The organism is Streptomyces sp. NPDC026673 (assembly GCF_040638135.1).
Lineage (GTDB): Bacteria > Actinomycetota > Actinomycetes > Streptomycetales > Streptomycetaceae > Actinacidiphila.
In genome coordinates, this window is the sequence record NZ_JBEZXR010000008.1 from 110,258 (window position 1) to 165,727 (window position 55,470).

Annotated in this window: 50 protein-coding genes, 2 tRNA genes, 1 pseudogene and 1 riboswitch (2 of these 54 only partly in view); of the genes and pseudogenes, 28 read left to right on the forward strand and 25 right to left on the reverse strand. The window is 74.0% G+C overall.

The genetic code is table 11. The features are described from left to right. On the forward strand, nt 1–717 hold the 3' portion of the coding sequence (cobM, locus tag AB0F62_RS09355; RefSeq protein ID WP_361794342.1) for a precorrin-4 C(11)-methyltransferase. 54 nt of this gene lie to the left of the window's left edge; 717 of the gene's 771 nt are visible here — the last part of the coding sequence; the start codon falls outside the window, past its left edge; the stop codon is at nt 715–717. Between the two features lie 718 nt (nt 718–1,435). Here cobM and AB0F62_RS09360 read toward each other — a convergent pair. Continuing rightward, nucleotides 1,436–2,536, reverse strand: a complete 1,101-nt coding sequence (locus AB0F62_RS09360; protein WP_361794345.1) for a cobalt-precorrin-5B (C(1))-methyltransferase — start codon at nt 2,534–2,536, stop codon at nt 1,436–1,438. Nucleotides 2,537–2,557: 21 nt separating this feature from the next. On the opposite strand from AB0F62_RS09360, the gene AB0F62_RS09365 reads away from it, so the two are divergent. Continuing rightward, the gene (locus tag AB0F62_RS09365) at nt 2,558–3,352 is read left to right on the forward strand and encodes a cobalt-precorrin-6A reductase (RefSeq protein ID WP_361794348.1); all 795 of its coding nucleotides are present in this window, start codon (nt 2,558–2,560) and stop codon (nt 3,350–3,352) included. On the opposite strand, the gene AB0F62_RS09370 is transcribed toward AB0F62_RS09365, so the two are convergent. From AB0F62_RS09370 to cobG, 3 genes are read right to left on the reverse strand one after another with little or no spacing between them, the layout of a single operon-like run. Next, nucleotides 3,340–4,836 (reverse strand): precorrin-2 C(20)-methyltransferase, encoded by a 1,497-nt coding sequence (locus AB0F62_RS09370; protein WP_361794351.1) that lies wholly within the window; start codon nt 4,834–4,836, stop codon nt 3,340–3,342. The two genes, AB0F62_RS09365 and AB0F62_RS09370, sit on opposite strands and share 13 nt — an antisense overlap. After that, nucleotides 4,833–5,465 (reverse strand): precorrin-8X methylmutase, encoded by a 633-nt coding sequence (locus tag AB0F62_RS09375; RefSeq protein WP_361794354.1) that lies wholly within the window; start codon nt 5,463–5,465, stop codon nt 4,833–4,835. The genes AB0F62_RS09370 and AB0F62_RS09375 overlap by 4 nt, the downstream gene beginning before the upstream one ends. Then, entirely contained in the window at nt 5,462–6,799 is a 1,338-nt protein-coding gene (gene cobG, locus AB0F62_RS09380; protein ID WP_361794357.1) for a precorrin-3B synthase, read from the reverse strand. Before cobG ends, AB0F62_RS09375 begins: the two co-directional genes overlap by 4 nt. A 322-nt stretch (nt 6,800–7,121) precedes the next feature. After that, nucleotides 7,122–7,206, forward strand: a riboswitch (cobalamin riboswitch). A 52-nt stretch (nt 7,207–7,258) separates the two neighbouring features. Here cobG and cobN point away from each other — a divergent pair. The 4 genes and pseudogenes from cobN to ppk2 all read left to right on the forward strand — a co-directional run bounded on the left by cobN (nt 7,259) and on the right by ppk2 (nt 14,235). Beyond that, complete coding sequence (cobN, locus tag AB0F62_RS09385; protein ID WP_361794360.1) at nt 7,259–10,870, forward strand: cobaltochelatase subunit CobN; 3,612 nt, start codon at nt 7,259–7,261, stop codon at nt 10,868–10,870. A 201-nt stretch (nt 10,871–11,071) separates the two neighbouring features. Then, entirely contained in the window at nt 11,072–11,536 is a 465-nt protein-coding gene (locus AB0F62_RS09390; protein WP_361794363.1) for a DUF4442 domain-containing protein, read from the forward strand. Between the two features lie 115 nt (nt 11,537–11,651). Continuing rightward, nucleotides 11,652–13,185 (forward strand): annotated as a pseudogene (locus AB0F62_RS09395) (substrate-binding domain-containing protein). A 153-nt stretch (nt 13,186–13,338) separates the two neighbouring features. Continuing rightward, nucleotides 13,339–14,235, forward strand: a complete 897-nt coding sequence (gene ppk2, locus AB0F62_RS09400) for a polyphosphate kinase 2 (RefSeq protein ID WP_361794366.1) — start codon at nt 13,339–13,341, stop codon at nt 14,233–14,235. Nucleotides 14,236–14,409: 174 nt separating this feature from the next. Here ppk2 and AB0F62_RS09405 read toward each other — a convergent pair whose 3' ends face one another. Beyond that, a complete protein-coding gene (locus AB0F62_RS09405) occupies nt 14,410–14,886 on the reverse strand; it encodes a hypothetical protein (RefSeq protein ID WP_361794369.1) in 477 nt (158 codons plus the stop codon). A 163-nt stretch (nt 14,887–15,049) separates the two neighbouring features. On the opposite strand from AB0F62_RS09405, the gene AB0F62_RS09410 reads away from it, so the two are divergent. The 5 genes from AB0F62_RS09410 (at nt 15,050) to AB0F62_RS09430 (ending at nt 19,462) form a co-directional block, all read left to right on the forward strand. After that, the gene (locus tag AB0F62_RS09410; protein WP_361794371.1) at nt 15,050–15,856 is read left to right on the forward strand and encodes a MerR family transcriptional regulator; all 807 of its coding nucleotides are present in this window, start codon (nt 15,050–15,052) and stop codon (nt 15,854–15,856) included. After that, nucleotides 15,853–16,695, forward strand: a complete 843-nt coding sequence (locus AB0F62_RS09415) for a hypothetical protein (RefSeq protein ID WP_361794374.1) — start codon at nt 15,853–15,855, stop codon at nt 16,693–16,695. The genes AB0F62_RS09410 and AB0F62_RS09415 overlap by 4 nt, the downstream gene beginning before the upstream one ends. Before the next feature lie 139 nt (nt 16,696–16,834). Next, a complete protein-coding gene (locus AB0F62_RS09420) occupies nt 16,835–17,677 on the forward strand; it encodes a putative protein N(5)-glutamine methyltransferase (RefSeq protein ID WP_361794377.1) in 843 nt (280 codons plus the stop codon). Nucleotides 17,678–18,026: 349 nt separating this feature from the next. Continuing rightward, complete coding sequence (locus AB0F62_RS09425) at nt 18,027–18,488, forward strand: transglycosylase SLT domain-containing protein (RefSeq protein ID WP_361794380.1); 462 nt, start codon at nt 18,027–18,029, stop codon at nt 18,486–18,488. Nucleotides 18,489–18,661: 173 nt separating this feature from the next. Further along, complete coding sequence (locus tag AB0F62_RS09430) at nt 18,662–19,462, forward strand: maleylpyruvate isomerase family mycothiol-dependent enzyme (protein WP_361794383.1); 801 nt, start codon at nt 18,662–18,664, stop codon at nt 19,460–19,462. Here AB0F62_RS09430 and AB0F62_RS09435 read toward each other — a convergent pair. Both AB0F62_RS09435 and AB0F62_RS09440 read right to left on the reverse strand, forming a co-directional pair. Next, complete coding sequence (locus tag AB0F62_RS09435) at nt 19,459–20,037, reverse strand: histidine phosphatase family protein (protein WP_361794386.1); 579 nt, start codon at nt 20,035–20,037, stop codon at nt 19,459–19,461. The genes AB0F62_RS09430 and AB0F62_RS09435 overlap by 4 nt on opposite strands. Nucleotides 20,038–20,062: 25 nt before the next feature. Next, nucleotides 20,063–21,007, reverse strand: coding sequence for a helix-turn-helix domain-containing protein (locus AB0F62_RS09440; protein WP_361794389.1), 945 nt, complete (start codon nt 21,005–21,007; stop codon nt 20,063–20,065). Between the two features lie 70 nt (nt 21,008–21,077). Here AB0F62_RS09440 and AB0F62_RS09445 point away from each other — a divergent pair, with 70 nt between their 5' ends. Further along, nucleotides 21,078–22,034: an NADP-dependent oxidoreductase gene (locus AB0F62_RS09445; protein WP_361794392.1), complete on the forward strand. Its 957-nt coding sequence runs from the start codon at nt 21,078–21,080 to the stop codon at nt 22,032–22,034. Nucleotides 22,035–22,060: 26 nt separating this feature from the next. Here the strand turns inward: AB0F62_RS09445 and AB0F62_RS09450 are convergent. From AB0F62_RS09450 to AB0F62_RS09460, 3 genes are all read right to left on the reverse strand, one after another. Continuing rightward, nucleotides 22,061–22,134: transfer RNA gene (locus AB0F62_RS09450), tRNA-Pro, on the reverse strand. A 12-nt stretch (nt 22,135–22,146) separates the two neighbouring features. Next, nucleotides 22,147–22,218: transfer RNA gene (locus AB0F62_RS09455), tRNA-Lys, on the reverse strand. Nucleotides 22,219–22,253: 35 nt separating this feature from the next. After that, a complete protein-coding gene (locus AB0F62_RS09460; RefSeq protein ID WP_361794395.1) occupies nt 22,254–23,633 on the reverse strand; it encodes a hypothetical protein in 1,380 nt (459 codons plus the stop codon). 242 nt (nt 23,634–23,875) lie between these two features. Between AB0F62_RS09460 and AB0F62_RS09465 the strand changes: the two genes are divergently transcribed. Together AB0F62_RS09465 and AB0F62_RS09470 are read left to right on the forward strand one after the other, a co-directional pair. Then, on the forward strand, nt 23,876–25,132 hold the full coding sequence (locus tag AB0F62_RS09465) for an SLC13 family permease (RefSeq protein ID WP_361794520.1): 1,257 nt from the start codon (nt 23,876–23,878) through the stop codon (nt 25,130–25,132). Continuing rightward, nucleotides 25,132–25,626, forward strand: coding sequence for a universal stress protein (locus AB0F62_RS09470; RefSeq protein ID WP_361794398.1), 495 nt, complete (start codon nt 25,132–25,134; stop codon nt 25,624–25,626). Before AB0F62_RS09465 ends, AB0F62_RS09470 begins: the two co-directional genes overlap by 1 nt. 7 nt (nt 25,627–25,633) lie before the next feature. On the opposite strand, the gene AB0F62_RS09475 is transcribed toward AB0F62_RS09470, so the two are convergent. The 7 genes from AB0F62_RS09475 to AB0F62_RS09505 all read right to left on the reverse strand — a co-directional run bounded on the left by AB0F62_RS09475 (nt 25,634) and on the right by AB0F62_RS09505 (nt 34,655). Beyond that, complete coding sequence (locus AB0F62_RS09475; protein WP_361794523.1) at nt 25,634–26,482, reverse strand: class II glutamine amidotransferase; 849 nt, start codon at nt 26,480–26,482, stop codon at nt 25,634–25,636. Nucleotides 26,483–26,525: 43 nt separating this feature from the next. Continuing rightward, a complete protein-coding gene (locus tag AB0F62_RS09480; RefSeq protein WP_361794401.1) occupies nt 26,526–28,973 on the reverse strand; it encodes a SpoIIE family protein phosphatase in 2,448 nt (815 codons plus the stop codon). A 133-nt stretch (nt 28,974–29,106) separates the two neighbouring features. After that, nucleotides 29,107–29,640 (reverse strand): hypothetical protein, encoded by a 534-nt coding sequence (locus AB0F62_RS09485; protein ID WP_361794404.1) that lies wholly within the window; start codon nt 29,638–29,640, stop codon nt 29,107–29,109. After that, a complete protein-coding gene (locus tag AB0F62_RS09490; RefSeq protein WP_361794526.1) occupies nt 29,637–31,058 on the reverse strand; it encodes a HAMP domain-containing sensor histidine kinase in 1,422 nt (473 codons plus the stop codon). The genes AB0F62_RS09485 and AB0F62_RS09490 overlap by 4 nt, the downstream gene beginning before the upstream one ends. A gap of 41 nt (nt 31,059–31,099) precedes the next feature. After that, nucleotides 31,100–31,780, reverse strand: a complete 681-nt coding sequence (locus tag AB0F62_RS09495; protein ID WP_361794406.1) for a response regulator transcription factor — start codon at nt 31,778–31,780, stop codon at nt 31,100–31,102. 17 nt (nt 31,781–31,797) lie between these two features. Next, on the reverse strand, nt 31,798–33,405 hold the full coding sequence (murJ, locus tag AB0F62_RS09500; protein WP_361794529.1) for a murein biosynthesis integral membrane protein MurJ: 1,608 nt from the start codon (nt 33,403–33,405) through the stop codon (nt 31,798–31,800). Between the two features lie 62 nt (nt 33,406–33,467). Beyond that, on the reverse strand, nt 33,468–34,655 hold the full coding sequence (locus tag AB0F62_RS09505) for a peptidoglycan bridge formation glycyltransferase FemA/FemB family protein (protein WP_361794409.1): 1,188 nt from the start codon (nt 34,653–34,655) through the stop codon (nt 33,468–33,470). 226 nt (nt 34,656–34,881) lie between these two features. On the opposite strand from AB0F62_RS09505, the gene AB0F62_RS09510 reads away from it, so the two are divergent. Further along, nucleotides 34,882–36,093 carry an Ig-like domain-containing protein gene (locus AB0F62_RS09510; RefSeq protein ID WP_361794412.1) on the forward strand — a complete coding sequence of 404 codons (1,212 nt, stop codon included), beginning with the start codon at nt 34,882–34,884 and terminating at the stop codon, nt 36,091–36,093. Between the two features lie 85 nt (nt 36,094–36,178). Continuing rightward, nucleotides 36,179–37,114: an SDR family NAD(P)-dependent oxidoreductase gene (locus AB0F62_RS09515; protein ID WP_361794415.1), complete on the forward strand. Its 936-nt coding sequence runs from the start codon at nt 36,179–36,181 to the stop codon at nt 37,112–37,114. 26 nt (nt 37,115–37,140) lie between these two features. Here the strand turns inward: AB0F62_RS09515 and AB0F62_RS09520 are convergent, their stop codons facing one another. Beyond that, nucleotides 37,141–38,106 (reverse strand): DUF1152 domain-containing protein, encoded by a 966-nt coding sequence (locus tag AB0F62_RS09520; RefSeq protein ID WP_361794418.1) that lies wholly within the window; start codon nt 38,104–38,106, stop codon nt 37,141–37,143. Between the two features lie 115 nt (nt 38,107–38,221). On the opposite strand from AB0F62_RS09520, the gene AB0F62_RS09525 reads away from it, so the two are divergent. From AB0F62_RS09525 to AB0F62_RS09535, 3 genes are all read left to right on the forward strand, one after another. Further along, a complete protein-coding gene (locus AB0F62_RS09525) occupies nt 38,222–39,079 on the forward strand; it encodes an alpha/beta hydrolase (protein ID WP_361794421.1) in 858 nt (285 codons plus the stop codon). Between the two features lie 276 nt (nt 39,080–39,355). Further along, nucleotides 39,356–41,035, forward strand: coding sequence for an LCP family protein (locus tag AB0F62_RS09530; protein ID WP_361794424.1), 1,680 nt, complete (start codon nt 39,356–39,358; stop codon nt 41,033–41,035). Between the two features lie 92 nt (nt 41,036–41,127). Then, entirely contained in the window at nt 41,128–41,538 is a 411-nt protein-coding gene (locus tag AB0F62_RS09535) for an ester cyclase (protein WP_361794427.1), read from the forward strand. Here AB0F62_RS09535 and AB0F62_RS09540 read toward each other — a convergent pair. Both AB0F62_RS09540 and AB0F62_RS09545 read right to left on the reverse strand, forming a co-directional pair. Then, entirely contained in the window at nt 41,531–42,547 is a 1,017-nt protein-coding gene (locus tag AB0F62_RS09540; protein ID WP_361794429.1) for a CPBP family glutamic-type intramembrane protease, read from the reverse strand. The genes AB0F62_RS09535 and AB0F62_RS09540 overlap by 8 nt on opposite strands. Before the next feature lie 153 nt (nt 42,548–42,700). After that, nucleotides 42,701–43,753 (reverse strand): alpha/beta hydrolase, encoded by a 1,053-nt coding sequence (locus tag AB0F62_RS09545; RefSeq protein ID WP_361794432.1) that lies wholly within the window; start codon nt 43,751–43,753, stop codon nt 42,701–42,703. Between the two features lie 235 nt (nt 43,754–43,988). Between AB0F62_RS09545 and AB0F62_RS09550 the strand changes: the two genes are divergently transcribed. From AB0F62_RS09550 to AB0F62_RS09570, 5 genes are all read left to right on the forward strand, one after another. Next, nucleotides 43,989–44,216, forward strand: a complete 228-nt coding sequence (locus AB0F62_RS09550; RefSeq protein ID WP_361794435.1) for a hypothetical protein — start codon at nt 43,989–43,991, stop codon at nt 44,214–44,216. A 471-nt stretch (nt 44,217–44,687) separates the two neighbouring features. Continuing rightward, nucleotides 44,688–45,275, forward strand: coding sequence for a helix-turn-helix transcriptional regulator (locus tag AB0F62_RS09555; RefSeq protein ID WP_361794438.1), 588 nt, complete (start codon nt 44,688–44,690; stop codon nt 45,273–45,275). 278 nt (nt 45,276–45,553) lie between these two features. Next, nucleotides 45,554–45,988 carry a GntR family transcriptional regulator gene (locus AB0F62_RS09560; protein ID WP_361794441.1) on the forward strand — a complete coding sequence of 145 codons (435 nt, stop codon included), beginning with the start codon at nt 45,554–45,556 and terminating at the stop codon, nt 45,986–45,988. 13 nt (nt 45,989–46,001) lie between these two features. Next, on the forward strand, nt 46,002–46,961 hold the full coding sequence (locus tag AB0F62_RS09565; RefSeq protein ID WP_361794532.1) for an ABC transporter ATP-binding protein: 960 nt from the start codon (nt 46,002–46,004) through the stop codon (nt 46,959–46,961). Continuing rightward, nucleotides 46,958–47,983 (forward strand): ABC transporter, encoded by a 1,026-nt coding sequence (locus AB0F62_RS09570; RefSeq protein ID WP_361794444.1) that lies wholly within the window; start codon nt 46,958–46,960, stop codon nt 47,981–47,983. Before AB0F62_RS09565 ends, AB0F62_RS09570 begins: the two co-directional genes overlap by 4 nt. A gap of 120 nt (nt 47,984–48,103) precedes the next feature. Here the strand turns inward: AB0F62_RS09570 and AB0F62_RS09575 are convergent, their stop codons facing one another. Both AB0F62_RS09575 and AB0F62_RS09580 read right to left on the reverse strand, forming a co-directional pair. Continuing rightward, on the reverse strand, nt 48,104–49,252 hold the full coding sequence (locus AB0F62_RS09575) for a glycosyltransferase (RefSeq protein ID WP_361794447.1): 1,149 nt from the start codon (nt 49,250–49,252) through the stop codon (nt 48,104–48,106). Nucleotides 49,253–49,559: 307 nt separating this feature from the next. Next, a complete protein-coding gene (locus tag AB0F62_RS09580; RefSeq protein WP_361794450.1) occupies nt 49,560–49,859 on the reverse strand; it encodes a GYD domain-containing protein in 300 nt (99 codons plus the stop codon). Nucleotides 49,860–50,001: 142 nt separating this feature from the next. Here AB0F62_RS09580 and AB0F62_RS09585 point away from each other — a divergent pair, with 142 nt between their 5' ends. Continuing rightward, a complete protein-coding gene (locus tag AB0F62_RS09585; protein WP_361794453.1) occupies nt 50,002–50,814 on the forward strand; it encodes a DUF1963 domain-containing protein in 813 nt (270 codons plus the stop codon). A gap of 243 nt (nt 50,815–51,057) precedes the next feature. Continuing rightward, nucleotides 51,058–51,408 carry a hypothetical protein gene (locus tag AB0F62_RS09590; protein ID WP_361794456.1) on the forward strand — a complete coding sequence of 117 codons (351 nt, stop codon included), beginning with the start codon at nt 51,058–51,060 and terminating at the stop codon, nt 51,406–51,408. Between the two features lie 194 nt (nt 51,409–51,602). Here the strand turns inward: AB0F62_RS09590 and AB0F62_RS09595 are convergent, their stop codons facing one another. The 3 genes from AB0F62_RS09595 to AB0F62_RS09605 form a co-directional block, all read right to left on the reverse strand. Beyond that, complete coding sequence (locus AB0F62_RS09595; RefSeq protein WP_361794459.1) at nt 51,603–51,896, reverse strand: helix-turn-helix transcriptional regulator; 294 nt, start codon at nt 51,894–51,896, stop codon at nt 51,603–51,605. A gap of 111 nt (nt 51,897–52,007) precedes the next feature. Beyond that, nucleotides 52,008–52,964 (reverse strand): hypothetical protein, encoded by a 957-nt coding sequence (locus tag AB0F62_RS09600; RefSeq protein ID WP_361794462.1) that lies wholly within the window; start codon nt 52,962–52,964, stop codon nt 52,008–52,010. 85 nt (nt 52,965–53,049) lie between these two features. Further along, nucleotides 53,050–53,460, reverse strand: a complete 411-nt coding sequence (locus tag AB0F62_RS09605; RefSeq protein WP_361794465.1) for a peptidase inhibitor family I36 protein — start codon at nt 53,458–53,460, stop codon at nt 53,050–53,052. A gap of 225 nt (nt 53,461–53,685) precedes the next feature. Between AB0F62_RS09605 and AB0F62_RS09610 the strand changes: the two genes are divergently transcribed. Both AB0F62_RS09610 and AB0F62_RS09615 read left to right on the forward strand, forming a co-directional pair. Further along, a complete protein-coding gene (locus AB0F62_RS09610) occupies nt 53,686–54,168 on the forward strand; it encodes a hypothetical protein (protein WP_361794468.1) in 483 nt (160 codons plus the stop codon). A gap of 65 nt (nt 54,169–54,233) precedes the next feature. Further along, nucleotides 54,234–55,470, forward strand: the 5' portion of a protein-coding gene (locus tag AB0F62_RS09615; protein WP_361794471.1) for a peptidoglycan-binding protein. 251 nt of this gene lie beyond the right edge of the window; 1,237 of the gene's 1,488 nt are visible here — the first part of the coding sequence; its start codon is at nt 54,234–54,236; its stop codon lies off the right edge, out of view.

Sequence of the window (55,470 nt, forward strand, 5' to 3'; positions counted from 1 at the left end):
CGCGGGCAGCGGGTGCTGGCCCGCAGCAAGGTCTGCCTGTACGCGGGCAGCCTCGTCCCGCGCGAACTCCTCGCGGAGTGCCCGCCGGACGCCCGGCTGGTCGACACCGCGCAGCTGACGCTCGATCAGATCACCGAGGAGCTGGTCCGCGCCCACGAGGAGGGCCACGACGTGGCCCGGCTGCACTCGGGCGACCCCTCCGTGTTCAGCGCCGTCGCCGAGCAGATGCGCCGGCTCGACGCGGCGGGCGTCCCGTACGAGGTCGTACCCGGTGTTCCCGCCTTCGCGGCCGCGGCCGCGGCGCTGAAGCGGGAACTGACCGTGCCGACCGTCGGCCAGACCGTCATCCTCACCCGGATCGCGCAGCAGGCCACGCCCATGCCGGAGGGCGAGGACCTGGCGACCCTGGGCCGCAGCGGCGCCCTGATCGTGCTGCACCTGGCATCCCGCTACGTGGACCGGGTGGTGGCCGAACTCATGCCGCACTACGGGGCCGACTGCCCGGCAGCCGTCGTCGCGATGGCCTCGCGCCCCGACGAGTTGGTGCTGCGCGGAACGCTCGGCGACATCGCGGAGCAGGTCAAGGCGGCCGGGGTGGTCCGCACTGCGGTGATCATGGTGGGCCGGACGCTGGGCGCGGAGCAGTTCCGCGACAGCCACCTCTACTCGGCCGAGCGCGTCCACCGGCACGCGGCCGACTGCGGCGCCTCCTCGTAACGGCGCCTCCTCGTAACGGGGCCTGGTCATCGGGCCGGAGGCGGTGCGGGGTCCGTTTCCGGCTTTCCCGCCGTCTCGCGCCCGTCGGGCGCAAAGCGGCGGGCTGCGGATGGGAGGGTGGGGGCGGGGCCCACGTGGCGGTGTGCGGGTGGGTGCGTGGCCGGGGTTCAGGCGCCGGAGCGGGGTCCGTTGTTCATGGGCACGGGTCTCGTTTCCGTCCGCGGGTAGAGATGGCTGGTTGCCACGCCCACCCTTCGTGGGTGCCGCGCCTGCCGTAACCGGCGTCTGCGGGTAATTCCCCGACAGGGATTGGGCTCGGTGGGTGGCCTTCTCGAGATCGGGCTCTGTTTCGCCGACATAGTCGGTGAAAGCGGGCCCGATGTCCCCTAGCGCCAAGAACGGGCTCTGTTCCGCCGAACATATCGGCGAAAGTGAGCCCGATGTCCCGCCCGCCCCCACCAGCACCTCGAAGCAGCCGCAGACGCGGGCTACGGCGGGCGCGCCCACCACCGGCGGTAGGCGTGGAAGCGGCCGTCTATACGCGCGGACGGCAACGACACCCCAACCGCCGGAAAGGCACCCCGCTCCGGCGCCTGAACCCCGGCCACCCACCCGCTCGCACACGCCCGACGAGGGCCCGCCCCACCCTCCCATCCGCAGCCCGCCGCTGTGCGACCGAAGGGAGCGAGACGCCGGGACAGCCGACCCACCCGCACCGTCAGCCGGCCCGGCCGACGATCGTGCCGGCGCGGTCGACGCAGATGACGTCGACCGCGACGGGGGCCTCGCGCAGGACGCCCGTGGCGGTGTGGCGGGCGGCCTCGGCGACGAGGTCACCGAGCGGGACGCCCTGCGCCAGGCACAACTGGACCGCCTGCAGGCCGGTGTTGGCCGTGGCGACGGCCTCGGTCAGGGCCTCGTCGGCACCGCCGCGGCGGGCGAGGTCAGCGAGGAAGCCCTTGTCGACCTGGGAGCGCGAGGAGTGCAGGTCCAGGTGGCCCGCGGCCAGCTTGGACAGCTTGGCGAAGCCGCCGGCGATCGTGAGCCGCGGCACCGGATGGCGGCGCAGGTACTTCAGCACGGCGCCCGCGAAGTCCCCCATGTCGAGCAGCGCGTCCTCGGGCAGGCCGTGCACGGCGACCGCGACCTTCTCCGAGGTCGACCCCGTGCAGCCCGCGACATGCGTGCGCCCCGCGGCCCGCGCCACGTCCACCCCGCGCCGGATGCTGTCGATCCACGCCGAGCAGGAGTACGGCACCACGATGCCGGTGGTGCCCAGCACCGAAAGGCCGCCGAGTATGCCGAGGCGCGGGTTCCACGTCCTGCGGGCCAGCTCCTCGCCGCCGTCGATGGCGACGGTGATCTCCACGTCACCCAGGGTGCCGTACCGGGCGGCGACCTCCGCGACATGGTCGCGCATCATCGTGCGCGGGACGGGGTTGACGGCGGGCTCGCCGACGACCAGGGGAAGTCCGGGCCGGGTGACCGTGCCGACGCCCGGGCCCGCGCGGAAGACGACCCCGGTGCCGGGGGCGCCGTGCCGCACGGTGGCCCGGACGAGCGCGCCGTGGGTGACGTCGGGGTCGTCGCCCGCGTCCTTCACGACGCCGGCCATGGCCCAGCCCTCGCCGCGCTCCTCCACCGCGAGGGCGAAGGCGGGCCGCTGCCCCTTGGGCAGGGTGATCGTCACCGGGTCGGGGAACTCCCCGCCCAGCAGGGCGGTGTACGCGGCGGTGGCGGCCGCCGTCGCGCAGGCGCCGGTGGTCCAGCCGTGCCGCAGCCCGGTCCGTTCCAGCTGGGCGCTCCGGCCGCCGCTCACCGCGCACCGTAGGGTGCGGGGATGACCGGCAGACAGCGGCACGTCCTCGTCCTGGGCGGCACCACCGAGGGGCGCCGCCTCGCGGAGGCGCTGGCCGCCGACCCGGCGGCGTGGCGGGTGACCAGCTCGCTCGCGGGGCGGGTGGAACGGCCGCGGCTGCCGCCCGGGGAGGTGCGCACCGGCGGATTCGGCGGCCCCGCGGGGCTCGCGGCGTGGCTGCGCGCGCACGCGGTCGACGTGGTCATCGACGCCACCCATCCTTTCGCCGGGACGATGTCCTTCAACGCCGCCGAGGCGGCCTCGGCCACCCATGTTCCCCTGCTCGCCCTGCGCCGCCCCGGCTGGGTCGGCGGCCCCGGGGACCGCCGGCACCCGGTGGCCTCGCTGGCCGAGGCGGCCGCTGTGCTGCCGGGGCTCGGGCGGCGGGTCTTCCTCACCACGGGCCGTACGGGACTGGGGGCCTTCGCCGGGGTCACCGACCTGTGGTTCCTGGTGCGTTCGGTGGACGCCCCGGAGCCGCCGCACCCGCCGCTGATGGAGGTGCTGCTGGACCGGGGCCCGTTCACCCTGGACGGGGAGCTGGAGCTGATGCGCCGGCACCGCGTCGACGTACTGGTCACCAAGGACAGCGGCGGCACCGCCACCGCGCCCAAGCTGACGGCCGCCCGCGAACTGGGCCTGCCCGTGGTCGTCGTGGAGCGCCCGCCGGTCCCGGAGGGCGTCCCCGTCGTCCCGGACGTGCCGGGCGCGCTGGGGTGGCTCCGCGCGCACGGCCTGAGCGGGCGTCCCGGGCGCCCCGGGCGTCAGGCCGGGTAGCGCCGCGGCGTCCACACCACCGTGGTGCCGTCGCCGCGCCGTACCGCCCGCGTCTGCGACGAGCCGACCAGCAGCACGCACCGCATGTCGACGGTCGCCGGGTCCAGATTCTCCAGCGTCGTGACCCGTACGGCCTGCTCGGGGCCGCCGACGTCGCGGGCGACGACCACGGGCGTCCCCGGCACACGGCCCTCCCGCAGCACCTTCAGCGCGGTCTCCAGCTGCGTCTTGCGGCTGTGCGAGGCCGGGTTGTACAGCGCGAGCACGAGGTCGGCGGCCGTGGCGGCGCGCAGCCGTTCCTCGATCACCGTCCACGGCTTGAGGCGGTCGGAGAGGGACACGACCGCGTAGTCGTGGCCGAGGGGCGCGCCCGCGAGCGCCGCCGCCGACTGGGCGGCGGTGATACCGGGCACGACTCGTACGCGGACGCCGAGGTAGGGCTCGGCGGAGGCGGCCTCCAGCACGGCCGTGGCCATGGCGAAGACGCCCGGGTCGCCGGAGGACACCACGGCGACCTTCCGCCCGCGCCGGGCGAGGTCGAGGGCGAACTCGGCGCGTTCGGCCTCGACGCGGTTGTCGGAGGCGTGCCGCGACTGCCCGGGGCGGACCGGGACGCGGTCCATGTAGGTGGTGTAGCCGACGAGTTCGTCGGCCCCGGCCAGCGCGGACCTCGCCTCCGGCGTCAGCCACATCGGCCCGGCCGGGCCGAGCCCGACGACGACGACCTCGCCGTCGCCCGCGGACGGGTCCGCGGCGGGCCGCTCGTCGACGCGGCTGGGCAGCACGGCGACGGCGAAGTAGGGCACGGACTCCGGGTCCACGTCGGCGATCATGTCCAGCCGTTCGGCCTCCATGGTGGCCCGCTCGACGTAGTGCGCGTCCGCCAGCCGTCCGGCCGTCTCCAGGGCGCGGCGTACGGCGGGGAAGGTGCGGCCGAGCTTCATCACGGCCGCCGCGTCGGCCGTCGCGAGGCGCGCGGCCAGCTCCTCCTCCGGCAGGGTGCCGGGCAGGATCGTCAGCACCTCCTCGCCCTCCACCAGCGGGCGCCCGATGCGGGCGGCGGCGGCACTGACGGAGGTGACGCCGGGGATCACCTCGGCCGGGTAGCGGTCGGCGAGCCGCTTGTGCATGTGCATGTAGGAGCCGTAGAAGAGCGGGTCGCCCTCGGCGAGGACGGCGACGGTGCGCCCGGCGTCCAGGTGCGCGGCGAGCAGCTCGGCGGACTCGGCGTAGAAGTCGTCGAGCGCGCCCCGGTAGCCGCCGGGGTGGTCGGTGGTCTCCGTCGTGATGGGGTACATCAGCCGCTCCTCGATCTGCTCGGGGCGGATGTGCGCCGCGGCGATGGAGCGGGCGATGCTGCGGCCGTGCCGGGCGCAGTGGTACGCGATGACGTCGGCGGAGCGGATGACCTCCACGGCCCGCACGGTCATCAGGGAGGGGTCGCCGGGGCCGAGGCCCACTCCGTAGAGACGGCCGGTGGTCATAGGATTTCGCTTTCGGTCGCAAGGGCGTTGAGGGCGGCCGCCGCCAGGGCGCTGCCGCCGCGCCGCCCCCGCACCACCAGGTGCTCCAGGCGGGAGGGGTGCGCGGCCAGGGCGTCCTTGGACTCGGCGGCGCCGACGAAACCGACGGGCACGCCGATGACCGCGGCGGGGCGCGGTGCGCCCGCCTCGATCATCTCCAGCAGCCGGAACAGCGAGGTCGGGGCGTTGCCGACGGCGACGACGGCGCCTTCCAGGCGGTCCCGCCACAGCTCCATGGCGGCGGCGCTGCGGGTGGTGCCGAGTTCGGCGGCGAGCGCCGGGACGGCGGGGTCGGACAGGGTGCAGACCACCTCGTTGTCCGCGGGCAGCCGCCCCCGGGTGACGCCGCTGGCGACCATCTGCACGTCGCACAGGATCGGCGCCCCGGCGCGCAGCGCGGCGCGCGCGTCGGCGACCACGGACGGGCTGAAGGCCAGGTCCCGTACGAGGTCGGTCATGCCGCAGGCGTGGATCATGCGGACGGCGACCTGCGCCACGTCCGGCGGCAGGCCGTCGAGTTCCGCCTCGGCCCGGATGATGGCAAAGGACTGACGGTAGATCTCCGGTCCGTCCTTCTCGTACTCGATCACGTCGTCCTCGGGAGTGGTGGGGTGCTGGTGCGGCGGGCGGTGTCCAGGACGCCGGGCAGGTCCCGGACGGTGGTTGCCGAGGCGGTGCCGGCCACGGCGACGCGGTAGCGGCCGTCGGCCCCGGCGACGACGTCGACCCAGGCGCCGTCCGGGTGGCCGCAGCGGCGTTCGCAGCCGGAGAGGTGCACGGGCAGGAGGCGGTGTCCGGGCTCGGGGAGGGCGTCGCGCAGCGCGGCCTCGGCGTCGGCCCGTACGTCCGCGAGCGACTTGGCGCATCCGGGTCGTCCCGCGCAGGCGGTCACGCCGCGCCACGGCGACTCCTCGCCGGTCAGGAAGCCGGCCGCCGCCAGGCGGTCCAGCGTCTCCCGCGCGGCGGAGGGCGGCAGGCCCGGGAGGACGACGCCGCGCCAGGGCGTGACCCGCAGTTCGCCGTCGCCGGAGCGTGCCGTCTCCGCGAGCAGCCGCCAGGCCCCGGTGGTGAGGCGGCCCAGGCGTACGCCCACGGACAGCGCGCAGGTGGTTCCGTCGGGGTGCGGGACGAGACCGATCCGGGGCGGGCCGCCCGCGGTCCCGTTCGCGCAGGCGTCCGGGGGGCCGACGGGTGGGGCGCCTTCCGCGTGCAGCCGTGCGGCGAGTGCGGTGCCGTCCGGGTCGAGGTCGGCGATCCGCCAGGCCCGGGCGCCGCGTTCGGCGGCGAGCGTGAGGAAGGTCTCGGCGGCGCGTACCGCCCAGCGTGGGGCCTCGTCGGCCGGCACCTCGGCGACGGGCCGCCCGGCGAGGCGGAGTTCGGCGGTGGCGGCGCCGGGCCGCGCGATCAATGTCACATCGGCGCCGAGGGCGGCGGTGTCGCCGCGGCCGTCGTCGAGGGCGAACAGGAAGCGCCCGGAGAGCCCGGCGCCGCCCGGGCTCGCGCAGAGCAGGGCGTCCAACTCCCGTATCCATCGGCGCAGGTCACCGTGCCCGCGGCCGTCGAGTCCGGCGAGGGGCGAGGCGACGACGTTGCGGGCCCGCTCGTGCGCCCATGACGGCAGCAGGCCCGCCCCGCCGAGCAGCTCGGCCAGGTCGGCGCCCGCGCCGGGGTCGCGCAGCCCGCGGAGCTGGAGGTTCCCGCGGGAGGTGAGGTCGATGCGGCCGTCGCCGAGCCGGTCCGCGGCGACCGCCGGCGCATCGGCCTGACGTATCGTCAGCAGGCCGCCGGGGATGCGGATCCGGGCCAGTCCGCCGTCGTCGGCGGCGTGCAGCCGCAGCGCGCCGGGGCAGGCGTCGTCGCGTCCGCGCCCCGCCGTCGCTGCGGCGAAGGCGCCGCTCACGGGGGATTCGGAGGGCGACGGCATGGCCGCGAGCATACCCGCGGCCACCAGCGGGCTGTACGGACCGTACGGCCTCCGTGACGGCCGTGGACCTGTCCCGGGGACCGCCGTGGCATCGCGTCGCCCGGTACCCGCATCCGCCGCGTCCGCCCCGGCCGCCGACGCTCTCCGCCGTTCCCTCCGCCCCGGGTGTCCCGCGCCGGGGCACCTCCACCGGCCTTGTGCGTTCCGCGCGCTCCGGACGGTGTTCCTTCCCCCACAGAGATCCGAAAGACGGGCCGAAGCCCCTTACTATGCTGCCCGGGCAGGTCTGTCGGCCGCGCCCACGCCATCGACGGCATCAGCGGAGGAAACCGGTGCGATTCCGGTGCGGTCCCGCCACTGTCACCGGGGCCGGCGTGCGAACGCCGGGCCACGGGAGCCAGGAACTCCCGCCGTCATCCACCGGCCCGGGGCGCGGACCCCGAGGAAGGCACGTTTGACGTGATCCTGCTGCTGTCGACCTCCGACACCGACCTGCTCAGCGCGCGTGCCGCGAACGCCGCCGGGGGTCCCGTCCCGTTCCGGCTCGCCAATCCCGCCCGGCTTCCGCTCGACGATCTGCGCGGCCTCCTCGACGGTGCCGAGCTGGTCGTCGTACGGCTCCTCGGCGGGCGCCGCGCCTGGGAGGAGGGCCTGGACGAGCTGCTCGCCGGGCCGCGCCCGGTGGTCGTGCTCACCGGCGAACAGGCCCCGGACGCACAGCTGATGGAGCTGTCCACCGTTCCGGTCGGCATCGCCGCCGAGGCCCACGCCTATCTCGCGCACGGCGGCCCGGCCAACCTGGGGCAGCTGGCCCGCTTCCTCTCCGACACCGTGCTGCTCACCGGCCACGGCTTCGAACCCCCGGCCTCCGCGCCGTCCTGGGGCCGGCTGGAGCGCACCGCGTCCGTGAGCGGGGGCCCGCGCGTCGCCGTCCTCTACTACCGGGCCCACCACATGAGCGGCAACACCGCCTTCGTGGAGGCGCTGTGCTCGGCGATCGAGCAGGCCGGCGCCGAGGCCCTCCCCCTCTACGTGGCCTCGCTGCGCGCCCCCGAGCCCGAACTGCTCGACGCCCTGCGGGGCGTGGACGCCGTGGTCACCACCGTGCTCGCCGCCGGTGGCACCCGCCCGGCCGACGCCTCCGCGGGCGGTGACGAGGAGGCCTGGGACGCGGGCGCGCTGGCCGGCCTCGACGTGCCGGTGCTGCAGGCGCTCTGCCTGACCTCCTCCCGTGAGACGTGGGAGGGCAGCGACGAGGGCCTGTCCCCGATGGACGCCGCGACGCAGGTCGCCGTCCCCGAGTTCGACGGCCGGCTGATCACCGTCCCGTTCTCCTTCAAGGAGATCGACGAGGACGGCCTGCCCGTCTACGTCCCCGACGCCGAGCGGGCCGCCCGCGTCGCGGGCATCGCCGTCCGCCACGCCCGGCTGCGCCACATCCCGCCCGCGGAACGCCGGCTGGCGCTCGTGCTGTCGGCGTACCCGACCAAGCACTCCCGCATCGGCAACGCCGTCGGCCTGGACACCCCCGCGAGCGCGGTCGCGCTGCTGCGCCGACTGCGAGCGGAGGGCTGGGACTTCGGGCCCGCGGAGGAGATCCCGGGCCTGGTCTCCGGCGACGGCGACGAGCTGATCCGCGCGCTGATCGACGCGGGCGGCCATGACCAGGACTGGCTGACCGAGGAGCAGCTGGCCGCCAACCCGGTCCGGATCCCGGCCGCCGACTACCGCCGCTGGTTCGCCGCGCTCCCCGCGGAGCTGCGCGACTCCGTCACCGGGCACTGGGGCCCGCCGCCCGGTGCGATGTTCGTCGACACCAGCCGCAACCCGGAGGGCGACATCGTGCTGGCCGCGCTGCGCCGCGGCAATCTGCTGATCCTCATCCAGCCGCCGCGCGGCTTCGGCGAGAACCCGATCGCGATCTACCACGACCCGGACCTGCCGCCCTCCCACCACTACCTCGCCGCCTACCGCTGGATCGCCGCCGCGCGGGCCGACGGCGGCTTCGGCGCCGACGCGATGATCCACCTGGGCAAGCACGGCAACCTGGAGTGGCTGCCCGGCAAGAACGCGGCCCTGTCCGCCGCCTGCGGCCCCGACGCCGCCCTCGGCGACCTCCCGCTGATCTACCCCTTCCTCGTCAACGATCCCGGCGAGGGCACCCAGGCCAAGCGCCGCGCCCACGCCACCCTCGTCGACCACCTGGTGCCGCCGATGGCCCGTGCCGACTCCTACGGCGACATCGCGCGGCTGGAGCAGCTGCTCGACGAGCACGCCGCGATCGCCTCGATGGACCCGGTCAAGCTGCCCGCCGTCCGCGCCCAGATCTGGACGCTGATCCAGGCCGCCAAGCTCGACCACGACCTCGGCCTGGAGGACCGGCCGCACGACGCGGAGTTCGACGACTTCCTGCTCCATGTCGACGGCTGGCTCTGCGAGATCAAGGACGCCCAGATCCGCGACGGCCTGCACGTTCTGGGGCAGGCCCCGACCGGTGCCGAGCGGGTCAACCTGGTGCTCGCGATCCTGCGCGCCCGGCAGATCTGGGGCGGTACGGCCGCGCTCCCGGGGCTGCGCGAGGCCTTGGGCCTGGACGAGTCGAAGGCCACCCGGCTCACCGCGGACGCCGCCGAGGAGCAGGCCCGCGCGCTGGTGCAGGCCATGGAGGACGCCGGCTGGGCCCCGGAGGCCGTCGCCGGGACCGCCGAGGGCCTGCCCGAGGACGTCGCCCGTGTGCTGGACTTCGCCGCCCGGCAGGTCGTGCCGCGGCTGGCCCGTACGACGGACGAGACCGAGGCCGTCGTGCACGCGCTGAACGGCGGCTTCGTGCCCGCGGGCCCCTCCGGCTCGCCGCTGCGCGGCCTGGTCAACGTGCTGCCGACCGGCCGCAACTTCTACTCCGTCGACCCCAAGGCCGTGCCCAGCAGGCTCGCCTGGGAGACCGGCCAGGCCCTCGCGGACTCTCTCCTGACCCGCTACCGCGAGGACAACGAGGGCACCTGGCCGCAGTCGGTGGGCCTGTCGCTGTGGGGGACCAGCGCGATGCGCACCGCGGGCGACGACGTCGCCGAGGCGCTGGCGCTGCTGGGCGTGCGGCCGGTGTGGGACGACGCGTCCCGCCGCGTCACCGGGGTCGAGGCCGTTCCGGCGCAGGAGCTGGGCCGCCCGCGCGTCGATGTCACCCTGCGCATCAGCGGCTTCTTCCGGGACGCCTTCCCGCACGTCGTGGGCCTGCTGGACGATGCCGTACGGCTGGTCGCGGGCCTGGACGAGCCCGAGGACGTCAACTTCGTCCGCGCCCACACCCGTGCCGACCTCGCCGCCCACGGCGACGAACGCCGGGCCACCACCCGCATCTTCGGCTCCCGGCCCGGCACCTACGGCGCGGGCCTGCTGCAGCTGATCGACAGCCGTGACTGGCGCAGCGACGCCGACCTCGCCGAGGTCTACACGGTGTGGGGCGGCTACGCCTACGGCCGCGGCCTCGACGGGCGCCCCGCGCGGGAGGAGATGGAGACCGCCTACCGGCGGATCTCCGTGGCCGCGAAGAACACCGACACCCGCGAGCACGACATCGCCGACTCCGACGACTACTACCAGTACCACGGCGGCATGGTCGCCACCGTCCGCGCGTTGACCGGCCGCTCCCCCGAGGCGTACATCGGCGACTCCACGCGCCCGGAGACCGTGCGGACGCGCTCCCTGGTCGAGGAGACCTCCCGGGTCTTCCGTGCCCGCGTCGTCAACCCCCGCTGGATCGAGGCGATGCGGCGGCACGGCTACAAGGGCGCCTTCGAACTCGCCGCGACCGTCGACTACCTCTTCGGCTACGACGCCACGACCGGCGTCGTCGCCGACTGGATGTACGACAAGCTGGCCCGCACCTACGTCCTGGACCCGGAGAACCGCGCCTTCCTGCAGGAGGCCAACCCCTGGGCGCTGCACGGCATGGCCGAGCGGCTGCTGGAGGCGGAGTCGCGCGGGATGTGGGCGGAGCCGGACCCGGAGGTCGTCGAAGAGCTGCGGCGGGCCTTCCTGGAGACGGAAGGCGACCTGGAGGGCGGCGAGTAGGGCTTCAGCCGATGGTCGGCGCCGCCGAGGCAGAGGGCGGCGCCGTTTCGCTGAGCGCGGGCGGTGCTTGTTGGTACGGCGCAAACTTTCGCCTGTGCAACGGAAAGTGCCCGGGGGCGCGGGGCATGTCTCCCCCCGGCTTTGGGCGGGGCGACGGTTCCCCGTAACGCGGACGTCGGCCCGGGGCGCGAGCCTGGGGCAATGGATGCCACCGCGCCGGCGCGTTCCCTGCTGGAACCGGTCCCGGCCCACCGGACCGCCGGGATCCAGGTGCTGCGGGCCGGGGACTGTGCCGCGGAGGTGGCGCTGGACACCCCGTACGGGCTGACCAACGTGATCGGCAGCCTGCACGCCAGCGGGCTGATCGCCCTCCTCGACGCGGCGGGACCGCCCGCGGTGATCGCCGCGGTCGAGGCCCCGGGGGAGCTCGAGGGCGTGGTGCCGCTCGGTGCCGCGGCGACGGTCGAGTTCCTCGCCCCGGCACGCGGCCGCCTGGTGGCCTCCTGCACGCTGGACGGGTCCGCGCGGCGTGCGCTGCGGGGGGTGCTGTGCGGGGACGGCGACCGGGCGCGACGGGCGACGGTCGCGGGGATCAGGGACGCGACGGGTGCCGTGGCGTGCCGCGGCGGCTTCGACCGGAGCGTTCGCCGGATCCCCCGCGCCTGACCGGGAAACGCCCGGCGAACATCCGGCGGCGGGACGGGGAAGGCGCCGCAGGCGCCCCGGCCGCGCCGTACGGTGACCGCACGGCGGGAGGGTTCACGGGGGAGCGGGGCGAGCGGTGGGCGACTGGCTGAGCGCCGACAACGTGGTGGCGGTGCTGACCGCGCTGCTCGGTCTCGTCGTGTCCGTCGGCGTGGTCTGGTACGAACGCCGGGTGCCGCGCCGCCGGCGCATCGGCTACCGCGTCCAGATGGACACCCCCATCGGCAGCGACGACCCCGACGGCGGGGGCGGCGGTCCCAACGTGCGGCTCGGGCTCTTCAACGACCTTCCCGACATGTCGGACGCGACGCTGGTCCTGCTCCGCATCGAGAACGACGGCGGCGAGGGCATCGCCGACGGGGACTACACCAACCGCGACCCGGACCGACCGGGCGCTCACCGTCGTCTTCGCCGGCCGCACGGTACGGGGCGTGGCCGTCACCGAGGCCGACGCCGGGCCGCTGATGGCGCACTTCGCCCCGGCCGGTGACGCCGGCGGTGTACGGCACCAGGGCAACGTCATCCACCTGCCGCGTGTGCCGCTCAACCGGGGCCAGCACTACAAGCTGCTCGTGCTGCTCACCGGCGGCCACGTCGGCGGCGGCGTACGGGTCACCGGGGGCATCCGGGACGGCGTGGTCGTGCCCAACAAGGCCATGCCGGTCGACTCCAAGCCGCCGCTGTTCAGCCGGGCCGCGCGGTGGGTCACCATCCTGCTGACCCTGTGCGTGACCGTGCTGGCGGGCATCATCGTGGTCCGCGAGGACCCGCCGCCGCCCATCGGCTGCGCCACCGGACGGCTCACGGTCACCGGCTCCACGGCCTTCGCCCCGGTGATGGGCGAACTCGCCCGCCGCTACGGCGAGGACTGCCCCGACGCGAAGATCACGGTGGACGCGCACGGCAGCAACGAGGGCATCCGGGAGCTGGCCGAGTCCGAGGCGCCCGGAGTCGTGGCCCTCTCCGACGGCCCGGGGCCGGGCGGGGATCCGCGCCTGACGGAGAACCGCGTCGCCGTCTCCGCCTTCGCGCTGGTCGTCAACGGCGACCTCCCGGTCCGCGACCTGACGGTGGCGCAGATACGCCGCATCTACCGGGGATCCGTCGTCAACTGGCGCCAACTGGGCGGCCCCGACCTGCCCGTCCTCCTCGTCAGCCGGAACGCCGACTCCGGTACCCGCGACCTCTTCCGCCGCCACATCCTCGGCGGCCGCGGCGAGCCCGCCTTCACCTCGCGCGACTGCCGCCACCGCAACTCCCCCGACGACACGGTCGTCCGCTGCGAGCTGGACAGCACGGAGCAGGTCCTCAAGACCGTCGCCCGCCTGCCCGGCGCCATCGGCTACGGCGAACTGCGCGCCGCCGCGGCCTCCCCGGGCCTGCACACCCTCGCCATCAACGGCCACGCGCCCTCCCCGGCGGCCATCGGCGACCGCAGCTACCCCTTCACGGAGATCGAGTACGCCTACACCTACGGCCGCCCCGCCACCGGATCGCTCGCCGCGAGCTTCCTCGATTACATGATCCGCGGCGCCGGCCAGGACGTCGTCACGTCCCACGGCCACCTCCCCTGCCACAGCCCCGAAGGCCTCGAACGCTGCCGGGGCTGACCCCGCCCGGCGGGGGCCCGGGGCCGGGATCGCCGGATGTACCGGCGGTCGTCACACGGAGTTCTCCGGGGCGTACGGCGGGGTGGCGGGTGGCGGGGTTACCGTGGGGTGCAGGCGCGGGCACTTCCCGCGGACCCGGAGGTGAGAGGCGACATGACGACGCTCCCGCACCCCGCGGACCTGGATCTGCTCGCCGGGATGCAGGTGGACTACACCGACCAGGACGACCCCGTGCTGATACGCCAGGACGGCACCCCGGTCGAGACGTGGCGCGAGAACTACCCGTACTCCTTCCGCATGGAGCGCAAGGAGTACGAGTGGCACAAGCGGCTCCAGCAGATAGAGCTGCTGAAGCTGCAGAGCTGGATCAAGGAGACCGGCCGGCGGCTGGTGATCGTCTTCGAGGGGCGCGACGCGGCCGGCAAGGGCGGGACGATCAAGCGTTTCACCGAGCACCTGAACCCGCGCGGGGCCCGCGTGGTCGCGCTGGAGAAGCCCACGGAGCGCGAGCGCGGGCAGTGGTACTTCCAGCGCTACGTGGAGCATCTGCCGACCGAGGGGGAGATCGTGCTCTTCGACCGGTCCTGGTACAACCGGGCCGGTGTGGAGCGGGTCATGGGCTTCTGCACGGACGACGAGTACCAGCGGTTCATGCGGCAGGCGCCCGCCTTCGAGCGGATGCTCGTGGACGACGGCATCGACCTGGTGAAGTTCTGGTTCTCCGTGTCGCGCGACGAGCAGCGCACCCGCTTCACCATCCGCCAGGTCGACCCCGTGCGGCAGTGGAAGCTCAGCCCCATGGACCTGGCCTCGCTGGACCGCTGGGACGACTACACCGAGGCCAAGGTCGCCATGTTCCGGGAGACGGACACCGAGCAGGCGCCCTGGACGGTGGTCAAGAGCAACGACAAGAAGCGGGCCCGGGTGGAGGCGATGCGCAGCGTGCTGGGCCGCTTCGACTACGCCGACAAGGACACGGAGGTCGTCGGCGTGCCCGACCCGAGGATCGTCGGCGCCGCGGCGAACCTGCTCGAGGCCGGCGAGGTCTGAGCCCGGGCGCCGGGCGCCCGGGCGGGGATGCCGGGGCCGCCCGGGGCCGCCCGCCGCACCGGCGGCGCGGGCCGGCGCATCGGCGGCCCGCGTCGACCGCGACCGCTTCCGCGACGGCCCGGGGTCCCGGTCACGGGCGGCCCTCCGGGCGTCCTTCCGGCGCCGTGTGCGGGGTCAGCGCTCGGCGACCCGTACGGTGACGGTCCACTCCCGCAGCCCCAGGCAGGCCACCTGGTCGGGAGCGGTGGGCGTGGCGCACAGCGGCTGGGAGGAGGTGAGCCGCGCCGTTCCGGGGGCGGTGGCGCGGTAGGCGGCGATGGTGTCGCCGTGCGGGGCGCCGATGCCCGGGTTGACGGGGGTGAGGGCGGTCCCGTCGGCGGTGACCGGGGCCCATGGGCGGTCGGGCGTGCCGTCGAGGGTGACGCGGATCGTGCCGCCGGTGACGACGCAGACGGTGCGGCCGGTGTCCGCGGCGGTGAGTTCGGCCCCGGCGGCGCAGGCAGCTCCCGTATCCGTCCCGGAACCGGCGCTGCCGGTGGCGCTCGGGCCGGTGGCGCTGGGGCCGGTGCGGTCCGGATCGCCGGACTGCGCGCCGCAGCCGGCCAGCAGGAGTGCGGTCGCCGCGACGGCCGCGGCTGTCGTATGACGCATGGATGACCTCCTTTCCGGTTTGACGTGCGACAGGCGCAAACGGGTCCCGGCCGGGGCGCGGAAGGGGGCCGGAGCGATCATTGCGGCCGGTTGGGGCGGGTTTGCCCGGCGCGTGCCGCGCGTGTCTTGACCTTGCCGCAACGTCAACGTCTGTACTGGGCTCATGCGCATCGGAGAACTCGCCGCGCTCGCCGGGGTCACCACCCGCACCGTGCGGCACTACCACCGCATCGGGCTGCTGCCCGAGCCCGCACGCCGGGTCAACGGCTACCGCGACTACGGCCTGCGCGACGCCGTCGAACTCACCCGCATCCGGCGGCTGACGGAGCTCGGTCTCGGCCTGGAGGAGGTCGGGGACGTGCTCGCCGACGACGCGGGCAAGGAGCTGCACGAGGTCCTGCGGGAGCTCGACGCGGACCTGGCCCGGCAGGAGGAGGCGATCAGGCGGCGCCGGGCGCGGCTCGCCGAACTCCTCGCACAGGCCGAGGCCGGCGGGGGGCTGCCGGCCGAAGGGCCCGTCTCCCCGGAACTCGCCGCCCTCTTCGCCGAGATGGCGCGGACCTCGGCGGAGCTGCCCGGGCCCGAGCCCGCGATGGCCGCGAAGGAACGGGAGCTGCTCGCGCTGCTGGACGCGGCGGCCACTCCCGAGACCAGGGGCTGGCTCACCGGTCTGCTGCGCTCCATGGGGTCCGATCCCGGTGCGATGCGCCGCGCCTACGAGGTGTACGCGCGGATGGACGAACTCGCCGGGGCGGCCGTGGACGACCCCCGGGTCGCGGAGGTGGCCCGTGTCATCGCGGACTCCGTCCCGGAGGACCTCGTCGCCGCGATCGACGCCTCCGGCGAGGACCTCACGACGGCCGGCGGCGCGGAGGGCGGTTTCATGGCGGCCTTCTTCGACGACCACGCCCCCGCCCAGGCCGAGGCCGTACGGCAGGCGATCCGGCTGATGCGGGAGCGTGCCCGGTGAGCCGCCGGGGGGCGTGGGCGCTGGGCGTCCTCGTCACGGCCGAGGCGGTGCTCGCCGCGTGCCTGGTGGCGGGCGTGCCGGTGCCGGAGCCGGTGCTCCGGGGTGCCGAGCTGGGCATGACCGCCGTGCTGCTGTGGCGGCTGCCGAGGGTGGTGCGGGCGCACCGGGACGCCCGGCGGCGGGGCCTGACGCGCCGGGCCGCGGCGTGGACCGCCGTGCGGGACACCGTGCCGGCGCCCGCTCGCCGGCTGATCCGCCATGAACTCGCCCTGTCGGTGAGCCTGGTGCGGTGGATCGCGCGCAGGCCGCACGGGGTGGGCGAGGGCGCCGTGCCCGTCGCCTACACCGGGGCGCAGACGGCGACGATGTACGGCTTCCTCTTCGTCTCCGTGGTGGAGACGGTGGTGCTGGCACTGGTCATCCCCTGGCCCGCGGTGCACGCGGTCACCCTCGTCCTCGACGTCTGGGGCTGCTTCTTCGTGCTGGCCCTGCACGCGGCCTGCGTGGTGCGCCCGCACGTCGTCGGGGCCGACGGCTCGCTGCGGCTGCGGTACGGCGCGCTCGTCGACGTCCGCGTGCCCGCGGAGCGGATAGCCACCGCCCGCGTGGACCGGCGCTTCCCCGACGGACGGCTCGTCACGTCCGCGGGGGACGGCACCGTCGACCTGATCGTCGGCGGCCAGACCACGGTGACCGTCGAACTCACCGAGCCCGTCACCTTCCTGCGCCCCCTGGGCGCTCCCGTGCGGGCCCGCGTCCTGCGCTTCCACGCCGACGACCCGCGTGCCGCCGTCACGGCCCTGGGGGTGGGCGCGGCACCTGGCGCTCGGGTAACGTAGCCGCCCCCAGCAGTGGACGCACCGAGGGAGGTGAGACCCATTACCGCCATGTCAGGTTGGGTGCTCGCCCCCGGCGGCCCTGCGGTCCCCGTGACCTAGGCCACCGGCAGAGCGCCCCGCGGCGCCCCGAAAGGCCCTCATGTCATCAGCTTCACCCGCCTCTTCCGGTTCCTCTCCCTCCGCCCGACTCCCCTTGTCCGCCGCGCCGGTGGTGCCCGTGCTCCGGGCCGCCGGCTGCGTGTTCGCCGAGGACGAGGCCCGGTTGCTGGCCTCCGCCGCCCGGACCCCCGCGGAACTCGCCGCCATGGTGGAGCGCCGGGTCGCCGGCCTCCCGATCGAACACGTCCTGGGCTGGGCGGAGTTCTGCGGTCTGCGGATCGCCGTCGGCCCCGGGGTCTTCGTCCCGCGCCGCCGTACCGAGTTCCTCGCCCGGGAGGCCGTCCGGCTCGGGCGCGCCCTGGACCGGCCCGGTGCGGTGGTCGTCGACCTGTGCTGCGGCTCCGGCGCGGTGGGCGCCGTCCTGGCCGCCGCGCTCGACCGGCCGGTCCTGCACGCCGCCGACGTGGACGCTGCGGCGGTGGCCTGCGCCCGCCGCAACCTCGCACCGGCGGACGGCCGCGTCCACGTCCACGAGGGAGACCTCTACGCGCCCCTCCCCGCGCGGCTGCGCGGCCGCGTGGACGTGCTGGTCGCCAATGTGCCCTACGTCCCCACCGGGGCGGTCGGCCTCCTTCCCCCCGAGGCCCGCGACCACGAGCCGCGCGTCGCGCTGGACGGCGGCGCGGACGGGCTCGACGTCCTCCGCCGTGTCGCCGCCGCCGCGCCCTCGTGGCTCGCGCCGGGCGGGCACCTCCTCATAGAGACCAGTGAGGAGCAGGCCCCGGCCGCCGTCGCCGCGGTGGGCGGCGCGGGGCTGAGGGCGCGGGTGGTCGTCTCGGAGGAGCTCTCCGCGACGGTCGTCGTCGCGTCCTTCGGGGGGTAGTGGGGCGGGCGGTCGCGGGGGCGGGGCCGGCGGCGGGGGAATCCTCGCCGTGCGTGAATCCGCGATTTCTCCGCGTGAATCAGCGACGCATTAAGTGACGCAGGCCACATGGCCTGCGTCACTTAATGGGCGATTTGCCCGGGTCTGCGTGTGACGTGGCCGATATGGCGTGCGCCACTTTCGGGGTTCCTTAGTAGACGGCACCCCGAAATCCCCTTCCCATGCCTGAGCGGCGGGACTTTCGTCCCTGGTCCCCTTACTAATCCCCTTAGTAACAGGGGTGTATTGACCCAGGGATTTGAATCCGCCAACAATTCATGGCGTACCCCACGGAAGAGGAATTACTCGAATGCAGATCTCCGCTATGTCGAAGCTCAACCGCGTCGCCAAGGCCAAGAAGATCTCCCTCGGCTGCGCTGCCGCCAGCGTCGCCGTCGTCGCCGGTGGCGTGGCCATGGCCCCCACCGCCTCCGCCGCCACCACGGCGCAGTCGGGCTCCGTCAACACGTGGATCAACGAGTCCCTGAAGGTGATGCGCGCCCACGGCATCCCGGGCACCTACAACGGGATCTACAAGAACCTGATGCGGGAGTCCTCCGGAAACCCCAACGCCATCAACGGCTGGGACTCGAACGCTGCCAAGGGAATTCCGTCCAAGGGTCTGATGCAGGTCATCGACCCGACCTTCAAGGCGTACCACGTCCCCGGTACCTCCTGGAACATCTACGACCCGGTCGCCAACATCACCGCCGCCTGCAACTACGCGGCGCACGTCTACGGCACGATCGACAACGTCAACTCGGCGTACTGATCGCCCGCGCGCAACGCTTTTCCGGGGGACGCCCCCGTGCAGCCACCGCTGCACGGGGGCGTCGCCCTTTTCCGTTCCCGGATTCCGTGGGGTTTTCCGGCGGGGGGATTGGCCGCAGGCTTTTCCTCCCCGGGCCTGGACAGACGTACGGCGCTGGTCCACGCTGTCCGACCATGACCGTCGCCCCTGACCGCCCGGCCGAGGCCGAGGCCCTGCACGCCACCGCCGAGGACATCGCCGCCCTGCTCCGGGCCTGCCCGGACACCTCCGTGCCGATCCCCGGCGCCGAGTGGACGGTCGGCGAGGCCGCGGCGCACCTGGTGCTCGCCAACGAGCTGATGGCCGCCCTGGCCGAGGGGCGCGAGCGGCCGTACGGCGACGGAACCCCCGGCAGCCTCGCCGCCGCGAACGCCGCCTCCCTCGCCGCCTTCCCCGAGCGCGACGGCCGGACCCTGGCGGACGGCATCGTGCGGCACGCCCGCGCGTTCACGGAGGCGGCCGGGACCCGCGCGCCGGACATGCCCGTGGTCACCCCGCTCGGCGCCATGGACCTGGCCACGCTCGGCTCGTACCTGCTCACCCACATGCTCGGCCACGGCTACGACATCGCCCTCGCCCTGCGCCGGCCCCACATGATCGACCGCGAGCGGGTCGCCGGCTGCATGCCGTTCCTCAGGACGGCCATGCCCCGGGTCGTCGACGAGCGGGCGGCGGCCGGCCTCTCGGCCTGCTACGCCCTGCGCGTCCCCGGGATCACCCGCTTCGCGGTCACGTTCAGCGACGGAGCGGCGAGCGTCACGGACGACCCGCCGCGCCGCCCCGACTGCACCATCACCACCGAGCCGGTCACCTTCTTCCTGATCGCGCTCGGCCGCCGGGGCGCCACGGCCGCCATGGCCCGCGGCAAGATCGCCGCCTGGGGCCGCCGCCCCTGGCTCGCCCCGCGCTTCCCCACCCTCTTCACCGCGCCCTAAGGCTCTGACGGGCTCCCGTCCGGGGTCGGCCAGTCGCCGGGCAGGGTGTACGTCCAGCCCGGCTGCCAGACGAAGGGGGCCCGGACGGACTCCGCCAGGGGGACCCCGCCCAGCAGGCAGGCCAGGGCCCAGCGGTTGGCGGAGTGGGCGATCAGCAGAACGCGCCGGCCGTCCCACCGCCGGGCCAGGTCGTGCAGGAGCGCGTCGGTGGCGGCGAGCACCTGCCGGTAGCTCTGGCCGCCGCCGGGGAACGGCTCGTCGACGCGGCGCAGGCGCTGCGCGGCGACGAGGTCGGCCGGCCGCCCGTTCAGTTCGCCGTAGTCGCACTCGCGCAGCCGGATGTCCCGGTGGACCGGCGGCCGCCCGTCGGGGAAGGCGAGGGCCGCGGTCTCCACGGCACGGCGCAGATCGGAGGTGTACACCGCGGCGATGTCCTGGTCGCGGCGGCGTTCGCCGAGTTGCCTCGCCTGCCGACGGCCCCGCTCCGACAGCCGTCCGGGCAGCCGGCCGGTGGCGATGCCCGCCTCGTTGTCGGTGCTCGTTGCGTGCGTCTCGTAGATCAGCTCGACTGCCATCGGGGCCTCCCCCGGGTCGGGTGCGTCAACGGGCGGCGGCCGCCCGGAAGGTGCGCCGGTAGGCCAGGGGGGAGACACCGATGGCGGCATGGAGGTGCTGCCGCAGGGAGGTCGCGGTGGCGAAGCCCACCTCGCCGGCGATGCGGTCGACCGGGAGGTCGCTGGACTCCAGCAGTTGGCGGGCCCGGGCGACCCGCTGCTGGATGAGCCACTTCCCCGGGCTCATCCCGACCTCGTCCCGGAAGCGCCGGGCGAAGGTCCGCAGGCTCATCCGGGCGTGGTCGGCGAGGTCGTTCAGGGTGAGCGGCAGGTCCAGGTGCTCCAGCGCCCACTGCCGTGTCGCCGCCGTGCCGGTGTCGGTCGGCGCGGGCACGGGCTGCTCGATGTACTGCGCCTGGCCGCCCTCCCGCCAGGGCGGTACGACGCAGACGCGGGCGACGAAGTTGGCCACGGCGCTGCCGTGGTCGGCGCGCACCAGGTGCAGGCAGACGTCCACGCCGGAGGCCGCGCCGGCCGAGGTGAGGATGTCGCCGTCGTCGACGAAGAGCACGTCCGCGTCGAGCGCCACCCCGGGGAACATCCGCCGGAAGTGGTCGGCGAGCGCCCAGTGGGTGGTGGCGGGACGGCCGTCGAGGAGCCCCGCGGCGGCGAGCGTGAAGGCCGCCGTGCAGATGGACACGATGCGCGTGCCCGGCCGGATCATGCCGAGCGCGGCGGCGACCGGGGCGGGGAGCTCCTCGGTGATCCGCCTCATCTCGTACGGCGGGATCACGACGGTGTCCGCGGTGGCCAGCACCTCGGGGCCGTGCTCGACGGCGACCGAGAAGTCGGAGTCGGTGCGTACGGGGCGGCCGTCGACCGTGCAGGTCAGCACCTCGTAGCGGTCCCCGGCCGAGCCGAAGACGCGGTTGGGGATGCCCAGCTCGAAGGGATAGACGCCGTCGAGGGCGAGGACGACCACACGATGCATGGCACGATCTTATCGGATGATGGCAATCAGGCCATTTTCCGGTGCGGTGTCCTTCGGCACGCTGGAGCGCATGACCGAAACGAACCCTCACACCATGCGCGCGATCACCCAGGACGTCCTCGGCGGCCCCGAGGTCCTCCGCGAGGCGGAGCTGGCGCGCCCCGCCGCCGGCATCGGGCAGGTCCTCGTCCGCGTGCACGCCGCCGGCCTCAACCCGACCGACACCAAGCACCGGCAGAGCGGGCTCTTCCTCGGGGCGCCGCCGTTCGTCCTCGGCTGGGACGTCTCCGGCGTCGTGGCGGAGACCGGGCTGGGAGTGGCCCTCTTCCGGCCCGGCGACGAGGTCTTCGGCATGCTCCCCTACCCGCACGGCGCCGGCTCCCACGCCGAGTACGTGACCGGGCCCGCCCGTGCCTTCGTGCGGAAGCCGTCCGGCATGAGCCACGAGGAGGCCGCCGCGGTCCCGCTGGTGGCGCTCACCGCCTGGCAGGCCCTGGTCGACATCGCCGGGCTCCGGCCGGGGCAGCGGGTGCTCGTCCACGCGGCCGCGGGCGGCGTCGGCCATGTCGCCGTCCAGATCGCCAAGTCCCTCGGCGCGTACGTCATCGGCACCGCGAGCGCCGCCAAGCACGACTTCCTGCGCGGCCTCGGTGCCGACGAACTGATCGACTACCGCACGACCGACTACGCCGAGGCCGTCCGCGACGTGGACGTCGTCCTCGACCCCCTCGGCGGCCCCGAGTCGGTCCGCTCCCTCGGCACCCTGCGCGAGGGCGGGCTGCTCGTGACGCTCCTGCCGATCGGCGTGCCGGAGCTGCGGGCCGAGGCCGAGCGCCGGCGGGTGCGCGCCACCGGCATGCTCGTCGAGGCCGACCACGCCGGCATGGCCGCGGTCGCCCGCCTGGTCGAGGAGGGCGCCCTGCGCGTCACGGTCGCCGACACCTTCCCGCTGGCCGAGGCCGCCAAGGCGCACGCGTCCCTGGAGACCGGGCGCACGACGGGCAAGCTGGTCCTCACCGTCCGCTGACGGCCGCGACCGGGGCGGGCCGTACGGGCACCGGGGCAGGGCTCGAACCTGCGTCCACCCGGTCCCGAGCCGGGCGCTCCACCGCTGAGCTTCCCGGTGCCCGTACAGCCCCCGACGGGAGCAGGGCTCGAACCTGCGTCCAGCCGGTTAAGAGCCGGCTGCTCCACCACTGAGCTTCCCCGTCGGTACCCCGATCCTGGCCGCCACGGCGGCGGGACGTCAACGCAATTGGGCGTCGACGTCCGCGGCCGCCGGACGGAGCGGGCGTCCCGAGAAGAAGCCCGCCGACCGCAGCACACTCGCCAGCACCGGGTCACCGACCTCCACCCCGTGCACCAGCTCCGGCGTGGGCCGGAACGGCACCGCCCGCGCCGCCGGGCGCGGTTCGGTCCAGCCTCCCGCGACGGGGTCGACGCCGTGCCGCCGGCAGACCTCCTCCACCAGGGACCGCGGGCATTCCGCCTCACCGCGCAGCACCTGCCAGGGCAGCGGGAGTTCGGCCCAGACGCCGGTGTCCGGATGCAGCCCTCCGCCCGTCGACCGGTGCCAGGCGGCCACGTCCGCCGCGACCAGGAGCAGCACCTTGCCGGGGCAGACCCGGTCGGCGATCTCCTCGGCGTCCATGGCCCGCAGGAGCGCGAACCAGTTCGTCCGGGCCTTGGTCCAGGCGCGCGCGGTCTGGTTCCAGGTCGTCGAGTCGTCGCCGCGGCGCACGATCATCGTCGCGCGGTCCAGCGGCTGGTGCCGCCATGCCGTCTCCAGCAGCTCCGCCACCTCCAGCAGGAAGCGGTACCAGATCCCGAGGAGCCGTCCCCGCCGCCCGTCGTCGAGGTGGCCGAGTACCTCGGCGGTCGGGTGGACGTGTGCCACGGCGTACCAGTTGGTGCGTTCCGGCCGCCGGCGCAGCTCCTCGAACAGCGCGTCCGCCACCTCGTCGTAGGCGGGCTGCTGGCCCGAGACCGTGAACTCGCTGCGCAGGTTGGCCCGTGCGGTGAGGTAGGCGACGAAAGCCGCGGTCGGGGCGTCGGACGCGAACTCCTCGTACGCCAGCCGGGAGGCGAGTCCGCTCTTGCCGATCAGCGTCACCTCCCGCTTGCGCTGCTCCACCAGGATCCGCGCCAGCTTGGCCTCCATGCGGCGCAGCAGCCGGAAGCGCTTGTTGTACTGCCGCTTCGACATCTCGCCCAGCCCGGCCTCCGCGCGCCCGGCGCGGTCGAGGCGGTCGGCCAGGAAGTCGCTCGCCCCGAACCGCTTGGCGATCTGCTCGCCGGCCGCCCGGATGGCGGCCTCGACCTGTGCCGGATCGTCCCCGGCGGCCGCGGTCGGCTCCGGCAGCCCGGGGAACAGCTCCGCGAAGCGCGCCAGTTGGCGCTGCGCCCCGACGGGCCGGGCGAAGTCCTCCAGCATCGAGGTGTAGCCGTGCCAGAGGGTGCGCAGCGAACCGCGCGCCGCCTTCTCCAGCGCGTGCCGGGTGCGGCGGGCCGGTCGCCTGCCGCCGCCGTCGAGCAGCCGGAGGGCGAGGTGGGCGATGTCCTCGGGGCGCTTGCGCCGGTCGAGGGACGCGTGCAACTCCCGCAGGACCGAGGTGTTCTGGGACATGCGCCCAGGGTGGCGCAGGCGGGGGCCGCGGAACCACCGGTTAATCGCGGAGTCGTCACCTCGAACGCGAGGCGGGCGACGGCCCTCCGGCCTCCCCCGGCATCGACAAGCCCACCGCCGAGGCGCGCATCACCGAGGCGCCGGCCGAGATCGTGGCGGCGCGCGAACAGCGGTGAGCGCCCTCCCGGGTGGGGCGTGATTCGATGAGGGCCGTCGTGGCCCCGCCCGGGAGGATCGGAACCCTGAACACCACGCTCGCGGAGGCGTTGTCCGTCGCGCTGCTGCTCCTCGTCCTCGCCGGCGCGGTGATTCGTCCGTTCGGACTCCCGGAGGCGGTGATCGCCGTGCCGGCCGCCGCGGTGGCCGTGGGGAGCGGGGCGATCCCGCTGGAGCACGCGCGGGAGGAGGCGGAGCGGCTGGGCCCGGTGATCGGGTTCCTGGCCGCGGTGCTGGTGCTGGCGAAGCTCTGCGACGAGGAGGGGCTGTTCCGGGCCGGTGGGGCGTGGATGGCCCGGGTGGCCGCGGGGCGGCCGCGGCGGTTGCTCGGGGCGGTCTTCGTACTGGCGTCGGCGGTGACGGCGGCGCTCAGCCTGGACGCCACGATCGTGCTGCTGACCCCGGTGGTGTTCGCGACCGCCGCACGGCTGGGGGTGCGGCCGAAGCCGCATGTGTACGCGTGCACGCACCTGTCGAACACCGCCTCGCTGCTGCTGCCCGTCTCGAACCTGACGAACCTGCTGGCGTTCGCGGCCAGTGGGCTGAGCTTCACCCGCTTCGCCGGGCTGATGGTGCTGCCGTGGCTGGTGGCGATCGCCGTGGAGTACGTCGTCTTCCGGCGCTGGTTCCGCGGCGACCTGGCGGCCGCCGTCGCCGTCCCGGACGGCGCCCAGGTACCGCCGCTGCCGGTGTTCGCGCTGGTCACGGTGGTCTGCACGCTGGCCGGTTTCGTGGTGACCCCGGCGCTCGGCGTGGATCCGGCGTGGGCGGCCGCGGCCGGGGCGCTGGTGCTGGCCGTACGGGCGGTGGCGCGGCGGCGGATGACGGTGCGCGCCGTGGCGGGGGCGGCCGGGGTGCCGTTCCTGGCGTTCGTGCTGGCGCTGGGCGTGGTGGTCCGGGCGGTGGTCGACAACGGGCTCGCCGACGCGCTGGGCCGGATCGTGCCCGAGGGCACCGGGCTGCCCGCGCTGCTCGGCGTCGCGGCGCTCGCCGCCGTCCTGGCCAACCTGATCAACAACCTGCCCGCCGTGCTGGTCCTGCTGCCGCTGACCGCCCCCGCCGGGCCCGGCGCGGTGCTGGCCGTCCTGCTCGGGGTGAACATCGGCCCCAACCTGACCTATGCGGGATCGCTGGCCACCCTGCTGTGGCGGCGTATCGTGCATCAGCACGAACACGACGTGGACCTGAAGGAGTTCACCGTCCTCGGCCTGCTCACCGTGCCTGCGGCGCTGGGCCTCGCGGTGGTGGCACTGTGGGGTTCGCTGCACGTCCTCGGAGGGTGATGTCCGTGATCGTGACCGCCTGGATCGCCGAAGGAACCTGGCCCGCCTGCGTCGACGCCGTCCGCGGCCACGCGCCGGAGGCCGCCGACGTCGTCCTGCTGCACGTCAGCGGCCCCGACATCCCCGGCCTGGCGCACGCCGCCTATGCCGGGCTGCTGGGCCGCGGGCACCCGGAGCACGATCCGGGCACCCGGCTGGAGGACCTCGGCGCGGACTCCGCGGGCCGCCTGCTGGACGCCGCCGCGCGGCGCCTGGGCCGCCCGTGCCGCCGGGAGGAGCGGTCGGGGCGGGTGGAACGTGAGGTGGTGGCCGCCGCGGCGGGAGCCGATCTGCTGGTGATGGCCCGCGACGGAGACCTCGCGCGGCTGGGGCCGCGCAGCCTGGGCCCGGCGGCGCGCTTCGTCGTGGACCACGCGCCGTGCCCGGTCCTCCTGGTGTGGCCCGCGGCCGCGCCGGACGTGGCGACGCTCCCCCCGCCCCACCCGCCCCACTGACCCGGGCTCAGGCGGCGACGCCGTCGGGGGCCGCCGGCACGAACGGCATCAGCTCGTCCTGACCCGGCCGCACCACCCCGTAGGTGCTCTCGGGGACCTCGTGCCAGGCGTCCGGCAGATCGCCCAGCGGCTCGGACACCACGAGCCGGGTCTCGGCCGACACGCCCTGCAGGAACCACAGGTCCGGGTGGAGTTCCCGCAGCGAGTCCACCTTGCTGCTGTAGAACAGCGACCGCGAGCGGTGCTCGCTGGAGTAGCGGAAGGCCCACAGGCTCTCGCCGTCGGTGACCGCCACCGTCATCTGCACCGGGTACTCCACCCCGTGCTCGTGGCCGGTCCGTTCCACCAGGCCGACCATCCGCGAGACGGCGCCGGGCACGTCCTGGTCGAGGCCGAGGGTCAGCGTGAGGAAGAACATCACCTCGGAGTCCGTCGAGCCCTCCATGCAGGAGAACAGCGCCGGGTCGACGGCGAGCGCGAGGTCGCGGCGCAGCCGGTGGAAGTCGGTGACCGCGCCGTTGTGCATCCACAGCCAGCGGCCGTGCCGGAAGGGGTGGCAGTTGGTCTGCTGGATCGCGGTGCCCGTCGACGCCCGCACGTGGGCGAAGAACAGCGGTGAGGTGACGTGGTGTGCGATCTCCCTCAGGTTGCGGTTGTTCCACGCCGGGCCGATGTCCCGGATGATCGCCGGGGTGTCCAGGTCGGCGGCGTACCAGCCGATCCCGAAACCGTCGCCGTTGGTCGTCTCGACGCCCATCCGGGAGTGCAGGCTCTGGTCGATCAGGGAGTGCTGCGGCTTGTAGAGGATGTTGTCGAGCAGCATGGGGGTGCCCGAGTAGGCGAGCCACCGGCACATGAGCACCATTCCCTTCCTCGGGTCCCGTTCCCGGATCCCGGACTCAGGCCCCCGTTCTCAGGCCCCCGCCTCGGGCTTCGGCCAGGGCGACCTCGGCCCAGATCGTCTTGCCCTCCTGGGTGTGACGCGTTCCCCAGCGCTCGGTGACCTGCGCCACCAGCAGCAGTCCGCGGCCGCCCTCGTCGAAGACCCGGGCCCGGCGCAGGTGCGGCGCGGTGCCGCTGCCGTCGGACACCTCGACGATGAGGGTGGAGTTGTGGATGACCCGCAGGCCGATGGGCGGGGTCCCGTACCGGATGGCGTTGGTGACGAGTTCGCTGACCACCAGTTCCACGGTGTACGTGATGTCCCGCATCCCCCATGCCGCCAGGCGGCGGGAGACCTCGGCGCGGATCCGCGCCACCGCCGCGGGCTCGGCGGGCACGTCCCAGCCGACGACCTGGGAGGCGTCCAGCACCTTGGTACGGGCGAGGACCAGCGCGACGTCGTCGTCGGGCGGGTCGGGGACGAGTCCCACCAGGGTGTCGCAGACGGCCTCCAGCGGGCGGGCCGGCCGGGTGAGCGTGTGCCGCAGCCGTTCCGTGCCCGTGTCGACGTCCCGGTCGGCGGTGGCGATGAGGCCGTTGGTGTAGAGGAGGAGCAGGCTGCCGGGGTCGAGTTCGCGCTCGGCGGTCTCGAAGGGCAGCCCGCCCAGTCCCAGTGGCGGCCCGGGCGGTACGTCGAGGAGCTCCGCGTCGCCGTCCGGCGTGGTCAGGACCGGCGCCGGGTGGCCGGCGCTGGCGGCGGTGCAGCGTCGCGAGACCGGGTCGTACACCAGGTAGAGGCAGGTGGCGACGAGGTCGGTGACCAGGTTCTCCCCGTCGGGTTCGGTGACCTCCTCCGCGGCGAGGTGGGCGACCAGGTCGTCGAGGTGGACCAGCAGTTCGTCCGGTGGCAGGTCGACGTCGGCGAGGGTGCGCACGGCCGTCCGGAGCCGTCCCATGGTGGCGGAGGCGCGCAGCCCGTGGCCGACCACGTCGCCCACGACCAGCGCGACCCGGGCGCCGGAGAGCGGGATCACGTCGAACCAGTCGCCGCCGACGCCCGCCCCGCTGCCCGCGGGCAGATAGCGCGACGCGACCTCCACGGCCTCCTGGGGGCCGATCCGCTGCGGCAGCAGGCTGCGCTGGAGGGCGAGTGCGGTGGCGCGCTCCCGGGTGTAGCGGCGGGCGTTGTCGACGGCGACGGCGGCCCGGGCCCCGATCTCCCCGGCGACCTGGAGGTCGTCCTCGTCGAAGGGCTCCGGCCGGCGGTGCCGGGCGAGCACGGCGACTCCGAGGGTGATGCCGCGGGCCTGCAACGGAATGATCATCACCGAGTGGATCCCGTGCCGGCGCAGCATCTCGGCGCGCCCGGGGTCGCCCGCGGCCCACACGTCGATCGCGCGGTCCACGGTGCCGTGCAGCGAGGGGCGGCCGGTGACGAGGGAGAAGGTGGGCGGGGAGTCCTGCGGGTAGTGGTCCAGTTCCCCGGTCGGGGTCACGGACTCGGGCAGTCCCGGCAGCACGGACTGCTGGGCGGCGCGGCGGAGCGCGACCCCGGGATCGGCGGCCTTCGGTTCCACCCCGCGGAACAGCGGGTCGAGCAGGTCGACGGTGACGAAGTCGGCGAGGGTGCCCACCACCACGTCGGCCATCTCCTGGGCGGTGCGGCTCACGTCCAGGGTGCTGCCGATCCGGGTGCTGAGCTCGTTGAGCAGGGCGAGCCGCTCCCGGGCCAGATACTGCTCGGTGGTGTCGACGGCGGTGAGCTGGACGCGGGGTGTGCGCCGCAGCGGATCGGCGAGCGGGGAGAGCATGATCGTCCAGGAGCGGTGTGCCGATGTCGCCGGTGAGCGGATGCGCAGGTGCAGGTCCTGCGACTCGCCGGTCTCCAGGACGCGCCGGACGCCGTGCTCGACCGCCCGGCCCGCGTCGCCCGGGAGGATCTCCGAGGGACGCCGGCCCCGCATCTGCTCCTCGGACAGCCCGGCCTCGCGCTCCATTCCCTTGCTGGTGCGCAGCGCCCGCAGCTCGTTGTCGAAGATCGCCATGGGCAGCACCGACTGGTCGAAGGCCTCCTCGACCACGCTGTCCACCGCGCCCCAGTGCCGCCGGTCGACCGGCGAGACCACGATGAGCCGCTGCGGCCTGCCATGGCCGTCCAGCGACGGGTAGATCCGCACGGATACGTCCAGGTGGCGCCCGTCCCGGCGGCGCAGCACCGATCTGCCGCCCCAGCCGAAGGGCATCGCGAGGAACCACTCGGTGGCCTGGGCGGTGTCCGCGCCGAGCAGCTGTCCGGCCGGCTGCCCCACGACCTCGTCGTGCCCGTACCCGAGCAGCCGTTCCGCCTCGCTGCTCCAGCCGGTGACGATGCCCTGGGCGTCGATCACGGCCGTGGCGGGAACGGCCTGATCGGGCCCGGGTGGGCGGTCGCCGTCGAAGTCGTCGTCGAGGCTGGAATCTCGCATCGCCATCCGTCGCCGTTCTCGCCCGTCCTGGCCCGGCTCCCCTCCCCCGGACGGCCGCCTTGGCCCTTCTCCACTTCTACCGCTCCTGGCCCGCGCCCGCAGGTCGGCGCCGGTCGCCGGGCCGCGGGCCGCCTCAGCCCGTGGGGCCGGGCGACGCGGCGACGTCGCAGCGCGCGGGCGGGAGCGTTCCGTCGCTGCCGGTGAGGGTGACCACGGCGGTGCCGTCGCGGCCCTCGGCGGCGGCGGCGGTGCAGACCAGTTGGCGCAGGGCGTTGTCCCGGAGCTTCCGTACGGGGAAGGGGGCCGTGATCCAGAGGGCGCCCGGGGAATTCCTGACGTCGACGGGGCCGGTGGGCTCGGGCAGTCCGGTGGTCAGCCCGGCCTCCTCCCTCTCCTCGGGGAGCGGGCCGTCCAGCAGCGCGCTCATCACCTTCGCGGTCGGTATCGGCGGGGACTGCTCGTTGTACTCCCCGAGCTGCCGGACGACGACGGCGGGCCGGCCGTCGTCGGCGAGGAAGAACAGCACCAGCCGGTTGCCGGCCGAGGGGTAGACGACGGTGGTGGCGGGCCCGCCCGCCTCGACCACCGCGGATTCCGGGACCCCGCAGCCCGCGAGCAGCGCGGCGACCGCCGCGCAGCCGGCCGCCGGGGCGAGGGCGCGCCTCACGGGGTGTCCTCCGGGGCCGGGCGCGCCTCCAGCGGCATCCGCACGGTGAGGACGGCTCCGCCGCGCGGGCCGTTCGCGGCCCGGACGGTGCCGCCGTGCAGATGGACGTTCTCCCTGGTGATCGCGAGTCCCAGACCGCTGCCCGAGGAGCGGGTGCGGGCCGCGTCGGCCTTGTAGAAGCGGTCGAATATGTGCGGCAGCACCTCCGGGGCGAAGCCCGGTCCGCTGTCGGCGACCTCGACGACGAAGCGGGCCTCCGAGCCGTGGTCGGCCTCGGTGTGCAGCCGGACCCGGACGGGGGCGCGGCCGTGCCGCAGCGCGTTGCCGACGAGGTTGGCGACGACGACGTCGAAGCGCCGCGGATCGAGCCGGGCCCGGATGCCCGCGGGCAGTTCGGTGGCCACCTGCCCGGGATCGGTCCAGCGCCGCGTCGCCAGGGTCTTGCGGACGGTCTCCGCGACGTCGACCTCGTCGGTGTTGAGCTCGGCGGCCTTGGCGTCGAAGCGGGATATCTCGATCAGGTCCTCGACCAGGACGGCGAGTTTGCCGGTCTCGGCGCTGATGAGGCGGACGGCGGCCGCTGTGTCCGGGGCGAGCCGGTCGGCGTCCTCGTCGAGTACCTCGGTGACCGCGAGCATCCCGGCGAGCGGGGTGCGCAGTTCGTGCGAGACGTCGGATGCGAACCGGCGGGCGCGGGCCTCGGCCCGGCGCAGTTCCGTCACGGACCGCTCGAGTTGCAGCGCCGACTCGTTGAAGGTGTGGGCGAGGTCCGCGAGTTCGTCGGTGCCCTTCACCGGGATCCGGGTGTCGAGTTCGCCGCGGCCGATCCGCTGCGCCGCCCTGTGCAGGTCGCGGACCGGGCGGAGCACGCTGCGCGCGGCGAGCAGGGCGGGGACGAGGGCGACGGCCAGGGCGGGGAGCGCTCCGTCGCGGGCCGCGGTGACCATGGCCCGGATGTTGTCCCGTTCGGTGGCCAGCGGCATCACGGCGTACAGCACGAGTCCGCTGGGGCGGGCGACGGAGCCGGTCCGGAAGACGGTCGGCACGGCGATGGTCAGCCAGGGGGTCCCGCCCTTGTCGACCCGCTGGAAGGTCCCTTTGGGGTGCGCCAGCGCGGCGCGCCGCAATTCGGGGGTGATCACCGTGGAGACCGGACTGGTGCCGGAGGAGACCCGCATCGACCCGTACTCGGCGAACACCACCCAGGTGTGCGGCTGGCTCTTGCGGGCCATGTCGCGGAGCAGTTGCCGCAGGACCGCGGGATCCGGCGGAAGGGGGGTGACGAGGGTGCCGGCCTGCTCGCGGAAGGAGGAGACGGCGGTGTCCTGCGCCTGCTCGAGGATGGCGTTGCGCGCCTCCCGGTAGGTGAGGGCCGCCGTGGTGCCCGCGCTGACCGCCGCGACCAGCAGGAAGGCCATGATCAGCCGGGTGCGCAGCCCGATCCGGGCTCTCCAGCGGATCACAGGGGCCCGAAGCGGTAGCCGAAGCCGCGCAGCGTCTGTATGTAGCGGGGGCTGCCGGGCACGTCCTCGATCTTGTTGCGCAGCCGCCGGACGCACGCGTCGACCAGCCTGGCGTCCCCGTGGTAGCTGTGCTCCCACACGTGTTCCAGCAACTGCTGGCGGCTGAAGACCTGTTCGGGGGCCGCGGCCAGGTACAGCAGCAGTTTCAGCTCGGACGGAGCGAGCGCCAGCCGCTGTCCCGACTTGGCGACACCGAGCCCCGCACGGTCGATGGCGAGGTCGCCGTGGAACTCGACGGCCGGGCGTCCGCCCGGCTCCTCGATACGGCGCAGCACGGCCCGGATGCGGGCCTCGATCACCTCGGTGCGGGCGGGTTTGACGATGTAGTCGTCGGCCCCCGCCTCCAGTCCGACGACCACGTCGAAGTCGTCGCCGCGGGCGGTGAGCATGATGATCGGCAACTGGCTCGTCTCGCGCACCCGCCGGCAGACCTGGACGCCGTTCATGCCGGGCAGCATCAGGTCCAGCAGCAGCAGATCGGGCTGGAACTCGACGACGGCCGCGAGCCCGGCCTCCCCGGTCGCGGCGGTCCGCACCTCGTGACCACGGCGGCGCAGGCCCAGTTCGACACCCTCGCGCACGGAGGGGTCGTCTTCGATCAGCAGTACGCGCGGCATGAGCGGAGTATCGCAACTCATCCTGCACCGCGCCGTACTTTGCCGGCCGCCGTCCGCAGGGCGGCCTCGACCTCCGCCAGCCGCAGCGGCCGGGCCGCGGCGGCGAAGACCAGCGCGATGACGGCCGTCCCGGCCGCCGCGGCGGCGAGCGGGCCCAGCGGCGCGGCCAGCCCGGCCGCCGGACGGCCCAGTGCGGCGGCGGGGACCGCGACGAGCAGCAGCCGGGCCAGCGCGCCCGCGGTCGGCGACCGCCACGGCCCGCGCCGGCCGCCGGGCGCCGCCAGCCGTCGGTCCAGCACGTACGCGGTGACCGCCCAGCCCGCGAAGAGCGCCAGCGAGTACCCCCCGGCCATGCCGGTGACCGCCCAGCGGGCGGGGAGCAGCAGATAGGCGGTGACGGACAGCCCCGCGTTGAGTCCGGAGATCACCAGGTTGAGCAGGAACGGGGTCCGGGTGTCGCCGAGCGCGTAGAAGGTGCGCGAGAGCACGTACTGCCCGGAGAAGGCGACGAGTCCGGGGGCGAAGGCCACCAGGGTGTTCGCCATGACCGCGACGTCGGCGGCGTCGGTCCTGCCGTGCTCGAAGACCAGGGCCATCGCGGGTCCGGCGAGCGCCAGCAGCGCGCACGCCGCGGGCACGACCACCGCCGAGCTGCTGCGCAGCGCGTAGGCGACGTCCCGGCGCACGCGCCCGGGGTCGCCGTCGGCCGCCGCGTCGCTCATCCGCGGCAGCAGGGCGGTGACCAGCGAGACCGTCACGATGCCGTGCGGCACGGCCCAGAGCAGATAGGCGTTGTTGTACGCGGTGAAGCCGGCGCCGCCGTCGACACCGAGGGCCGCGGCGCGCTGCCCCGCGGAGGTGGCGAGCCGGGTCACCACCCAGTACGCGACCTGGTTGGTGAGCACCAGCAGCACCAGCCACCCGGCGGAGCGCAGCGGCCGGGCCAGCCCGCTGCCCCGCCAGTCGAACCGCGGCCGCCACCGGAAGCGGGCCGCCCGCAGCGACGGCACCAGGGCCAGCGCCTGTACCGCGATGCCGGCCGTGGTGCCCCAGCCGAGCAGCGCGGTCTCGCCCGCGGTCAGCCCGCCGCCGGTCCCGGCCGTGGCCAGGTACAGGCCGAAGACGGCGATGACGACGAGGTTGTTGAGGACCGGGGTCCACATCATCGCGCCGAACCGGCCCCGGGCGTTGAGCACCTGCCCGAGCAGCGTGAACAGGCCGAGGAAGAAGATCTGCGGCAGGCAGGACCGGGCGAAGGCCACCGTCGTCGCCGCCTGCGCGCCGGTGTATCCGGTGTACGCGGCCACGATCGCCGGGGCGGCCAGGACGGCGGCCGTCGTGATCAGCAGCAGCGCGGCGGTGCAGAGGGTCAGCAGCCGGTCGGTGTAGGCGGCGCCGCCGTCCTCGTGCTCCTTGGCCGCCCTGACCAGTTCGGGCACGAAGACCGCGTTGAGGGCGCCGCCCAGCAGCAGCATGTAGACGATCGTGGGCACCGAGTTGCCGACGGAGTAGCCGTCCGCGGCCAGCCCGATGCCCAGCGCGGCGGCCACGATCGCGGACCGCACGAAACCGGTGGCGCGGGAGACCATCGAGCCCGCCGCCATGACGGCGCCGCTGCGCAGCACCGAGCGGGGCGCGGGGGCCGGGGCGGCGGCCCCGTCCGCCGGACGCGCCGCCGCGGGGGCGCTCACCGTCGTGCCATGTAGAGCCGGAACGCCCGGTAGAGCGCGTGGTTGGCGGTTCCGTCCAAAGCCGTCTCCCATTCCCCCAGGGTCTCGACGACCTGCCCGCCGGTGCCGAGCTTCCACCGCGTGAGACCGAACGCCCGGTCCTCCGGGTCGAGTGTGGAGGGTACCCCGCGCATGTCGTACTCCAGTGCGCCCTGCGCGTGGGCGTCCCGCAGCATGCGCCACTGCAGGGCGTTGGAGGGCCGGACCTCGCGGCGGTGGTTCGCGGAGGCGCCGGTCTGGTACCAGACCCGCCGGCCCACCGTGATCATGGTGTGGGCGGCGAGGACCTCGCCCTCGTGCCGGGCCAGGTAGAGCTTCATCCGGCCCGGCTGCTCGGCGTTGAGGGCCTCGTACTGCCGCCGGTAGTACTCCAGCGAGCGGCCCAGCCGGAAGCCGTCGCGCTCCTCGGTGAGCGTCAGCAGCCGGAAGAACTCGGGGAGATCCTCCGGGCCGCCCACGCCCACCTCGACGCCCGACTTCTCCGCCCGCCGTATGTTGCGCCGCCACTCCTGGTTGAGCCCGGACCACAGGTCGTCGGTGGAACGGCCGGCCAGCGGGACCCGGAAGACATGACGGGGCTGGGCGTCCGCGTCGCCGTCCCGGTCGTCGCCGCAGCGCTGCCAGCCGCGGGCCCGCAGCCGCTCGGCCACGACGGTGCCCAGCGGATCGACCTCGCAGGCCAGGACGTCGGACAGGCGTCGTCCGAGGCCGGTCGCCCCCTTGACCGCGGCGGCGTCCCAGCGGCGGTGGGCGGGCGAGGGGCCGATGCGCACGGCGAAGGCGCCCAGTCGCCGCAGGTGGTGCAGCAGGGGCGTGAGCCAGGCGTCGACATCGGGGTCGGCCCAGTCGGTGACCGGGCCCTCCGGCAGGTAGGCGAAGGACTTCCGCGTCCCGGGGAACTGGCGCAGCAGCACCAGCGCGACCCCGCTGAGCTCCCCGGCTCCGGCGCCCTCGCGCGGACCCCAGCCGAGCAGCCGGGACTGCCAGCCCGGCTTCACCCGGGCCCAGGACGGGCACTGCAGGAAGCCCGGGCCGAGCGCGGAGCCGGGGCGGGACGCCAGGAACGAGCGGTACGTCTCGGTGTCGACCGGCCGGAGCCAGGCCTGCCGGGGGCCGCAGCCCGCGGTCACGAGCAGCGCTGACACTGCGCCTCCCTGGGATGTGGTCGGTGGGAACGCAGGAAGGCTCACAGCCGTGCATGACGGTCCCGCGCGGCGAATGTGACCGGACCATGACCGTTCCTGTGCAGCTGCCGTCACACGGCCGCGAGGCGCTCCCCGGCGGCTCTCCGCGGCCTAGAGTCCCCGGAGTCCGGCCGTTTCCCGGCCGATTCCCCTTCCCTCCCGGAGGTCTTCGTTGTCCCGGAAACGCGTGGGTCCGATACGCCGGACCCGCCTGCGCCCCGCCGCCGTCACGGCCACCGCGCTGACCGCCGCGCTCGCCGTCGCGCTCTCCGCCTGCTCGGGCGGCGCCCCGGCGGCGACCCGCACGGCGGGCGGCACCGGGCAGGGGAAGGACCGGCCGGCGACCGTCACCGTCACGCCCCACGGAGGGAAGCCGCGGGCCGGCGAGCCCGTCCGGGTCACCGCGAAGGGCGGCACCCTCACCAAGGTCACCGTCACCGGACCCGGCGGGGGCGTGCTGGCCGGCACCCTGTCCGCGGACCGCCGCACCTGGACCTCCGACCGCAACGTCGTTCCCGGCGCCTCGTACACCGTGCGGGCCGCCACCCGCACCCCGGGCGGGACCGTCGGCGGGGCCGACGCCGGCTTCACCACGGCCGCCGCGGGCAAGGTCAACAAGGTGGACTGGCGGCCCGGCGACAGCAGCACGGTCGGCGTGGCCCAGCCGATCTCCCTGGTCTTCGACAACCCGGTGGCGGACAAGGCCGCAGTGGAGAGGCAGCTCGAGGTCACCACCTCCAACGGAACCGAGGGCTCCTGGGGCTGGCTGAAGGACTACTCCGGCCGGGACCGGGTGGACTGGCGGCCCCGGGAGTACTGGCGGCCCGGCACCAAGGTCACCCTGAACGCCCGCCTGAACGGCACCGACTCGGGCCCCGGCGGCGGCTGGTTCGTCCGCGACTACAAGGCCGGCTTCACCGTGGGAGCCCGGCAGGTGGTCAAGGTCGACCTCGACCGCAAACGGCTCACCCTGCAGCGCGACGGCCGTACCGTCCGTACGATCCCGGTCTCCGGCGGCACCCCCGGCCCGAACACCGGGTCGTGGCGCGGCACGGCGGTGGTGCTGGCGAAGGAGGGCACGGTCCGGATGAACTCCGAGACCGTCGGCCTCGGCAAGGCCTACGACGAGATGGTCGAGGACTCGATCCGGCTCACCTGGTCCGGGATGTACGCGCACGCCGCCCCCTGGAACGCGGCGTTCTTCGGCCGGGCCAACCGCAGCCACGGCTGCGTCGGGATGAGCACCGCCGACGCGGACTGGCTGTACTCCCGGGTGAGGGTCGGGGACCCCTTCGAGATCAGGGGCGCGGAGGCCAAGGGCACGGTCGCGCCGAACAACGGCTTCGGCGACTGGAACCTCGACTGGGACCGGTGGCGGGAGAAGAGCGCGCTGGACTGACCCCCGTCCGGGGGCGCCGCGGACGGCCGGCGGTGGTTGCCTGGAAGGGGTGGCACCACCGCACCGCCGAGAGGAAGGCACCGCCATGACCGGCTCCGGCTTCACCGCACAGTCCACCGCCGCCGAGGTCGTCGGCGGCATCGACCTCACCGGCCGCCGCGCCGTCGTCACCGGCGCGGCCTCCGGCATCGGTCTGGAGACCGCCCGCGCCCTGGCCGGCGCCGGTGCCGAGGTCACCCTCGCCGTCCGGGGCACCGCCGCCGGCGAGCGGGCGGCCGGGGAGATCACGTCCGGCATCGGCGGCGGGCGGGTCCTGGTCGCCCCGCTCGACCTGGCGGACCAGCGCTCCGTGGCGGCCTTCACCGCCGCCTGGCACGGCCCGCTGGACATCCTGGTCAACAACGCCGGCGTGATGATGACCCCCGAGACGCGCACGCCCGAGGGCTGGGAGCTGCAGTTCGCGACCAACCACCTCGGCCACTTCGCGCTCGCCACCCGCCTCCACCCGGCCCTGGCCGCCGCCGGCCGCGCCCGTGTGGTCTCCCTCAGTTCGGTCGCCCACCTGCGCTGCCCGGTGCACTTCGACGACATCCACTTCCGGCAGCGCCCGTACGATCCCGGACTCGCGTACGCCCAGTCCAAGACCGCCAACGTGCTGTTCGCGGTGGAGGCCCACCACCGCTGGGCCGGCGACGGCATCACCGTCAACGCCGTCCACCCCGGGGCGGTCCTGGGCACCAACCTGTCCCGCCATCTCACCCGGGAGGCCCTGGACGCCGCCGTCGCGTCGGGCGGCCACACCTTCAAGACGCCTGAGCAGGGGGCCGCCACCGCCGTCCTCGTCGCCACCGCGCCCCGCTACGAGGGCGTCGGCGGGCGCTACTTCGAGGACTGCGCCGAGGCCCACCGCCACATCCCCGGCACCTCCGGCGGCGTCTCCGACCACGCGCTGGACCCGGACTCGGCCGCGCTGCTGTGGCGGGTGTCGCTGGACACCCTCGCGGCGGACATACGGGGCTGACGCCCCTACGGCGGCGCCGCGGGCGGTCAGTGCGGGAAGGTCCGCGGCGGACGCTGGCGCGGCAGCTCGTCGCGGAACTCCTCGACGATCGAGCTGATCTGCCGGGTGAGCCGGGTCCGTTCCAGCCGGTCGAGGTAGAGGTTGCGGGCGGCCAGGCCCACCGCGTCCACGCAGAAGTACACGGCCATCAGCGGGTTGACGAACAGCTCGCTGTGCTTGGTGCGTTCCGTGAACCGCACGTCCCCGAAGTCGCCGCGCACCGCCGCCGCGACCGAGCCGTGGACGATGCTGGGGTACTCCGGTGTCGACTCCTGCGCGTGCGCGACCGCCGACAGGTACAGCCCGCCCTCCCGGCTGGCGCGCGGCAGCGAGAAGGCGCCCAGGTAGGCGCCGTCCCGCTCCAGGGCCGCCAGGTTCTCCAGGACCAGGGAGTGGTTCACCCCGTGGTAGGCGTCGACTCCGAAGCCGAGGCAGGCCACCAGCCGGTGCGGGACGTCGGTGAGTCCGTTGACCGCGGCCAGGCTGGCCATGTCCTCCTCCGGTGTGCCGAGTCCGCTCTCGTCGCCGCGCATGAGGATGTCGGTCCCGCCGTCCACCAGCACGATCGCGTCGACCCCGCCGAGGTGGCCGATCAGCGCCCGGTAGGCGGCCCGCAGAGGCGCGACGCCCGTCCGGCACAGCGCGTACACGGTCGAGGGCAGGCCCTGCCCCTCCAGCCAGCGGGCCAGGGACCGTTCCGGGAAGTAGTCGCCGCGTGCGGTGGTGTCGGGGCCGACGGCGGCGACGTCCTGGTCCAGCCATACGTCGAGGTCCAGGCCGTACAGATCGGCGAAGGAGAGGTTGGCCAGGTGGACCTCCTTGCCCGTCGCCCGCAGGGCCAGCGCGATCGGCAGCCCGGCATAGACGTCGAAGCCGCCGCCGGCCCCGGCGACGAGCACTCGCCGGGCGTCGCGCAGTCGGGTGAACAGGGCGGGTTCGAGGAGGGAGAACACCGCAGGAAGGTAACAGCCGTTCGGGCCGGCGGCCGGTGAATATCGGGCCTGCCGCCGGGGACCGGCGGACCGCCGCCCCCGGGGGGTGTCGGTGCCCGGGCCTACACTCGGCCGGATGGTGACGGAGACGGATGTCGCACTCGCCGACGGGCGGACACTGCATGTGTACGACACCGGGACGGGCGGTGAGGGCGACCGCCCGGGGCCGGTGGTCCTCTGGCACCACGGCACACCCAACGTCGGCACGCCCCCCGAGCCGCTCTTCGCCGCTTCCGCCGCGCTCGGCATCCGCTGGGTGTCGTACGACCGTCCTGGGTACGGCGGTTCGACGCGCCGCCCCGGCCGGGACATCGCCTCGGCGGCCGCCGATGCGGCCGCGGTCGCCGACGCCCTGGGCATCGGCCGGTTCGCGGTCATGGGCCACTCCGGCGGCGGCCCGCACGCGTTGGCGTGCAGCGCCCTGCTGCCGGACCGCGTCCCGGCCGTGGTCGCGGTGTCCGGCCTGGCGCCGTTCGGTGCGGAGGGGCTCGACTGGTTCGCCGGGATGGGGCCGTCCGGCGCGGCGGAGCTCGGCGCGGCGGTCGAGGGCCGGGCGGCGCTCGAGGCGCGGCTGGCGGCCGACGAGTTCGACCCCGAGCTCTTCACCCCGGAGGACCACGCCGCCCTGGCGGGCGACTGGGCGTGGCTCGGGGCGGTCGCGGGCGAGGCACTGGAGGGCGGTCCGGACGGCATGGTCGACGACGACCTCGCGTATGTGGCGCCGTGGGGCTTCGATCCGGCCGGCACGACGGCGCCCGTGCTGGTCCTGCACGGCGGGGCGGACCGCATGGTGCCCGCCGCACACGCTGCGTGGCTGTCCCGGCGCTGTCCCGCCGCGGAGCTGTGGCTGCGGCCGGGCGAGGGGCACATCTCGGTCCTGGGCTCCGCGACGGACGCGCTGGACTGGCTCGTCGAGCGGGCCCGCCGGGGCTGAGCGCGGGGCGGCTCCGTCCACAGGCTGTGGACGGAGTAGGCGTGGTGCGGGCGGCCCGGGAAGAGCCGGGACGCGTAACCGGTTCCGCCCCGGATTCGGCTGAACTGTCCCTCTGGCCTGGGAAGTTGGGCGCGTCGAGGGCAACCATGCGCCGTGTTCGGATGTCTGAACGGATACCCCCCGGCCGGTCCGCGGGGCGGCGGCGGCACCACGCCGGAGACGATCGAGCGCCATGGGGGCGGCGCCTCGGGGCACAGACGGAGGACCCGGACGACCGTGGACGCACAAGGCGGCAGGAACATCGACCCCGCGGACCAGTGGGTCCTCGACCCGGCGACCGGTGACTACCGGTTGCGGCTGGACTCGGACAGCCCCCCGGCCCCCACCGTGCCCCGGCAGGGCGGCCGACGGGCGCGCCGCGAGGAGCAGCGGCCCGTACCGGAGCCCGGCGGCGGCCGCCGCCGCGGCCGCGGGGCCCCGGCGTCCCGCAAGGCCAAGCGGTCCACGAAGCGGAAGGTCCTGATGTGGACCGCGGGCACGCTCGGATTCGTGCTGCTCGCGGGCAGCGGCGGCGCCTGGTTCCTGTACCGGCACTTCGACGGCAACATCGCCACCGTGGACGTCGGCACGGCGGGCAGCAGGCAGGCGACCAGCAAGGACGCGGTGAACATCCTGGTCATCGGCACCGACACCCGCGCCGGCCTCGGCGCGAAGTACGGGGACGCCGGCAGCGTCGGGCACGCCGACACCACGATCCTCTTCCACGTGGCGAAGGACCGGTCCAACGCGACCGCGATGAGCATCCCGCGCGACATGGTCACCGGCATCCCGGACTGCCCGACCAAGCAGAAGGACGGCTCCACCAAGACGATCCCCGGGACGGCGCAGGGGAGGTTCAGCCCGCGCTTCAACGAGAGCCTGGGCCAGTCGGGGCGCGACCCGGGCTGCACCATGCGGACCGTCACGAAGATCACCGGCCTGCCGATCGACCACTTCGTCCTGGTCAACTTCGAGGCCGTGAAGACCCTGTCCACGGCGGTCGGCGGGGTGCCGGTCTGCCTCACCCACCCCATCAAGGACACGACCCCCGAGGGCGAGGGCTCCCATCTGGACCTGCCCGCGGGACCGGCCAAGGTCCAGGGCGAGCAGGCCCTGGCCTTCGTCAGGACCCGTCACTCGCTGAAGAACGGCAGCGACCTGGACCGCATCGACCTGCAGAAGCAGTTCCTGGCGTCGATGATCCGTCAGATGAAGTCCGGTGACACCCTCACCGACCCGACGAAGCTCTTCAAGCTGGCGAACGCGGCCACCAAGTCGCTCACGGTGGACACGGGCATCGGCGGCGTCGCGAAGCTCACCGAGCTCGCCAAGGACCTGAGCCGGGTGGATCCCGAGCACATCACCTTCACGACGCTCCCGGTCATCGACAATCCGGCCGAGGGGACGAAGCACGCGACGGTCGTCGTGGACGACACGAGGGCGCCCGCGCTCTTCAAGGCGATCAAGAACGACGTGTCGCTGACCAAGGCGAAGAAGAAGCCGGCGGCCACCGACACCAAGCTCCGCGGCGCCAAGGCGGATCCGTCGGAGGTCCGGGTCCTCGTCCACAACGGCGGCGGTCCCCAGGGCGCCGCGCAGACGACCCTGGAGTGGCTGCAGAACACCAAGGGCGTGTCCCACTCCACCAACGGCGGCAACGCACCCGGCGGGAAGCAGGACCGCACGACCCTGGAGTACGCGCCCGACCAGGCCGACCAGGCCCGTGCCCTGGCCGCGATGATGGGACTTCCGGCCGCCGCCCTCCGCCCCGGCAAGGCGGACGCCGAACCCGGCGCGAACATGACCCTCACCCTGGGCGGCGACTACCGGGGCGCCGGGAAGCCGCTCGCCGACCCGGACCGCCTTCCGGACGACATCCCGCAGGCGCGCGCCGACAAGGAGGAATGCGTCGGCTGAGCCCCGGCAGGACGCTTCGCCGCGCCGCGCCTACGGTGGGAAGGAGGAAGGGGCGCCCCGCGCGCCCGGGATGCGACGGCAAGGAGCGCCCCATGTCCCGCAGCGACAACATCTCCGTCCTGGAGGGCTTCGGAACAGCGGTGAACAGCGGCCACCTCGACGAACTCGACGCGTACGTCGCGGCCGGATCGGTGGACCACGACCCGGCCCCCGGGCAGGCGCCCGGGCCGGAGGGCTACGAGGAGATGTTCGGCGCGATGCGGCGGGCCTTCCCCGATCTGCACGTCGAGGTCGAGCACGTCATGGCCACCGACAACGAGATCGCCTTCGCGTACACCATCACCGGTACGCATCTCGGCGAACTGATGGGCCACCCGCCGACGGGGCGGACCGTGAGCTACCGGGGCATGCAGATCAGCCGGTTCGAGGACGGGAAGATGGTCGAGCGCTGGGGGAGCAGCAACGAACTCGGCATGCTGCGCCAACTCGGCCTCGTCACCTGACGGTCGCGGAGTACGGGGCGGGGCCGGGAGCGGTGCGGGCGACGCCGGACCGCCGGGCCAGGCGCAGGATCGTCCAGGCGTACAGCGGCAGTACGACCGCCGCCGCCGCGAGCAGCCGCCAAGTGGCGTCCGCGGAGGCGGCGGCCGCCCCCGTCGGGCCGCCCGCGGAGGCGGCGTACAGCAGGTGGGCGGTGAGGCCGCCGGCCACGTGGAAGGCGACGGCCGCCTCCAGGCCGCCGGTGCGCAGCACCAGCAGTCCGAGCACGAGACTCAGCAGGAACAGACAGCCGAAGCCCCACGGTGTCGACCGTCCGTAGGTCAGGGCGAAGAGCAGGCCCGCGAGAACCGGGCCGGCCCAGGGCGTGCGCAGATAACAGCCGACGAGCTGCGGGAGCCAGCCGCGGAAGACGTACTCCTGGGCCGCGGCCTGGAGCGGCACCAGCAGGAGGAGCACCGCGGCGGCCGGGAGTGACGGCCGGCCCGCCCACTGCGCGGACGTGAACCCGGCGGACGGGGTCCCCGACAGGTGCCCCAACAAGAGCGCCAGGGAGCACATCGCCGACGTCGCGGCCGCGGCCACCACCAGGCAGACCGCCAGCCAGCGCCACCGGCACCGCCCCGTCACCGAGGTCAGCGTCCCGGCCCTGCGGTGCTGGGCCAGGCGGGCGGCGAGCAGCACCACCGGGAGCATCAGCGCCGGTACGACGAGCCGGAACACGTCCCGCCACACGGGATGCCCCCGCAGGGCGTCGGCGCTGCCGACGTCGACCCCCGTCGCCTGGGCCACCAGCACCAGCACGATCACCACCGTGGTCGACAGGACCAGCCAGCCGCTCACGGCCACCAGCGCGGCCAGGAGCGGGCGCCACCACCGGTGCGGCTCGGTCCGGCCCATCCGGTGGTAGGGCGTGCCGGCGGGCGGCAGGTCGGCCAGGTAGGTGTCGGCGGGGTGGGCCGGCGGGCCGCCACGGGGCGGGTCGTCCGCCGTTGCGGGGTAGGGGGCGGGCATCCGTCTCACCTCGGTCCCGAGGGGCTGGGCAGGGTCCTCGCATCGCGTGATGCGGTCTCCACCCAGCAGACACGGGTGAGGGCGGGCCCGTCATGCCACAGGAATTCGTGGCTTGACGGGCCCGCCCTCACCGGCTACGCCAGCGGGCGACCGTCAGAGGCGGCCGACGTCCACCACGGCCTGCGCGAAGGCCGCGGGCGCCTCCTGCGGCACGTTGTGCCCGATGCCCTGCAGGGTCCGGTGCGCGTACTTCCCGGTGAACTTGGCCCGGTAGGCGGAACCGTTCCCCGCCGGTGTGAACGGATCGACCGCGCCGTCGAGGGTGATGGTCGGCACCGTGATGACGGGCCCGCGGGCGAGGCGCGCCTCGATGTCGTCGTAGCGCGACTCGCCCTCGACCAGGCCGAGCCGCCAGCGGTAGTTGCCGATGACGATGGGGACGTAGTCCGGATTGTCGAAGGCGGCGGCGGTGCGGTCGTAGGTGGCGTCGTCGAAGCCCCAGGTCGGCGAGTTGAACTTCCAGACGAGGCGGCCCAGATCGTGCCGGTTCCGCTCCAGGCCGAGCCGGCCCCGCTCCGTGGAGAAGTAGTACTGGTACCACCACGCCCATTCGAGCTTCGGCGGCAACGGCTGCTTGTTCGCCTCGCGGTTGGTGATGAGATAGCCCGTCACGGAGACCAGGCCGGCGACCCGTTCCGGCCACAGGGCCGCGATGATGTCGGCGGTCCGCGAGCCCCAGTCGAATCCGGCGAGGATCGCCTTCTTGATGCCCAGGGCGTCCATCAGCGCCACGATGTCCAGGGCGAACACCGCCTGCTGGGCGTCGCGCGGCGTCGTATGCGACAGGAAGCGCGTGGTCCCGTGCCCCCGCAGGTAGGGGACGACGACCCGGTAGCCCTTCGCCGCCAGCAGCGGCGCGACGGCCTCGTAGCTGTGGATGTCGTAGGGCCAGCCGTGCAGCAGGATCACCGCGGGGCCGTCGGCCGGGCCGGCCTCGGCGTAGCCGATGTCCAGGACCCCGGCCTCCACCTGCTTCAGCGGGCCGAACGCCGCGGCGTCCCCGGGTCGTTCCTTCCCCGGGCCGGCGGGCGGCGCGGGCTTGTTCTCGTCGGACGCGGTCGTCGAGCACGCCGTGGCGAGTCCGGCCAGTGAGGCCGCGACCGCTCCCGTGCCGACGATCGTGCCGAAGGTCCGCCTGTCGATCATCCGAGACCTTCCCTGGACAGCGGGTGCGGGCACTGGATTAGCCCATGCCCCGCGCGGCGCCGCCCGCGTCGCGCGGGCCGGAAAGATCAGCCCCATGGCCCACGCGGGCCCCGCGTGGGCCCCGCGTGGCGGCCGGACGGGTGAAGTCGGGGGCCTGACGCAACCGCCGGGCCGACGGCGGCTGTCCTGCACGGCGAGTCCGGTCGACCACGTCCGAGATCCGAGAGGAAACACCATGAGCCTTCTCGATACTCCGCAGCAGTCACTGGCCGGCGTCGCGGTCGGCGCCCAGACCCTGGCCGCCGTCGACGCACGCTGGGTCGAGCTCCACGCCGCGCTCATCGCGGCCGGGGTGCCCCCGCTCCCCGGGGACAGCGACGCCGTGCACACCATCGCGCGCCGGCTCGACGACGCCACGGTCAGCGCCGTCGTCGCCTGGATCGACAGCGCGGCGTCCCGCTGAGCCCGGGCCTCGTGAGCGCGCCGTACCCGCCGTACACGAGGGCGCCCGGCGCCCGGCCGGAGGACCCGGTGCGGACGGCCCGGCCGTGACGCCCGGCGCCTCGGGGCGTCGGCGGGACGGGGCACGGCTCTCCCGGTGGCGGCCGCGGGCGTGGGCCGTCGGGGACGGCCGGACGCTGCCGGGCAATCTGCGGGCGATCGCCGAGGCCCTGCGTCCCGCCTACGACCGGGCCGTCGAGGAGGGCGGCGCCGACCCGGTCGAGACGGTGATCCGCGCCCAGATCACGCTGACCGCGGACGACCTGCGCTCCAACAAGGACCTCGCCCCCTGGTGGAGAAGGGCGCCCTCGCCGTGGTCGGGGCGTACTACTCCCTCGACACCGGGCGGGTGGAGGTCCTGACCGGCGCCCCTTCCTGAGCCCCGCCCTGCGGGACTTGCAATCCACCATGCCCTTTCGGCAACCTCGGAGGTGTGGGAAGCGCGAGGCGAGAGGTGCTGGACGCGGTCGGACCGCGTCTGCGGGAGCTTCGGCGTGCGCGCGGCATGACGCTGGCCGAGCTGGCCGAGCGGACGGAGATCAACGAGAGCACGCTGTCCCGCCTCGAGGGCGGGAGCCGCAAGCCGACGCTGGAGCTGCTGCTCACCCTGGCGGAGGTCTACGCGGTGCCGCTCGACGAGCTGGTCGGCGCCCCCCGCACCGGCGACCCCCGTATCCACCCGCGTCCGGTCAACCGGGGCGGCATGACGTTCGTGCCGCTGAGCAGGCCCGGCGGCGTCCAGGCGCACAAGTTGCTGATCCCGCCGCAGCCCGGCACGGAACCCGAGCTGAAGACCCACGAGGGATTCGAATGGGTCTACGTCCTGGCCGGCCGCCTGCTGCTGCTCCTCGGCGACCGGCGCCTGGTCCTGAAACCGGGCGAGGCCGCCGAGTTCGACACGCACGTCCCGCACTGGCTCGGACCCGACGGCGAGCACACCGTCGAGCTGCTCGTCCTGTTCGGGCGCGAGGGCGAGCGGGCCCACCTCAGGGCCCGCACCACCCGGGGCCGGGCCGACTGAGGGCCGTCCGCCCCGCCGCCCGGACCGTCCGTCCGGTCTCCCGTACGAGGTCGTCCGCCGTTGTGGCGCGCCCATCGCGCGGCCGGGCCGGTTTCGCGGGTGCTCGGCGCTGATCCCGCGGGGCTCACCGCATGACTGACGTCCCCCGGGCACCGGCCTCCGCGCATGTCACGGTTCTGTCCCGAGGGGGGCCCTGGCAGCCGATCTGTTTGACACGTCTCGGACCACCCCTTCATCATCATTCCACTAATCGAGTAGCTAAAGGGTGTTGAGCTTTCGTGGAGTTCCGCATCGACAGGCGGAGCGGGATCGCCGCCTATCAGCAGATCGTGCAGCAGACCAAGCAGGCCCTGCGGCTGGGCGTTCTGATGCCGGGGGACCGGCTGCCCACCGCCAAGGAGGTCGCCGAGACCAGCGCCGTCAACCCGAACACCACGCTCAAGGCCTACCGGGAGCTGGAACGCGAGGGGCTGGTCGAGCCGAGGCCCGGACTGGGCACCTTCATCCGCCGGTCGCTGGCCCGCCCCCAGGCGGGGGCCGATTCCCCGCTGCGGGGGGAGCTGGAGGCGTGGATGGCGCGGGCACGCGAGGCGGGCCTGGAACGGGAGGACGTCGCCGCGCTGGTCGCGGCGGTCCTGGAGGAGCGGTACGCCGAGACCGAGGCGGCCGCCGGAACAGCGGAGAGCCGGGAAACGAGGATGACCAGTGCGTGACGCCGTGAATGCCATGGACGTCGGGGGACCGGCCGAGGAGTCGGCGATGGAGGCCCACGGGGTGGGCAGGAAGTACCGCCGGGGCTGGGCCCTGCGGGACTGCTCGTTCCGGCTGCCCGCCGGCCGGATCTGCGGGCTGGTGGGCCCCAACGGCGCGGGCAAGACGACGCTGATGTCGATGGCCGCCAATCTGCTGGAGCCGACGGAGGGCACCCTCACGGTGTTCGGCGCGGCACCCCGGTCCGCGGAGGCCGGACGGCGTACCGCCTTCCTCGCCCAGGAGAAGCCGCTCTTCCGCCGCTTCACCGTGGCCGAGACGCTGCGTCTGGGCCGCGAGCTGAACCCCGGCTGGGACCAGCGGGTCGCCGAGAACATCGTCCGCGCGGGCAATGTGCCCATGGAGGCGAAGATCGGCACCCTCTCCGGTGGGCAGCGCACCCGCGTCGCCTTCGCCCTGGCCTTCGGCAAGCGCCCCGACCTGCTGCTGCTCGACGAGCCGATGTCCGACCTCGACCCCCTCGTGCGCCACGAGATCATGAGCCTGCTGCTCTCCGAGGCCGCCGAACACGGCACCACCGTGCTGATGTCCTCCCACATGCTCAGCGAGCTGGAGAGCGTCTGCGACTTCCTCCTCGTCATCTCCACGGGCGGCCTGCGGATGGCCGGCGACGTGGACGAACTCCTCAGCGCCCACGTGCTGCTGCAGGGCGCGGTCGGCGGTGAGGGGCCGGGCGTCCCGGCGGAGCTCGCCGGCCACACCGTCGTCGAGTACCGCACCAGCGGGCGCCAGGCCACCGCGCTCATCCGCCCCGACGGACCGGTGGCCGGCCAGTGGCAGTCCCACACCCCGCACCTGGAGGAACTCCTGCTCGCCTATCTGCGCTGCCCCGACGCGCCGCCTCTGATCAGCCCGGTGGCCCAGGTCCCGGGCCGCGTACCCGGCTCCGGCGGTTTCCGGGGGGCGGCGGCATGAGCGACCTGACCACCACGGCCACCACGACCTCCGCGCCGCCCGCGCCCCCCGTCGCCACCCGCGGCAGCCGCGGCCTCCGGCTCAGCGGCATGACCTGGCTCATCTGGCGGCAGCACCGGGCCGCCTACTGGACCATCCTCGCCGCGACGGTCCTGTCCGCGGCGTGGATCGTCTATCAGCGCGCCGGCATGATGGACTACCTCACCGCCCACGGCTGGCCCGACGCGGAGTCCGACAAGTGGCTCCGGAACATGGGCCCGTACACCTCCTGGCTTCAGAGGGTCGCCTTCGGTCTCGGCTTCGTCCCCGTCCTCCTCGGGGTCTTCCTCGGCGCGCCGCTGCTCGCCGGCGACCTGGAGAGCGGCACCGCCAAACTCGCCACGTCCCAGTCCGCCAGTCCCGCCCGCTGGCTGGCCGCCAAGCTCGGGGTCACCGTGCTGGTGGTCGTCGCGGCCACGGTGACCCTCTCCGTCGTCTTCGAATGGTGGTGGCGGCCGGTCGGCAAGGAGAACACGGTCCTGGACTGGACCTCCGGTGCCGCGTTCGACACCACCGGAGCCGTGCCCGTCGCGCTGACGCTCTTCACCGTCCTGGGCGGCGTGGCGATCGGCATGCTCCTGCGCCGCACCCTGCTCGCGATGGTCGTCACCTTCGTCTTCGCCGTCTCCGTCCAGGTGGCCTGGGCCTACTTCCGGCTGGACCTCGGCAACGTCGTGCGGATCACCACCGACACCGGGGTCGACGTCCCCTCCCCGAGCATCCCGGCCGGTTCCTTCCAGATCGACCAGTGGTTCGTCACGGGATCCGGGGACACCCTCGGCTGGAGCACCTGTGTGCACGAGGCGTCGGAGAAGGCCCGCGACGCCTGTGTGCAGAAGGCCGACATCGTGGGCTGGGCGGTGGACTACCTGCCGATCTCGCAGATGAACGGCATGCAGTGGTTCGGCTCCTCGATCCTCTTCGTCCTGACCGCCGCCATCGCGGGCTTCGTCTTCCTCTGGGGCCGCAAGCGCGTCGTCTGACCGGCCGTCATCGCGACGCGCCGGCCGGGACCCCGGGTGCACGCACCCCGGGTGCACGCACCCGGGGTCCCGTCGTTCCCGCCGCTGCCGGGACGGCCGGGACGGCCGGGACGGCCGGGACTACCGGGAGGCGGACACGGAAGCGGTCAGGCGCCGGGCGACCTCGGAGGCCGACGGCATGGCGGCGATCTCGTCACGGAGGCGCTGTGCCGCGGCGGTGAACGCCGGCTCGGCGAGCAGCCGGCCGACCGCGGCCGTGACCGCCTCCGGCGACTGCTCACCGATCGGCAGCGCCACCCCGGCCCCCGCGGCCTGCAGGCGATTCGCCTGCCGCTGCTGACCGGCCGAGCCCGGGATGACGACCGCGGGGATCCCGCGGGCCGCCGCGCCGAAGGTGGTGCCGGAACCTCCGTGGTGCACCACGGCCGACACACCGTCGAGCAGCTCTGCCGCGGGCAGGAAGGTGACCACCTCGACCCGCCCCGGCTCCAGTCCGAGATCGTCGGCGGGGACGCCTCCCGACGTCGCCACCAGGTCGATGTCCAGGGCGCTCAGTGACCGGAGCACCGAGCCGAGTGGCGGCGTGACACCGGGGACGGTGCTGAAGCTGACCAGCACCCGGGGCCGGCCGCCGCCCGGTTCCCGGGGCGCGCGCGGCGTGCCCTCGGGGCCCTGGTGGGGTTCCGGCCGCAGCGCGATGCGCTCGAGGGCCGGCAGCGCGCCCCCGCGCTGAAGGCCGGGCGGGCAGAGGTCCAGCAGCCAGTCGCCGGAGGGCGCGTGGGCGGGCGCCTGCAGACCGCGTTCGAGATAGCGGGAGTGCGCCGTCGCGGCCAGGGCGTCCAGAACCTCCGGTTCGAGTGCCGGATCGATGGCCATCACCGCGGAGGGCAGCTTGAGCACGGCGGCGACGAGCGGACCGACGTAGTCGCAGTGCTCGGAGACGATCAGATCGGGCACCCACGCGCGCGCCCCGGCGAGAGCCTCGTCCAGGGAGAGGTCGACGCGGGCTCCGGCGAAGAACTCCGCGATGAGTTCCGGCGAGGGGTCGGTCATGAGGTTGCGGCCGGTGCGGCGGGTCACCTCGGCGATCGCCGTGTCCGTCGTCGCGCCGGCGGGGATCAGCTCAAAACCCTCCGGCTCGACCGAACCGGCCATGCCCGCGGCGCTGACGAAGGCAACGGTGTGCCCCTGCGCCCGCAGTGCCCGGGCGAGGGGCAGCAGCGGCAGGAAATGGCCGGTCAGGGGGGTGTTGAACACGAGAATGCGCATGGCGGCGAGACTACATTAGTGCTTGCGACAGCAAATAAGTCCACCACCGGTGGCCCCGGCAGCCGCTGATCCGGGCGCCCGGCACCGCGCAGGTCACCGGGCGATCGCCCGGGCGAAGTCGGCACCGCGCTTGAGGGAGACGCCGCGGGCGGTGAAGGACTTCGCGTTCGTGGTGACCAGGCCGGAGGCGCTGCCGCGCGGGACGGTGACGGCGCCGCCTTCCCCGGGACCGTGGTCCTTCCCCGGGGCCGCGGGACGGGAATCGTTCCCTCCCCGGGACGGGAAGCGGCCGCGCCTCAGCGGCTGTTCACGCGGAGGCGGCCTTGGCGAGGATGCCCTCGACCTCGTCCCGGCCGAAGGCCCGCAGGGTCGTGCTGCGGACGTTGCCCACCTTGCCGAGCTGCAGGAGCGCGGCGGCCGCCGTCTCGTCGTCGGGAGCCTCGATGATGCCCACGAGGTCGTACGGGCCGACGGTCCAGTAGATGTTCACGAGCCTGGCCCCGAGCCCCTGCAGCGCGGCGCCGAAGGCGTCGGCACGCTCGGCAGTGTCCTTGTAGGCGCGAATGCCCTGTTCGGTCCAGCTCAGCAGCGTGATGTAGACCGGCACGATCGCTCACCGCCATGAGGAGAGGTACGTGACCCCAACCAGCCTAATTGCCCCTGTGGGAGGCCGCATCCGGCGTTCCCGCCGGGCATGGGGAGGACAAATTCCGGTGCGTCGCGGCCGCGGCAATGGTTACCGTCCCCGCGTGACCCGTCGCACCCCACCGCGCCCCTTGGACGTCGAAGCGCTGTTTCCCGAGGTCGTCCCGTTCCGCAGGGAGGCCGTGCGGCTGCATCCCCGTGCGGGCGCGCCGACGTGCGGCGACAGTTCGGTGGGCGGTCCGCTGCTCTGGCCGGCGCGGGAGCCCTGGCCCGAGTGCTCCGAGCACCGGAGGGGCTCGCCGATGGTCCCGGTTGCCCAGATTCACCGCTCCGACGTACCGGACGTCGTGCCGTTCCCGGACGGGTGCGATCTGCTCCAGGTGCTCTGGTGTCCGTGCAGCCACGAGGGCGGGTGGGTCGTTCCGCAGGTCTGCTGGCGGTCCGCGGGGGCCGTGGGGGAGGTGCGGCAGGCGCCACCGGCCACGGAGGCCGCATACGGGCAGGTGCCGCGGCCGTGTGTCGTACATCCGGAGCTGGTGACGGAGTACCCGAGCTGGGACCTGCCGTACGAACTCTGGGACGCCCTGGAGGACCGCTTCGTCCAGGTGGAGAAGGAGACGGGCTGGGACTACCAGTACCACCTGTCCACCGCGCCGGGGATCAAGCTGGGCGGCTACCCGGGCTGGTGTCAGGACCCACAGTGGCCGAACTGCCCGGACTGCCGGGCACCGATGGATCATCTGCTGACGGTGGAGAGCACCGAAGAGGCCGATTGCCGGCAGGCGTGGACTCCTGTCGAGGACCGCGACGCTCGGCTGGACGGGCCGGCCCTGGTGCTCGGCGACCTGGGCGGGGTCTATCTCTTCGAGTGCCGCACATGCCCCGGGCGTCCGTTCACGCACCGCCACGACTCCTGAACGTCCGTCGAAGCCACTGACCGGTCGGCGCGGCGTGTCCTCACATTTCACCGGGCACTGGTGCCGGGGGCCCTGGGGGCCGTGCTGATCGCTGCGATGCGGCCCTGTGGGTGCCGTAGGCCGCTGCCCTTCGCGTGGGCGCGTGCAACTGCGCGCCGGTCCCGGGCGTCATGTCCGGGCATGAGCCGAACCCGGTCGAGGTCGTACGCGTGGATCCCGTGGGTCGGCGCACCCGCTTTCGGAATGTTCGCGGGCGGTGGCGCATGGCTGCTGGTCGTCTACGCGCGCGCGTACTGCGATGCCGGCTACGAGGCCGGCGACAGGTTCGGGTTCCTCTTCGTGGAGCTCCCGGCGAGCGTCATCGGCTTCGGCCTGTGCGCGCTCGCCATGCACGGCCTCGGCTGGTTGCTGACCCTTCGCGCGCCGACCGCTCTGCGGATCTGTGTGTCGGTGCTGCTGATCGTGACGGCGCTGGCATTCCTGGCAGCCCGGTATTTCATGGCCGAGGCGTCGCCTGACGGCTATCCCGGCGATTCCGGGTTGTGCCCGCCGAGCAACATCCCCCCGTGGTGGCCCGACTGGATTCCCACCTGACGCATTGTGACGCATCACCGCCCCGTGAACGCCATGGACGCCGGTCCCCCGGTGGGGATTCGGTAGCCGCAAGGCGCCGGCTGCCGACGAGGGGTCACGTCGTGGCGTTCGCGGTCGCCGGCTTCCCGGCCGACACCGCGGCGATGGTGCCGGTGGATCGCCCACCGTGCGGGGCTGGGGCCCGGTCCCCTTCCCTACCGTCTCGTTCCGCTGTCTGTCGTGAGCGATCTCAGGTAGGAGGCCGCGCAGAGTTGGTGGTACTGCAAGGGGCCGAGTTTGTGCCGGATCTTCTCTATGTGGAACCGCACGGTACGTCGGCTGATGCCGAGCCGCTCCGCCACCTCCTCGTAGGACGGTGCGTGCGCCAGCAGCGCGAAGACCTCGGCCTCTCTGTCGCTGAGCGTCCCCGTCATGGCCAGGGCCGCGGTGAGCGGTGACGGGAGGGGTGCGGGCAACTCGCCCGATCGCTGTTCTGTTGTAGCGTACATGCCTTCCATGGTTGGGCGTGTGTGATCATGGGAGAGTGTGTTCGATCGCTTTCGGTCGTTCTTTGGCGCGAATCAGGTGGCCCGTGAAACAGAGGCGGCCTGTACGGGCTCTCAGGAGAGCAGTGTGGCCGCCAGCTTCATCCGGTCCTCGTGTTGCCGGCGGGCGAGGTTCAGGGTCTCGGCGTTCTTGTCGATCAGCCGCTTCTGGTACGCGGTGGTCACCGCGTAGCGGACGCCCACCAGGTTGACCTTCCTCTTGCAGGCGACATCCGCCCCGGCCGCGGCGATGGCGGCGGACGAGGACAGCTCCCCTTCCTCGAAGCCGAGTTCGTTGGACGCGTCCATGGGGTCGGTGACGGAGTATCCCGCCGACTTCATGCAGGCCGACCATTTCCTGTCGTTCTCCCGCACGCGGGAGTCCGCGCGGGTCTGGGACTCCGCCTCGCTCCTCAGATTGAAGACGTACATGATGTCGACGGCGTTCGCCTTCGGGGCGTAGAGCTTGAGGAAGGCCTCGCGGGTGCAGCCGCCCAGGGGCACGGCCCGACCGTTGACCTTCTGACCGCTGCCGCCTTCGCGTCGGGCGGCTTCCTCGCTCATCGGCAGTGACTGCGGGTCGGTGTCCGCCGCGCCGCCGAGGACCAGCTGCTCGGTGTCGGACAGGGGGGCGCGGGGAGTACGCCGCCGTTCTGCGGCGGCACCGGCCTGCGGGTTCTGGTAGCCGTACCGGGCGACCTCCTCGGCGTCGACCACGCCGAAGATGTAGCGGTTGTCCGTTACCGGGGCGGGTCGCCCCGCGGGGGGTGCGTAGGTGAATCCGAACCGGGACATGCACGCGACCTCGAGCGCGCGTTGCGCGCTGTTGAGCTTCTCCCGCTCGTCGGCCGTGGCCTCGTAGGCGGCCATGGGGAATTCGAGGCGCTTCGTCTCCAGCAGGACCGGGATCTCTCCCAGATCGGGTTCGGCGGTGCTGTCGGCGGACCCGGCGGTGTCGGCGCAGGCGGTCAGCATCAGTGTGCACACGGTGGTCAGCACGGGGGCGATCCACCGGACGAGGGGAGAGGGCATGCGGATCCTCGGAGAAGGTCGAAACGAGTCGTACGGCCGTCGCCGCGCCCGAGAGCGGGCGGAGCGACGGCCGTACGTCGCGGCGTCAGCCGCTGTTGGTCGCGGAGATCTCGTTCTTGAAGGTTGCGGAGGCGTTGCCCCTGTAGCCGGCCGGGATGGTGCCCCACGAGCCGTGGTAGTCAGGGTCCGTGTAGACGTAGTAGTCGAAGATGCTGTCCCGGTTCCAGTACGAGGCCGTGTTGTCGTCGGTGGTCTGCCCCGAGCCGCTGCAACTGCCCTTGAACTTGTCGTTCGAGAAGTTGGCGTCGCTGTCGTAGACGTCGAAGACGCAGCCGGCGTTCCCCGAGTTGTAGTACAGGCCGAACTCGTTCACCTCGAGGACGCCGTCTCTGAAACCGATGGCCGCGGCGCTGGGTGTGGTGCTGATCATCAGGCCGGCCGTCGCGGCAGCGATGGCCGCCAGTACGCCGAGGCGGTGAGCCGTGCCTCTGGACATCACGTCTCCTTGTGGGATTTCGGGTGGTCCGTTGGCAGGAACGCTCGGTGATCCAACCCCCCGATCCGGCGGGGTGTCTACTGGCGTGAGGGACAGTCGTTGAGCCTTTGACGAACTGGTAGGTTGCCCGGACGTCCCATGCTCGGACCATCAACTCCCTTGGTTTTGAGCAGAGTTCAGGATCCCACTGGTTTCCGCGCGTGGTTTCACTCCAGGAGTCGCCGCATGCGCCCTGCTCTTCTCGTCTCCGGTGCCGCTTTGGCGGCTCTCGCGCTGACCGGCTGCGCCGGCTCGGACGAGTCGGCTGCGCCGTCCGCGACCGCGTCGGTCAGTGCGGAGGAGATCGCCTACTACCGGTGCCTGGAGAAGAACGGACTCGTCCTCGAGACGCCCAATCCAGGGCAGTTGCGCGTGGACAAGGACAAGAACACGGACGAGGCGGTGGCCGCGGCCGCTGAGGACACCTGCCGGGATCTGCAGAAGGCGATACCCGATGCGGCCGTCTCCGAGGAGACCCTGGAACTGGAGCGCGAGGTGAGCGCCTGCGTGCGGGAGAAGGGCTTCGAGGACTACCCGGATCCCGACCCCGAGACCGGTGCGGTCGACCTGACCGCCGCGGGAGTCCAGGAGGATCCCGAGTTGCGCGCCGCCCTGCAGGACTGCAGGCCGCAGGACACCCGTGCGGGCGACCCCGTCGTCGGCGGCTGAGCGGACGGCCGGCAGCGCGGAGGGAAGGGGCGAAGGTGGTCGTCGGTGTCGGGGAGTCCCGGACTGTGACGGGAACGGGCGATGAGGCGGAGACCACGACGCCGGAGGCGGCGTCGACGGGTTCCGCCGCGGGCGGCCTGCGCAGGCGGCGCCGCTGGGTGGTCGTCGTGGCCGCCGGCGCGGCGCTGGTCGCGATGGGCGGGCTGGGCGCCTCGCTGGTGATCAAGTCGCCCGCACAGGCGGCGGCCGAGGCCGGAGCGCCCCCTCGGGACGTGCTGACCGCTCCGGTGGAGTACCGGGTACTGGTGTCGTCCCTGATCACCCGGGGCCAGGTGGCCGCGGGGCAGACGGCGCGGATCGCCCCCCAGATATCGGGCGGCGACGGGGTCTCGGGCGCGGTGATCACCAAGATCGCGGCGCAGTCCGGGTCCACCTTGAAGCAGGGCCAGGTACTGCTGGAGGTCGCCGGGCGGCCGGTGTTCGTCCTCAAGGGCACCGTGCCGGTCTACCGGGACCTGCGGCCGGGGGCCACCGGCAAGGACGTCGCCCAGGTGCAGAAGGCGCTGCGGGACCTCGGGCACGGAACCGGGAGCGACCCGGAGGGAACGTTCGGAGCGGGCACGAAGGCCGCGTTGGCCGCGTTCTACGCGTCGATCGGCTACGACCCGCGCCCCGCCCAGGATGACGACGGCGCCGCGTTGCGGGCCGCCGAGGAGACGGTGAAGAGCGCCGAACGTGCTCTGGAGGACGCCGAAGACGCCCGGGGCGCCGCGGGGACCGACTCCGCCGCGACGGACGGCGGCGGCAGCCCGGCCAAGGCGGTCGACCGCGCCCGGGACGATCTCGCGGACGCCCGGCAGGCGTTCGCCGAGGCCCAGGCGCGGTCCGGCCCGATGCTTCCGGCGGGCGAGGCGGTGTTCCTGGAGGATTTCCCGGCCCGGGTGGCCTCGGTGCAGGGCAGGGTGGGGGACCAGGTCACGGGTACCGTCATGGTCGTCTCGTCGGGGCGCCTGCTCGTGGAGGCGTACGTACCCGAGTACCAGAAGGGGTTGCTCCGGCCCGGCCGGCCGGTGGAGATCCACTCCGAGCTCAGCGGCGTCACGGCCACAGGGAAGGTGGCCTCCGTCGCCGACACCATGACCATGCCCGGGCAGTCGTCGGGAGACGATGCGGGCGACGGCGGGGACAAGGGCGGCAGCGCGGTCGGCGGTGCCTCGGGATACCTGGTGCGGATCACGCCCGACAAGGCGCTCGACCCCCGGCTGACCGGCCAGGACGTCCGGCTCACCATCGAGGCGGCCT

Excerpts from the sequence above, each read along its gene's own strand:
- AB0F62_RS09425 (WP_361794380.1), top strand. The coding sequence starts at position 18,027 with ATGCAGATCTCCGCTATGTCGAAGCTCAACCGCGTCGCCAAGGCCAAG.
- AB0F62_RS09545 (WP_361794432.1), bottom strand. The coding sequence starts at position 43,753 with ATGATCGACAGGCGGACCTTCGGCACGATCGTCGGCACGGGAGCGGTC.
- ppk2 (WP_361794366.1), top strand. The coding sequence starts at position 13,339 with ATGACGACGCTCCCGCACCCCGCGGACCTGGATCTGCTCGCCGGGATG.
- AB0F62_RS09490 (WP_361794526.1), bottom strand. The coding sequence starts at position 31,058 with ATGGCCTTCCTGCTGGTCGCGGCGGTCAGCGCGGGCACCACGGCGGCC.
- AB0F62_RS09435 (WP_361794386.1), bottom strand. The coding sequence starts at position 20,037 with ATGGCAGTCGAGCTGATCTACGAGACGCACGCAACGAGCACCGACAAC.
- AB0F62_RS09575 (WP_361794447.1), bottom strand. The coding sequence starts at position 49,252 with ATGCGCATTCTCGTGTTCAACACCCCCCTGACCGGCCATTTCCTGCCG.
- AB0F62_RS09445 (WP_361794392.1), top strand. The coding sequence starts at position 21,078 with ATGACCGAAACGAACCCTCACACCATGCGCGCGATCACCCAGGACGTC.
- AB0F62_RS09440 (WP_361794389.1), bottom strand. The coding sequence starts at position 21,007 with ATGCATCGTGTGGTCGTCCTCGCCCTCGACGGCGTCTATCCCTTCGAG.
- AB0F62_RS09610 (WP_361794468.1), top strand. The coding sequence starts at position 53,686 with ATGCGCCCTGCTCTTCTCGTCTCCGGTGCCGCTTTGGCGGCTCTCGCG.
- AB0F62_RS09535 (WP_361794427.1), top strand. The coding sequence starts at position 41,128 with ATGTCCCGCAGCGACAACATCTCCGTCCTGGAGGGCTTCGGAACAGCG.
- AB0F62_RS09410 (WP_361794371.1), top strand. The coding sequence starts at position 15,050 with ATGCGCATCGGAGAACTCGCCGCGCTCGCCGGGGTCACCACCCGCACC.
- AB0F62_RS09495 (WP_361794406.1), bottom strand. The coding sequence starts at position 31,780 with ATGCCGCGCGTACTGCTGATCGAAGACGACCCCTCCGTGCGCGAGGGT.
- AB0F62_RS09540 (WP_361794429.1), bottom strand. The coding sequence starts at position 42,547 with ATGCCCGCCCCCTACCCCGCAACGGCGGACGACCCGCCCCGTGGCGGC.
- AB0F62_RS09370 (WP_361794351.1), bottom strand. The coding sequence starts at position 4,836 with ATGACCACCGGCCGTCTCTACGGAGTGGGCCTCGGCCCCGGCGACCCC.
- AB0F62_RS09600 (WP_361794462.1), bottom strand. The coding sequence starts at position 52,964 with ATGCCCTCTCCCCTCGTCCGGTGGATCGCCCCCGTGCTGACCACCGTG.
- AB0F62_RS09550 (WP_361794435.1), top strand. The coding sequence starts at position 43,989 with ATGAGCCTTCTCGATACTCCGCAGCAGTCACTGGCCGGCGTCGCGGTC.
- AB0F62_RS09515 (WP_361794415.1), top strand. The coding sequence starts at position 36,179 with ATGACCGGCTCCGGCTTCACCGCACAGTCCACCGCCGCCGAGGTCGTC.
- AB0F62_RS09525 (WP_361794421.1), top strand. The coding sequence starts at position 38,222 with ATGGTGACGGAGACGGATGTCGCACTCGCCGACGGGCGGACACTGCAT.
- AB0F62_RS09475 (WP_361794523.1), bottom strand. The coding sequence starts at position 26,482 with ATGTGCCGGTGGCTCGCCTACTCGGGCACCCCCATGCTGCTCGACAAC.
- AB0F62_RS09570 (WP_361794444.1), top strand. The coding sequence starts at position 46,958 with ATGAGCGACCTGACCACCACGGCCACCACGACCTCCGCGCCGCCCGCG.
- AB0F62_RS09590 (WP_361794456.1), top strand. The coding sequence starts at position 51,058 with ATGTTCGCGGGCGGTGGCGCATGGCTGCTGGTCGTCTACGCGCGCGCG.
- AB0F62_RS09430 (WP_361794383.1), top strand. The coding sequence starts at position 18,662 with ATGACCGTCGCCCCTGACCGCCCGGCCGAGGCCGAGGCCCTGCACGCC.
- AB0F62_RS09480 (WP_361794401.1), bottom strand. The coding sequence starts at position 28,973 with ATGCGAGATTCCAGCCTCGACGACGACTTCGACGGCGACCGCCCACCC.
- AB0F62_RS09390 (WP_361794363.1), top strand. The coding sequence starts at position 11,072 with ATGGATGCCACCGCGCCGGCGCGTTCCCTGCTGGAACCGGTCCCGGCC.
- AB0F62_RS09565 (WP_361794532.1), top strand. The coding sequence starts at position 46,002 with ATGGACGTCGGGGGACCGGCCGAGGAGTCGGCGATGGAGGCCCACGGG.
- AB0F62_RS09405 (WP_361794369.1), bottom strand. The coding sequence starts at position 14,886 with ATGCGTCATACGACAGCCGCGGCCGTCGCGGCGACCGCACTCCTGCTG.
- AB0F62_RS09605 (WP_361794465.1), bottom strand. The coding sequence starts at position 53,460 with ATGTCCAGAGGCACGGCTCACCGCCTCGGCGTACTGGCGGCCATCGCT.
- AB0F62_RS09365 (WP_361794348.1), top strand. The coding sequence starts at position 2,558 with ATGACCGGCAGACAGCGGCACGTCCTCGTCCTGGGCGGCACCACCGAG.
- AB0F62_RS09420 (WP_361794377.1), top strand. The coding sequence starts at position 16,835 with ATGTCATCAGCTTCACCCGCCTCTTCCGGTTCCTCTCCCTCCGCCCGA.
- AB0F62_RS09470 (WP_361794398.1), top strand. The coding sequence starts at position 25,132 with ATGTCCGTGATCGTGACCGCCTGGATCGCCGAAGGAACCTGGCCCGCC.
- AB0F62_RS09595 (WP_361794459.1), bottom strand. The coding sequence starts at position 51,896 with ATGTACGCTACAACAGAACAGCGATCGGGCGAGTTGCCCGCACCCCTC.
- AB0F62_RS09460 (WP_361794395.1), bottom strand. The coding sequence starts at position 23,633 with ATGTCCCAGAACACCTCGGTCCTGCGGGAGTTGCACGCGTCCCTCGAC.
- cobG (WP_361794357.1), bottom strand. The coding sequence starts at position 6,799 with ATGCCGTCGCCCTCCGAATCCCCCGTGAGCGGCGCCTTCGCCGCAGCG.